The 57,671-nt window shown below is 55.6% G+C and carries 49 protein-coding genes and 1 riboswitch (1 of these 50 running past the window's edge); of the genes, 23 read left to right on the top strand and 26 right to left on the bottom strand.

The features are described from left to right. The 6 genes from LA5095_RS21595 to LA5095_RS21615 form a co-directional block, all read left to right on the top strand. Positions 1-71: the 3' portion of an efflux RND transporter permease subunit gene (locus LA5095_RS21595; protein ID WP_055118658.1), read on the top strand. 3,889 nt of this gene lie to the left of the window's left edge; only the last 71 of its 3,960 coding nucleotides appear in the window; its start codon lies off the left edge, out of view; it ends in the stop codon at positions 69-71. Positions 72-733: 662 nt separating this feature from the next. Continuing rightward, positions 734-880 carry a hypothetical protein gene (locus LA5095_RS33300; RefSeq protein ID WP_199485843.1) on the top strand — a complete coding sequence of 49 codons (147 nt, stop codon included), beginning with the start codon at positions 734-736 and terminating at the stop codon, positions 878-880. 12 nt (positions 881-892) lie between these two features. Beyond that, positions 893-1,519, top strand: a complete 627-nt coding sequence (locus tag LA5095_RS33305; RefSeq protein ID WP_199485844.1) for a hypothetical protein — start codon at positions 893-895, stop codon at positions 1,517-1,519. A gap of 638 nt (positions 1,520-2,157) precedes the next feature. Continuing rightward, a complete protein-coding gene (locus tag LA5095_RS32470) occupies positions 2,158-2,697 on the top strand; it encodes a hypothetical protein (protein WP_144436147.1) in 540 nt (179 codons plus the stop codon). Between the two features lie 1,064 nt (positions 2,698-3,761). After that, a complete protein-coding gene (locus LA5095_RS21610; protein ID WP_055118662.1) occupies positions 3,762-4,670 on the top strand; it encodes a fatty acid desaturase family protein in 909 nt (302 codons plus the stop codon). A gap of 146 nt (positions 4,671-4,816) precedes the next feature. Next, positions 4,817-5,767, top strand: a complete 951-nt coding sequence (locus tag LA5095_RS21615; protein ID WP_055118664.1) for a helix-turn-helix domain-containing GNAT family N-acetyltransferase — start codon at positions 4,817-4,819, stop codon at positions 5,765-5,767. Between the two features lie 134 nt (positions 5,768-5,901). Here LA5095_RS21615 and LA5095_RS21620 read toward each other — a convergent pair whose 3' ends face one another. From LA5095_RS21620 to LA5095_RS21640, 5 genes are all read right to left on the bottom strand, one after another. After that, positions 5,902-6,276, bottom strand: a complete 375-nt coding sequence (locus LA5095_RS21620) for a DUF805 domain-containing protein (RefSeq protein ID WP_055118666.1) — start codon at positions 6,274-6,276, stop codon at positions 5,902-5,904. Between the two features lie 207 nt (positions 6,277-6,483). Then, complete coding sequence (locus LA5095_RS21625) at positions 6,484-7,233, bottom strand: SDR family oxidoreductase (RefSeq protein WP_055118668.1); 750 nt, start codon at positions 7,231-7,233, stop codon at positions 6,484-6,486. An 84-nt stretch (positions 7,234-7,317) separates the two neighbouring features. Continuing rightward, positions 7,318-8,124 (bottom strand): CDP-alcohol phosphatidyltransferase family protein, encoded by an 807-nt coding sequence (locus LA5095_RS21630; protein WP_082442850.1) that lies wholly within the window; start codon positions 8,122-8,124, stop codon positions 7,318-7,320. 74 nt (positions 8,125-8,198) lie between these two features. Further along, positions 8,199-8,903, bottom strand: coding sequence for a phosphatidylserine decarboxylase (locus LA5095_RS21635; protein WP_055118671.1), 705 nt, complete (start codon positions 8,901-8,903; stop codon positions 8,199-8,201). 443 nt (positions 8,904-9,346) lie between these two features. Next, positions 9,347-10,258 carry a LysR family transcriptional regulator gene (locus LA5095_RS21640; RefSeq protein ID WP_055118673.1) on the bottom strand — a complete coding sequence of 304 codons (912 nt, stop codon included), beginning with the start codon at positions 10,256-10,258 and terminating at the stop codon, positions 9,347-9,349. A 96-nt stretch (positions 10,259-10,354) separates the two neighbouring features. Here LA5095_RS21640 and LA5095_RS21645 point away from each other — a divergent pair, with 96 nt between their 5' ends. Both LA5095_RS21645 and LA5095_RS21650 read left to right on the top strand, forming a co-directional pair. After that, positions 10,355-10,546, top strand: a complete 192-nt coding sequence (locus LA5095_RS21645) for a hypothetical protein (RefSeq protein WP_055118675.1) — start codon at positions 10,355-10,357, stop codon at positions 10,544-10,546. A gap of 154 nt (positions 10,547-10,700) precedes the next feature. After that, positions 10,701-10,844, top strand: a riboswitch (FMN riboswitch). Between the two features lie 74 nt (positions 10,845-10,918). Further along, positions 10,919-11,353: a 6,7-dimethyl-8-ribityllumazine synthase gene (locus tag LA5095_RS21650; protein WP_055118677.1), complete on the top strand. Its 435-nt coding sequence runs from the start codon at positions 10,919-10,921 to the stop codon at positions 11,351-11,353. 45 nt (positions 11,354-11,398) lie between these two features. Here LA5095_RS21650 and LA5095_RS21655 read toward each other — a convergent pair whose 3' ends face one another. The 3 genes from LA5095_RS21655 to LA5095_RS21665 all read right to left on the bottom strand — a co-directional run bounded on the left by LA5095_RS21655 (position 11,399) and on the right by LA5095_RS21665 (position 15,735). Beyond that, positions 11,399-13,351, bottom strand: a complete 1,953-nt coding sequence (locus LA5095_RS21655; protein ID WP_055118680.1) for an ABCB family ABC transporter ATP-binding protein/permease — start codon at positions 13,349-13,351, stop codon at positions 11,399-11,401. 37 nt (positions 13,352-13,388) lie between these two features. Further along, positions 13,389-13,772: an ArsR/SmtB family transcription factor gene (locus LA5095_RS21660; RefSeq protein WP_055118682.1), complete on the bottom strand. Its 384-nt coding sequence runs from the start codon at positions 13,770-13,772 to the stop codon at positions 13,389-13,391. A gap of 139 nt (positions 13,773-13,911) precedes the next feature. Next, positions 13,912-15,735, bottom strand: coding sequence for a LysM peptidoglycan-binding domain-containing protein (locus LA5095_RS21665; RefSeq protein ID WP_055119045.1), 1,824 nt, complete (start codon positions 15,733-15,735; stop codon positions 13,912-13,914). Between the two features lie 178 nt (positions 15,736-15,913). Here LA5095_RS21665 and LA5095_RS21670 point away from each other — a divergent pair, with 178 nt between their 5' ends. Both LA5095_RS21670 and LA5095_RS21675 read left to right on the top strand, forming a co-directional pair. Beyond that, a complete protein-coding gene (locus LA5095_RS21670) occupies positions 15,914-16,549 on the top strand; it encodes an LOG family protein (protein WP_235808857.1) in 636 nt (211 codons plus the stop codon). A 159-nt stretch (positions 16,550-16,708) separates the two neighbouring features. Then, entirely contained in the window at positions 16,709-17,962 is a 1,254-nt protein-coding gene (locus LA5095_RS21675) for a GGDEF domain-containing response regulator (RefSeq protein WP_055118686.1), read from the top strand. An 18-nt stretch (positions 17,963-17,980) separates the two neighbouring features. Here the strand turns inward: LA5095_RS21675 and rarD are convergent, their stop codons facing one another. The 4 genes from rarD to cysS are packed head-to-tail and all read right to left on the bottom strand — an operon-like array spanning position 17,981 to position 22,467. Continuing rightward, positions 17,981-18,892: an EamA family transporter RarD gene (gene rarD / locus LA5095_RS21680; RefSeq protein ID WP_055118687.1), complete on the bottom strand. Its 912-nt coding sequence runs from the start codon at positions 18,890-18,892 to the stop codon at positions 17,981-17,983. Between the two features lie 23 nt (positions 18,893-18,915). Next, positions 18,916-20,511 carry a citramalate synthase gene (gene cimA / locus LA5095_RS21685; protein ID WP_055118688.1) on the bottom strand — a complete coding sequence of 532 codons (1,596 nt, stop codon included), beginning with the start codon at positions 20,509-20,511 and terminating at the stop codon, positions 18,916-18,918. 55 nt (positions 20,512-20,566) lie between these two features. Continuing rightward, the gene (locus tag LA5095_RS21690) at positions 20,567-21,055 is read right to left on the bottom strand and encodes a GFA family protein (RefSeq protein ID WP_055118689.1); all 489 of its coding nucleotides are present in this window, start codon (positions 21,053-21,055) and stop codon (positions 20,567-20,569) included. Continuing rightward, the gene (cysS, locus tag LA5095_RS21695; RefSeq protein WP_055118690.1) at positions 21,052-22,467 is read right to left on the bottom strand and encodes a cysteine--tRNA ligase; all 1,416 of its coding nucleotides are present in this window, start codon (positions 22,465-22,467) and stop codon (positions 21,052-21,054) included. Before cysS ends, LA5095_RS21690 begins: the two co-directional genes overlap by 4 nt. 274 nt (positions 22,468-22,741) lie before the next feature. Here cysS and LA5095_RS21700 point away from each other — a divergent pair, with 274 nt between their 5' ends. The 3 genes from LA5095_RS21700 to LA5095_RS21710 all read left to right on the top strand — a co-directional run bounded on the left by LA5095_RS21700 (position 22,742) and on the right by LA5095_RS21710 (position 25,154). Continuing rightward, complete coding sequence (locus tag LA5095_RS21700) at positions 22,742-24,409, top strand: L,D-transpeptidase family protein (RefSeq protein ID WP_208992807.1); 1,668 nt, start codon at positions 22,742-22,744, stop codon at positions 24,407-24,409. 140 nt (positions 24,410-24,549) lie between these two features. Next, the gene (locus tag LA5095_RS21705; RefSeq protein WP_029066496.1) at positions 24,550-24,738 is read left to right on the top strand and encodes a hypothetical protein; all 189 of its coding nucleotides are present in this window, start codon (positions 24,550-24,552) and stop codon (positions 24,736-24,738) included. 74 nt (positions 24,739-24,812) lie between these two features. Then, positions 24,813-25,154 (top strand): ArsR/SmtB family transcription factor, encoded by a 342-nt coding sequence (locus LA5095_RS21710; protein ID WP_051645446.1) that lies wholly within the window; start codon positions 24,813-24,815, stop codon positions 25,152-25,154. A gap of 36 nt (positions 25,155-25,190) precedes the next feature. Here LA5095_RS21710 and LA5095_RS21715 read toward each other — a convergent pair whose 3' ends face one another. Then, positions 25,191-25,706 (bottom strand): CreA family protein, encoded by a 516-nt coding sequence (locus LA5095_RS21715; RefSeq protein WP_055118692.1) that lies wholly within the window; start codon positions 25,704-25,706, stop codon positions 25,191-25,193. Between the two features lie 154 nt (positions 25,707-25,860). After that, positions 25,861-27,087 (bottom strand): MBL fold metallo-hydrolase, encoded by a 1,227-nt coding sequence (locus LA5095_RS21720; protein WP_055119048.1) that lies wholly within the window; start codon positions 27,085-27,087, stop codon positions 25,861-25,863. A 632-nt stretch (positions 27,088-27,719) separates the two neighbouring features. Here LA5095_RS21720 and LA5095_RS21725 point away from each other — a divergent pair. Beyond that, on the top strand, positions 27,720-28,220 hold the full coding sequence (locus LA5095_RS21725) for a MarR family winged helix-turn-helix transcriptional regulator (protein ID WP_055118695.1): 501 nt from the start codon (positions 27,720-27,722) through the stop codon (positions 28,218-28,220). A gap of 426 nt (positions 28,221-28,646) precedes the next feature. Then, positions 28,647-29,699 (top strand): DUF2865 domain-containing protein, encoded by a 1,053-nt coding sequence (locus tag LA5095_RS21730; protein WP_208992809.1) that lies wholly within the window; start codon positions 28,647-28,649, stop codon positions 29,697-29,699. Here the strand turns inward: LA5095_RS21730 and gltX are convergent. The 6 genes from gltX to LA5095_RS21760 form a co-directional block, all read right to left on the bottom strand. Next, positions 29,662-31,023 carry a glutamate--tRNA ligase gene (gene gltX / locus LA5095_RS21735; protein WP_055118698.1) on the bottom strand — a complete coding sequence of 454 codons (1,362 nt, stop codon included), beginning with the start codon at positions 31,021-31,023 and terminating at the stop codon, positions 29,662-29,664. The two genes, LA5095_RS21730 and gltX, sit on opposite strands and share 38 nt — an antisense overlap. Positions 31,024-31,078: 55 nt before the next feature. Next, positions 31,079-32,293 (bottom strand): MFS transporter, encoded by a 1,215-nt coding sequence (locus tag LA5095_RS21740; protein WP_055118700.1) that lies wholly within the window; start codon positions 32,291-32,293, stop codon positions 31,079-31,081. A gap of 60 nt (positions 32,294-32,353) precedes the next feature. After that, positions 32,354-34,021 (bottom strand): NAD+ synthase, encoded by a 1,668-nt coding sequence (locus LA5095_RS21745; protein WP_055119050.1) that lies wholly within the window; start codon positions 34,019-34,021, stop codon positions 32,354-32,356. 261 nt (positions 34,022-34,282) lie between these two features. Next, positions 34,283-35,617 (bottom strand): flavin monoamine oxidase family protein, encoded by a 1,335-nt coding sequence (locus tag LA5095_RS21750; protein ID WP_082442818.1) that lies wholly within the window; start codon positions 35,615-35,617, stop codon positions 34,283-34,285. A gap of 216 nt (positions 35,618-35,833) precedes the next feature. Then, the gene (locus LA5095_RS21755) at positions 35,834-36,367 is read right to left on the bottom strand and encodes a response regulator (RefSeq protein WP_208992810.1); all 534 of its coding nucleotides are present in this window, start codon (positions 36,365-36,367) and stop codon (positions 35,834-35,836) included. Positions 36,368-36,531: 164 nt separating this feature from the next. After that, positions 36,532-37,914, bottom strand: a complete 1,383-nt coding sequence (locus LA5095_RS21760; protein WP_055118702.1) for a class II 3-deoxy-7-phosphoheptulonate synthase — start codon at positions 37,912-37,914, stop codon at positions 36,532-36,534. A 272-nt stretch (positions 37,915-38,186) separates the two neighbouring features. On the opposite strand from LA5095_RS21760, the gene LA5095_RS21765 reads away from it, so the two are divergent. After that, on the top strand, positions 38,187-38,918 hold the full coding sequence (locus tag LA5095_RS21765) for a VIT1/CCC1 transporter family protein (RefSeq protein WP_055118704.1): 732 nt from the start codon (positions 38,187-38,189) through the stop codon (positions 38,916-38,918). A 25-nt stretch (positions 38,919-38,943) separates the two neighbouring features. Here LA5095_RS21765 and LA5095_RS21770 read toward each other — a convergent pair whose 3' ends face one another. Beyond that, positions 38,944-39,537, bottom strand: coding sequence for a gamma-glutamylcyclotransferase family protein (locus LA5095_RS21770; RefSeq protein ID WP_055119056.1), 594 nt, complete (start codon positions 39,535-39,537; stop codon positions 38,944-38,946). A gap of 93 nt (positions 39,538-39,630) precedes the next feature. Between LA5095_RS21770 and LA5095_RS21775 the strand changes: the two genes are divergently transcribed. From LA5095_RS21775 to LA5095_RS21785, 3 genes are all read left to right on the top strand, one after another. Beyond that, a complete protein-coding gene (locus tag LA5095_RS21775; protein WP_055118706.1) occupies positions 39,631-40,824 on the top strand; it encodes an aminotransferase class V-fold PLP-dependent enzyme in 1,194 nt (397 codons plus the stop codon). Positions 40,825-40,909: 85 nt separating this feature from the next. After that, positions 40,910-42,448 carry a diguanylate cyclase domain-containing protein gene (locus LA5095_RS21780; protein ID WP_055118708.1) on the top strand — a complete coding sequence of 513 codons (1,539 nt, stop codon included), beginning with the start codon at positions 40,910-40,912 and terminating at the stop codon, positions 42,446-42,448. 201 nt (positions 42,449-42,649) lie between these two features. Beyond that, positions 42,650-44,194: a diguanylate cyclase domain-containing protein gene (locus LA5095_RS21785; RefSeq protein WP_208992811.1), complete on the top strand. Its 1,545-nt coding sequence runs from the start codon at positions 42,650-42,652 to the stop codon at positions 44,192-44,194. A gap of 57 nt (positions 44,195-44,251) precedes the next feature. Here LA5095_RS21785 and gor read toward each other — a convergent pair whose 3' ends face one another. The 3 genes from gor to rpiA form a co-directional block, all read right to left on the bottom strand. Beyond that, positions 44,252-45,628 (bottom strand): glutathione-disulfide reductase, encoded by a 1,377-nt coding sequence (gor, locus tag LA5095_RS21790; RefSeq protein ID WP_055118711.1) that lies wholly within the window; start codon positions 45,626-45,628, stop codon positions 44,252-44,254. 218 nt (positions 45,629-45,846) lie between these two features. Continuing rightward, the gene (locus tag LA5095_RS21795; protein ID WP_055118713.1) at positions 45,847-46,362 is read right to left on the bottom strand and encodes a DUF2059 domain-containing protein; all 516 of its coding nucleotides are present in this window, start codon (positions 46,360-46,362) and stop codon (positions 45,847-45,849) included. A gap of 56 nt (positions 46,363-46,418) precedes the next feature. Then, positions 46,419-47,111, bottom strand: coding sequence for a ribose-5-phosphate isomerase RpiA (gene rpiA, locus LA5095_RS21800; protein ID WP_055118715.1), 693 nt, complete (start codon positions 47,109-47,111; stop codon positions 46,419-46,421). Positions 47,112-47,333: 222 nt separating this feature from the next. Between rpiA and LA5095_RS21805 the strand changes: the two genes are divergently transcribed. The 4 genes from LA5095_RS21805 to LA5095_RS21820 all read left to right on the top strand — a co-directional run bounded on the left by LA5095_RS21805 (position 47,334) and on the right by LA5095_RS21820 (position 54,119). Continuing rightward, positions 47,334-49,118 (top strand): methyl-accepting chemotaxis protein, encoded by a 1,785-nt coding sequence (locus LA5095_RS21805; RefSeq protein WP_082442816.1) that lies wholly within the window; start codon positions 47,334-47,336, stop codon positions 49,116-49,118. Between the two features lie 94 nt (positions 49,119-49,212). Then, positions 49,213-49,884, top strand: a complete 672-nt coding sequence (gene gph, locus LA5095_RS21810) for a phosphoglycolate phosphatase (protein WP_055118717.1) — start codon at positions 49,213-49,215, stop codon at positions 49,882-49,884. Between the two features lie 543 nt (positions 49,885-50,427). Continuing rightward, a complete protein-coding gene (locus LA5095_RS21815; protein ID WP_055118719.1) occupies positions 50,428-50,907 on the top strand; it encodes a toxin-activating lysine-acyltransferase in 480 nt (159 codons plus the stop codon). A 56-nt stretch (positions 50,908-50,963) separates the two neighbouring features. After that, positions 50,964-54,119, top strand: coding sequence for a calcium-binding protein (locus LA5095_RS21820; RefSeq protein WP_055118721.1), 3,156 nt, complete (start codon positions 50,964-50,966; stop codon positions 54,117-54,119). A gap of 155 nt (positions 54,120-54,274) precedes the next feature. On the opposite strand, the gene LA5095_RS21825 is transcribed toward LA5095_RS21820, so the two are convergent. Both LA5095_RS21825 and LA5095_RS21830 read right to left on the bottom strand, forming a co-directional pair. Beyond that, a complete protein-coding gene (locus LA5095_RS21825) occupies positions 54,275-56,257 on the bottom strand; it encodes a DUF4139 domain-containing protein (protein ID WP_082442815.1) in 1,983 nt (660 codons plus the stop codon). Between the two features lie 286 nt (positions 56,258-56,543). Continuing rightward, positions 56,544-57,434 (bottom strand): hypothetical protein, encoded by an 891-nt coding sequence (locus tag LA5095_RS21830; RefSeq protein ID WP_144436148.1) that lies wholly within the window; start codon positions 57,432-57,434, stop codon positions 56,544-56,546. Between the last annotated feature and the right edge of the window lie 237 nt (positions 57,435-57,671).

The raw sequence follows: 57,671 nt of genomic DNA on the forward strand, positions 1-57,671 counted from the left end.
TGGTGTCGATGCCCAAGCCGGCGCCTCCCAAGGTCCCGCTGCAGGAAGAACCGCCGCTTGCCGCGGAGTAGAATTCCGGCAGACCCAAATGAAAACAAAAAAGGGCCGTGCATCGCACGGCCCCTAACTTAAATGTGGGCGCATAGTAAAAAGTTAACCCGCCCCCCCCTTAGTCCCACGGGACTTTCGGGGTTCGGACATGCTTCAAAAATCTGAAACAAGTAAAAAACTGCGACTTCCCCCGCCCTACGGCGGTGTAAACGTCAATTTCTGCAAAAATCCGTTATGCGTGAATTTCGGCCACCCTGCCGAGATTGAAGATCGACGGGGGAAGCGGCGGGATAATAAAGCTACGGCTTACAGGGTTTCAGGAAGCGACGGCGGGGCATCGCTATTCTGAGATGCCTGCGGTGTCAGTTCCAAGGTCAAAAGCAATCTCGCTTGCTGGGAGGAATTCGAACGGTCTCTCGATTATTTGGCGACACCATCGGGCCACCATTGCCAGAACCACTCTTGCGAAAACTTCTTCGGGCAATTGGATACCCATCCTGACGAATGTTCCCGCCATGGCATGACCTTAAAAGGCGAGCAGCGCCTGAAATGCAAGAGATGCACAAAAACCTTCTCCGTTGGCCGTCCGCACAGACGACAACAGACCTCTCACGAAAACAAAACTGTGTTCCAGATGCTTGTCGGCAAGGTTTGTCTGTCCAAGATCTCGGAGATTACTGGGTTGGCCCCGAAGACGGTCTACGACAAGGTAGACTTCCTCTATGAGCAATGCCGAAAGTTCCTCGCGTCGCGCGAGGGTCGCTTGCCGGAGATGGAGTTCAGAAAACTCCGGATCGCAACGGACATGCAGGACTACATGGTCAATTGACCGAACAAGGCCATGCGAAAGACGATTCAGTTCCGCGCCATTGCCTCTAGCTGCCTGAACAGCGGATATGTTCTCGCTTGCCACCCTCAGATCGACCCGCGTTTCGATACGAATGAAATTCAGGAAGCCATTGTTGAATGTGGAGACCTGGAGCTACGCCCGGCCTTTCGGCGTTATGCGAGGCTTTGGAGCTATGAGGATAATGCCACTTGCCTCCGTCTCGATACGGGCACTTTCCATCCGGTGCGGATTGATCAAGATGGCCCGGAACATATGACGCCCGACCGCCAGCTACCGCGTCAAAGCGCAATGGTGCACATCGACTACCTGATGTTCGGTCATTTCATGTATCTGGAATATCTGGTCGGCCGCGGCTCGAAGCACACGCTGTTTTCCCTCGACGGGGATCCCGGCCTCTCCAACGCCTGTCTGGCCTCTTGGAAGGAGCGGTTCCTTGGTGGAAGGCTGGATGTTGCTGTTCTGACCTGCAACAAGTCTGCGACGATTGACGAGAAAACGCTGCTGTGGCCGAAGCCGCAAAGCTCAAACGGGAGGCTGATTCAGCGTATCCCGATCTGCATCCAGTCGATGCCTGGAAGACGTGGTTTGCTGCCAACAGCGTTTTGTCCGCGAGAATAGGACTGGACCGAGGCGAGTATCTTAGAACGCATGATGTTCCTTACCCCTTCATCAAGAAATCGGAGCCCGGAAAACGGGTCCGGCTACTTACCCATGACGGTACGCGTTCCGCTTTGAAAATCGCCAAAGGGAAAGACGGGATGACACCCGCGGTCAGGATCGGACTGGCAAAGGGACCTGTTCGTTTCGAAGATGTGATTTATTTCGAATGATCAGGTTCAGGCTGGCGACGTTTCGGACTCGATGGGCCGATCGTCGGTTAGTTTGACGAAGCCGTTTCTGTTTTTTGAGCACGTGGTGCTCCACCCTTGCCGACATTCCAACCGCTGTTCGTCGAAGCGTTTACAGGTATTGCAATCAAGGCGCCGAGTTGCGCAACACCGGACCTATTCTGGAGGACTTAAAGAGGCTTGTCTTCGGAAGAAGCTTCCTCCTGTTATACGCGTTAATCTCACTACGCGTGAAGCGTCGACGGGTAGAAAGCGTCAGGAATCGTGACGAACGCGCCGCCATTAACCCGAAACACTGCGATCATGTTCTCGTAGTAGCTGCTCAAACGGATAACATTGGTGACATTGCCAGTGTAAGTTGCTAATACCCATGAAGCGTCAAAACGTAAGTAAGTCGCGTTGGGAGATATGCCTAGCAACACAGTTCTAGTTGTTATTGCCATCGTGATCGGCAGTTTGTTCACGAGCACTGCAAGTTCTTCAGAGCGGGTGGCTCCGCATGACGAAATCCAAGAGTCCATTGTGCATCTGAGACGTGGAGATTGTCCTGCGGCTTGGAAATTACTTTGGCCACTAGCCAAAGCTCAAAATAGGCGAGCTTTCACATTGTTGGCAGAGAGCCTCGTGACATCTGGTATGAACCCACCCGGGTTACCGAAAGATGATCTTGGTTGGAAGCGAACCTATCTGATTTTAGCTCTATACGGATATGATAGAGAAAGCGGTTTGGCGGGTGAAGAACTAATCAACCTGTTGAGATCTTATGTTATTCAGCAACCTGATGGTTCAGAAGTTGCACAATGTCTTGAGAGAAATACTGATCACTCAACCTGTGTAAAATTAGCAGTAACTAGCAAAATTGTTCCAAGCCTATCCGATTTTATTCGAGAAGTAGATCAGGAAAGTGTTCGACCTGATCAGCCGAAATGTCGACCAACAAGATTTTAATGTTCTCAAAAAATGACGCGTAGAAAACTCACTCCTGGCGAAATTCATCTTTCGAGTTCCGTTTATGGATACACGATCAATTACGAAAAAGTCGATATCCATAATCATAGGTATGTAATTAGACAGCCAGCGAGCACTACTTTCGCGCCAAATACGTCAGTTGCACATGAGCAAGGCAGCGATGTGGAAAAAGCGAAGAGAGCGATCAATAACAGTATTAATCAGATATTTTGGTTGATCAAATGAGGTTAAAAATGCAATTTTAGACTGAATATATCGAAGGTTGTAGGCTGGAAATAACTCTTGGATTTTTACCTGATGTTATCTTAAAGTCTATTAAAAATTCACTATCGTTATAAGTACTATTCTTTATTTTTATTTTCATAGTTTTGTTCGTATTTGTTATCAATAGGATTTGATTCAATGGCTGATCTTTTTCGCGGATCGTCTGGTCAAAAGATAGAAACGCCAGATTGAGTGAAGTATCGACAGAATAGCCGGAGTCTACTATGTCGTTAATATTTGAGATCTATCTATCGTTGTTTAGCTTTGATTGTGATCTAGCAGACTGGCGCTTGACATTTTCTGACCTTACACAGAATTCGAACCCAGCGGTAGAAAGAATAGTAAACATTGTTGAAAAAAATCAGAGATTAATGGTGTTGCAAGAATAAGTACATGTGCTTCGCCCGCTGAAAATAGTTTGGGGCCTGCATATATTTATTTGTTGGAAAATGCTGGATCTGAAAAGAAAATAATCTTGGTCCAAAACTCAAATGAGCATGAATTTCGAGTCGATGTTGGAAGTGAATATGGTGAAGATTTTTTTCTATATGCTGCGGACAGCTTCAATTGCGAAGAAAGTGAGTGCATCGTTGCACTTGTTCAAGGCCTGCACGTAGAGTGCATTGTTAACAACTTTGGTCGTTTTGAGTAAGGAGCATGCAAGTGGAAGCTTTTTTCAATTTTCTTGGTATCAGTACATCGGAAAAGTTGCCAGATGCACCGGCCCTAGTCGCAGGAGAAGGTCACCGCACGGTGAAGATGACCGACCAGGGGACCCAATGGATCATCGTGCTTTCATCGCCGGACTGACCGCGTCCCAACGCGCCGGATTGACTGAAAAATCGAATGCAAAAGGGCTGACCGGCCTCGCCCTTCATTTCGGCTTGATTGTCCTGGTTGGCGGTTTGATCGCGGTCGGCGTTCCCGGCTGGCAATTTCTCATGATGGTCCAGGGCATCCTGATCATTTTCCTGTTCACGTTGCTCCATGAAACCATCCACCGGACGGCGTTTCACTCGCCCCTGCTCAACGACCGGGTTGCGAGGCTCTGCGGTTTTTTGATCGTCGTGCCGTCGGACTGGTTCCGTTACTTTCATTTCGCGCACCACCGCCACACACAGGACCCGGATAACGATCCCGAGCTAGCTGGTGGAAAGCCGGATACCGTTTGGGAATACCTTGTTCATGTCAGCGGGTTGCCAACCTGGTGGAGCGCGTGGAAAACCCTTTTTGAGAATGCTTCCGGGCGCTGTGAAACTTCTTTCGTCCCGGTCAACGGCCGGGACAAGGTCTGGCGTGAAGCGGTTGTCTCGCTCCTGCTTTACGGGTTTCTGGCTCTGGTCTCGATCGTAAGCGGGTTGCACCTGCTGCTTTATGTCTGGGTAATACCCTGTCTTCTCGGCCAACCATTCCTGCGACTTTACCTGCTGGCCGAACATGGACGTTGTCCTTTTGTCGCCAACATGTTGGAAAACAGCCGGACGACCTACACGAACGCGCTTGTGCGAAAACTCGCCTGGAACATGCCCTACCATGCCGAGCATCACAGTTATCCAACCGTACCGTTCCACAAGCTGCCTGTTCTTCACAGCCTGATCAAAGAGCATCTTAACTCGACGTCTGACGGATACACCGCGTTTCATGCAGACTACCTGACGAACCTGAGGGATGTTTCGAGCAAGTCGTAGCTCATGTCACGCAGGTTCGCTGGTTGCGGGGTGCCGTCATTGCCCGGTCAAAATCTGTCCCGCCCATTTTTTGAGAACCAGGGCTCTTGCCAGAAATTGATGCCGGCAATATAGTTGTATGATACAACTTTTATCCTAGGTGATCCATGACAGACGCGTCCCCTTCCCTCGTACAGGACATTCGTGCAGCCTCGCGGCAGCTTGTCAGGGAGTTCGGTTTTCTTGACCGAACAATCGCCGGAACAGATCTTTCGGGCTCCGGCGTCCATGCAATTCTGGAAATCGGGCACCATCCAGGCATCACCGCAAAAGATCTCGCGACCAGGCTAAAGCTCGAGAAATCGACAATCAGCCGCTTGCTCAAGTCGCTGGACCTGCGCGGGGAAATCATCCAGACCCGATCGGAAAAGGATGGCCGGGTTTTTGGTCTGAGCCTGACAAACACCGGTTGGGAGACATTTTCCAGGATCGACAGGTTCGGCAACGATCAGGCCGTCGGCGCACTTGGCCGGATCAGAAACGGCTCGGCCCGCTCGATCGCCGATGCCTTGTCATCCTATGCGGACGCGCTGGCCGGATCGGATGCAATTGACGCATCTCAGACACCTGGACACGACATCGTCGAAGGCTACCAGACCGGCATGATCGGTGACATCGCGGCACTGCATGCGCGCACCCACGGCGTCTTCATCGGCATGGGACCAACCTTTGAAAGTGTCGTCTCCCAGGCCATGGCCGAATTCATGCCCCGCATCGAGAACCCGGTGAACAACAGCTGGAGTATCGTTGAGAACGGCGAGATCATCGGGTCGATCAGCATCGATGGCGAGGACCTTGCAGGCAACATTGCGCACCTGCGCTGGTTCATCCTGTCGGAAAAGCTTCGTGGCCTCGGGTTCGGAAAAAAGCTGCTGCTGAAGGCTATTGACCATTGTGATGCTCATGGATTTGAGGAAATCCATCTCTGGACCCTCAAGGGCCTTGATGCTGCAAGAAATCTCTATGAGCGGAACGGGTTTTTTCTTGCCGATGAATATGTCGGCGACCAATGGGGCAAGTCGGTTACAGAGCAAATGTTCATTCGCAAAAGGCGCTGAAAGGTTTGCGGAAAAAATTTGCTTCCACCGGGGCAGTGCTATCGTTTTCTCATTGATAGCGCCGGCATTTCGGACCGCAGTGCCTCGCGTGAAGCCTCAAAGCGGCCGTTCGCCCGAATATTCATGTCTGGAACCTATGAGAATATTTCCGAGTTTACTTTTGGTTTGCCTGGAACGAACAAAAGGACAAAAACAAAAACGAAATTCACGAAAGGCACAAGGCCCACGAGTGCCAAGAATGGTGACCAGCGCAAATCCTGTAGCCGCATGATATGAAAACGCTGGCTGAAATACCCGACCAAGAGACCGCAAATCAAAACTACAAGCGCGCCCAGATCGCTGTTACCTGCCTGACTTGAGGCCAAAAAACTGATGCCGATGCCGAAGACCAGCAAGATCAGCAAGCGAACAAAAAATTCCATCCTGGTCAGGTAGCGGTCGCGTGCTGTCGTGAAATACGCAACAACGAAGAGAATGAGTGCGACGGCGATAAACAGGATCTGCAACATGGATTAATTGTCCTTTCCTCGTCTCAAACAAACAATCGATCACAATGTTGAATTGTCATCACTCTGACGGCAGTCAGAAGCAGCCGAATGGTAGTAACCAAATAGATCTGAAGGGTTGGCTTCCACCGATCGGCTGCACCTGGAGCACAAAGGAGTCGCAGTTTACGGGCAAAGAGTATGCCCCGCAAACGACACACCGGCTCGCCGTTATGCCTTTGTGATTGAATTCCCACCATCGCACAACATTGCAGAACCCGTTACGAACGAACCAGCGTCGGACAGGAGAAACAGGGCTGCCCTTGCAATTTCGTCCGGCTCCGCCATTCGCTTCAAGGCATGCAGTCCTGCGATGTATTCATGAAAGGCCGGATCATCGCCGGCCATCTCGGTTTTGGTTCCGCCGGGCAGCAACGCATTCACCCGAATTTTTTGCGGACCGCACTCCACTGCCAAAACCTGCATCAGACCAATCAATCCGGCCTTCGAAGCAGCATAGGCAGACATGCCCGGAAAGCCGATCGTGTGACCGACAAATGTCGAGGTGAAGACAATCGATCCACCTCCGGTCGTCTTCATGGCCGGGATCTGATGCCTTGCAGCAAGAAAGGCGCTGGTCAGATTGGTTGCAATGACCTGATTCCAGTTTTCAAGGCTCAACTCCGGAAGCGGCCCCATCTCACCCATCATCCCGGCATTGTTGAAGGCCCCGTCGAGCCTGCCGAAGGTCTCAAGCGTTGCATTTACGGAGGCTTCGGCGAAGTCGGGATCGCAAACGTCTCCGGCAAATATGGCGACACGCCCGGACGCGTCAGGCAACGACGCCCTTACCTCCTCCAGACGTTCCCTGCGCCGTGCAGCAAGGACAAGATTGGCACCTTCCTCTGCAAAAATCTTAGCTGCAGCCGCACCGATCCCGCTGCTCGCGCCCGTAATCAAAATGGTTTTTCCGTGTAACATCTCTGCTTCCTCATGATTGTGAGGCCGCCTAAATGAACCAGAAAACTTCTTCGAAAAACCCGATTTGCGAGGACCGCAATCGCCTCAACCGCCATGATCCTTGTCGCGATCGGCAATGTTGTCGAGATCGGTATCACATTCGTCCCCGTCGTCGTCGAGGCTGAGTGTTTCATCAGCCAGGACAAGTTTGCGATGTGCACGCCACGACATGGGGATGGACAGCAGATAGAGAACCGCAGCTCCTGCCAGCATGCGGAACGGATAGCTGACCGTAAGCGCAACGATCAGAACTGCAAGGACAATCAACGGCAAAACGAAATCGCGGCGGACCCTGGTGCCGATTGTCTTTCCCGAATAGGTGGGCAACCTGCTGATGACCAGAAATGCAATCGCAATCGTGTAGGCGGCCACGAAGGCGGTATCTGCAAACCAGTGCGGAAACAGGCCCAGAAAATCGAGATAAAGCGGGAGAAGAACCGTCAAGGCGCCTGCGGGAGCAGGAACTCCGGTGAAGAACCTGGAAGTCCATGCGGGTTTGCCGGGATCTTCCAGTGCAACGTTGAAACGCGCCAAGCGCAACGCCATCGAAATGGCGAAGATCAGCGCTGCAATCCAACCCAGATTGCCCGCATCCTTGAGCAGCCAGAGATAGAGCATCAATGCCGGAACGACACCGAAATTGACAAAGTCGGAAAGGGAGTCCAGCTCTGCACCAAACTTTGACGTCCCCTTCATCATGCGTGCAACACGCCCGTCGAGACCATCCAGGACCGCAGCAACGAGCACCGCACCGACAGCAAATTCCCAGCGATCGTCAAACGCCATTCGGACGGCTGTCAATCCGGAGCAAAGTGCCAGCAATGTCACCATGTTGGGTACGATCAGACGCATCGGAACACGGCGGAACCGCGGCGTTCGGCGCTCTCGATTTTCCCCGTTTTCTGGACTGTCCGACACCGCTGACCTCAGCTCACGCGAGTCAAAGGTTGCGCCGGCGCCTGAGGCTGAGTCAGATCGGCCAGAACAGTTTCACCCGCGATCATGGTCTGACCGATCGACACTTTCGGCTGTGTGTCTGCGGGGAAATAGACATCAAGTCGCGAACCGAAACGGATCAGTCCGAAACGTTCCCCGGCAGAGATTGACTCACCTTCGCGAACAAAACACACAATCCGGCGCGCAACCAGTCCGGCAATCTGCACGACGCCGATACGGGTGTCGCCCATCTCGATTACCAGCCCGTTACGCTCGTTGTCGTCGCTTGCCTTGTCGAGTTCAGCATTCAAAAACTTGCCCGCGCGATAGGCCACGCGCGAGATCGAGCCTCCCACTGGTGCACGGTTCACATGGCAGTTGAATACATTCATGAAGATGGAAACACGCATCAGCGGCTCAGTGCCGAGTTCCAGTTCTGCAGGCGGGAGGGCGTGTCCGAGAAGGCTGACAACCCCGTCTGCAGGAGAAATCACAAGACCTTCACCAACAGGCGTCACCCTTTTGGGATCGCGGAAGAAATAGCAGATCCAACCAGTCAACAGGAGGCCGATCCAGAACAGCGGGTCGATAAACCAGCCAACAACCAGCGTTGCGACGAGCGAAATTGCTATGAAAGGCCAGCCTTCCCGGTGAATCGGGACCATGGCTTTGGTGACGGAATCGACTATCGACATCAAGACTTTCCGAATTCAGAACGGGAACGGCTCATTCCCGGACAATTGCTGCCCGAAGTCGCGACGAGCCGACACGCACCCGTTGCGCTTCCTTGTTCCTCAGCTTCTAGAGACTTTTTCGGTCCCTGAGAACAGTTATTTCCCAAACGCGTGACTTATTCACTCACTCGAACGCTTCCAACATCCTGATGCAATTGGGCTTGACCTACCCGGTGCACGACACAGGCACAAATATCGCAGTCAAGGAAAAGGCAATGTTGCCGGAGGTCCTTGGTCTATTCGCCTATTCGAAACCACAAGCTTCCATGCTCGTTGCGATCGCTCGGAAGGCCTCGTCGACATTGAGGCAACCGGATTCCCTCGGCCGACTGGGCGACAACCGAACAACCGATCGCAAGAACCTTGAGCCTTCGTCTCCTAACCGACTCCCGTTCCAGAGTTCTCTATTTTTCCCGGTATTCAGTTTCCCAATAGGCCGGTCTGCCGTATTTCGAGATCAGAAAATCAACCAGTGCGGTGACTTTCGGTGGAATGAACTTGGCGGGCGGATAGACAGCATAAATGTTGCCGGTGCGGGAAATCGGATAGTTCTCCATCACCGCGACAAGATTACCGTCACGAAGGTCCTCCCAAACATGTGCCAGCGATTTCACGGTCAGGCCAAGCCCGTAGATGGCCGCGTCATAGGCAAAGTCGCCACTATCTCCGGAGATTACCGGATCCTCGAGATGATAACCTATTTCCCCTTCAGGGCCCTCGAAATACCAGACGGGCATCGGGTCAAAGCCAACACAGTCGTGGTTGCGCAGATCGTCCGGTGTCTTCGGCGCTCCCTTTCTCGCTATGTATTCGGGACTGGCACACAGCACTCTCGGGTTTCCACCCAGCTTTCTTGCAATCAGGCTGGAATCCGGCAACGGCGCTCCCCTGATCGCCATATCGTAACCTTCCGCCACCAGGTCCACGATCCGGTCGGTCATGTCGACTTCCAGCCTGAGTTCCGGATAAAGTTGCCTGAATTCAGGAAGATAAGGCAGAATGTGTTTACGGCCGAAGAATACGTTGAGCGACATGCGCAACATTCCGCGGGGCGTATCTTCCGCGGCGTCGATCAGTGCACGGGCGCGATCCATTTCACCCAGTGCGTTGCTGGTATGGCGCAAAAAGACCTGACCGGCCTCTGTCAGTCCCGTGCGCCTGGTTGTGCGGGCAACCAGTTGGGAACCGAGTTCCTTTTCCAGGTTGCTCAGGCGACTGCTGGCAGCTGAGGGAGACAAGCCGAATTCCCGGCCAGCCGCAGACAGGCTGCCGAGTTCAGCCACACGTTTGAAAAATTTCAGATCGTCAAGTCGCATTATTCGAAACTTTCGAAAGATATGTTCCAGATTACCCCAATTCTTCGAAACCTTGCAATATGAGAAAACAGGCTCACGAAACGAAAGGAGCCTGTCATGATGCATACTGGAGACATCTACGAAGAACGTGCCCGGACCGCCCGGCATCGGGAGTTGCGCGCTTTTGCAAGCGCCCTGTCGGGACTTCTCTTTCACGTTATTCCGGGCAGAAAAACCAAAAGAGTTGCCGGGTTCAGTTCCGCGGAACCTGCGAATGACCGGGTCTCGAACCGACGGCATGCCGCCTGATGGGGGCCTGCTCCACCCGGATACCGGATTGCCTGCCCAACCGACTTGTCCAGTCAACCTCACCGGAAGTGACAACACTGGTGCAAATAAACAAAACGTAAGACCATTTTTCTCATTCGGCGCTTGCCTTGAGACCTGCTGCCTGCCAGAAGAGCAGCATTCTCAGGGCGGGGTGGAAGTCCCCACCGGCGGTAAGCAGTGTGCTGCAAGCCCGCGAGCGCCTTCCATTCGGAAGGGTCAAGCAGATCAGGTGAGAATCCTGAGCCGACGGTCAAAGTCCGGATGAAAGAGAAACTGCGCTCAGACGGCATTCGCCGTCCGTGTCGTATGTGATCGCCTTGGGTGACGTGTCGCGAACCAGGGAGATCATCAATGACACACACCCGATATGCCTTCATCAAAGCCGGATGGCACTCCGATATCGTCGACCAGGCGCTCGTCGGCTTCCAGCAGGTCATCCCCGCGGACAGCATCGACGTGTTTGACGTGCCTGGTGCGTTCGAGATGCCGCTTGCCGCGAAAAATCTTGCGCAAACTGGAAAGTACGCAGCTATCACTGCGGCTGCCCTTGTTGTCGACGGCGGCATTTACCGGCATGATTTCGTCGCTCAGGCGGTGGTCAGCGGTTTGATGCAGGCTGGTCTTGAAACAGATGTTCCGGTCCTGTCTGTTTCGCTGACCCCACACCACTTCCAGGAAACGGATCATCACACGAAAATCTACAGGGAACATTTTGTGCTGAAAGGCCGTGAAGCGGCAGAAGCTGCCCTGAAGATCGGTTCGTTCCGTCAGCAGGTCAACGCCTGACTGATCTTCCGGGGGGTGGCCCAGGCCACCCCTTCCCCAACGCCGTTATTTGGCGGGAACATAGTCCGCAGTCTGACCTCTCGTCACGATCCCCAGATCATCGTTTTCGCGAGCGGCCCGTAACCGCTCTTCCGCTTCGTCGGCTTCACGCTGACGCGCCCACATGGATGCGTAGAGACCGTCCTTGTCCAGCAGCTCGGTATGCGTGCCGCGTTCGGCAATCCGGCCGGCCTCCAGAACAATGATCTGATCCGCATTGACAACCGTCGACAGGCGGTGCGCGATAACGAGAGTAGTCCGGTTTCGCGCCACCTGATCCAGTGCGGACTGGATTTCACGCTCCGTGTGCGTGTCGAGCGCAGACGTTGCCTCGTCCAGAATAAGGATCGGCGGCGATTTCAGGATCGTCCGTGCAATCGCGACACGCTGTTTTTCACCACCGGATAGCTTCAACCCGCGTTCACCGACCTCAGACGCATAACCCTGTGGCAGATTTTCGATGAAGTCGTGGATCTGCGCCATTCGGGCAGCTTCACGAACCTCCTCATCAGTGGCTTCCGGCCGTCCGTAGCGGATGTTGTAGGCGATGGTATCGTTGAAGAGCACCGTGTCCTGCGGCACCATTCCAATGGCATCGCGAACGCTCGCCTGCGTGACGTCTCGCACATCCTGGCCGTCGATTTCCACTGCTCCGTCCGTCACGTCGTAGAACCTAAACAGCAACCGGGAAATGGTCGACTTGCCTGCCCCCGACGGGCCGACAATGGCAATCGTCTTTCCGGCCGGCACTTCGAAATTGATGCCCTTCAGGATGTGACGGTCGGCGTCATAGTGAAATTTGACGTCTTTGAAGACAATCTTTCCAGCAACAGCCTTCAGCGGCTCTGCACTCTCCTTGTCCATTATTTCCGCAGGAACCAGCAACAGGTCGAACATGGCTTCTATGTCCGCCAGCCCCTGCCGGATCTCACGATAGAGAAAACCGATGAAATTCAACGGTATGGAGATCTGCATCAAAAGCGCGTTGATCAGGACAAAGTCACCGATATTCTGCTCACCGGTCATCACCGCCTTTGCCGACAGGGCCATACAGGCGGCCATGCCGAAACCGAGTATTACCGTCTGACCCAGGTTGAGCCAGGCAAGTGATGTCCAGGTTTTTGTCGCGGCCGTTTCGTATTTCGCCATCGAGGCGTCGAAGCGCGAAGCTTCCATTTTTTCGTTGCCGAAATACTTGACCGTCTCGAAATTCAGCAGGCTGTCGATTGCCTTGGAATTGGCTTCTGTATCGCTGTCGTTCATCTCCCGGCGAATTTCGATACGCCAGTTCGAACATTTGATGGTGAACCAGACATAGGCAACGATCATCACTGCCACGATCACGACATAGAAGAAACCGAACTGGTACCAGATGACAGCCGCCATGATGGCGAATTCGAATACGGTGGGAACGCCATTCAGGATCGTGAAGCGGACAATCGACTCGATACCCTTGACCCCGCGTTCGATAACCCTGCTGAGACCGCCTGTGCGGCGTGCCAGATGGAATCGCAGGGAAAGCCTGTGCAAGTGCCGGAAAGTCATGATCGCGAGCTGGCGCACGGCATGTTGCCCGACCCGCGCAAAAAGCGCATCGCGCAACTGGTTGAAGGCGACCGCCAGGACACGGGCTGCGTTGTAAGCCAGCACAAGCATGACCGGGGCGACCAGAAAGGAAGGAAGTCCGGCGGTTTCGCCCGTCAATGCGTCGGTTGCCCAGGCAAAGAAATAGGGCGACAGAACCGTAATGAACTTTGCGATGATCAGGGCGAAAACAGCGAGCAGAACACGACGTTTGAGATCCGGACGATCGGAAGGCCAGATATACGGCCAGAGATTGGAAAGTGTCTCAAACGTGCTGCCCTCGTCCGCGCTGACGACCTTTTGAGAATGGGAACTTTGGCTGCCTGCAGCCGCATCGGCAGAGCCTTGCGGTGAGGTGGCTGATTGATCGGTCAAACGTTATCTCCAGGACCGCGAACGGCAGTCCATTTCTTCAGTCTTTTTTGAGTGTCACCGGCACGGCAGCGTCAGAGGGCAACGGTTTCAGAGAATTGAGATCCTGCCAGAATTCCTTCGAGCAATGCTCCGCCCGCTTCAGTTTCTCGCGGTTCAAGAGATAGTGGCAATTTCGGCCCCGGGCATCGCAGATCAACAGTCCGGCATCCTTGAGTACCTGCAGGTGCTGTGAGACGGTCGACTGAGCCAGAGGAAGATGATTTACGATCTCGCCGCAGCAAGCCTCTTCCTGCGTGGCCAGCTGCTTGATGATTGCAATGCGCGCCGGATGGCCGAGCGCACGAAAGATTGCGGCGAGCTCCTCACAATTCGACAGGCACTTCCTGTTGTCGTTTGTCGACGGACATTCCGTCTCGCTCATCGGCCTGCTCCCACGCTCACGCGTTCGTGTCTTATCGTAGATATGCGATGAATGGATAAAAAAACAAGGGGCTAAAGGAGATCGGCAGGAAACCCGTCAGGGCTCCCTGCCATTTCAACTTCATCGCCCAGAGTGCGGCCTAGCCTCTGTTGGCGTTGCCACTGCTCCTGTCCGGCCAGTTCAGATCACCTTCCGGGGTCAGGAACACCTGCCCGGGATAGATCAGGTCGGGATCTCTTATCTGGTCCTGGTTCGCCTGGTAGATCGTCGTATAACGAACACCATCACCATAGAGCCGCCGCGAAATGCGCCACAGGTTGTCGCCCTTGCGGATTATGACGACCGGAAGAGACTTCTGGACGTCCGCGCCCTGGCTCCCCTGCCCGCTGCCCGCACCGGTGGCCACGACCTTGGTCAGAACAATCTGCTTGTCCTGTTCCTTTTCGAAGGTCACGGCTGCCCGCGCATCCACAGTGTTTCCGTCTTTTGCAATCAGGTCGGCCCTGACTTCCACATTCCCTTCGGCAACATTCTTGGTGCCCTCGACCAGCCATTTGCCGCTGGAATTGACCTTTGCCTCTCCCTGAAAGTCTTCGCCAACATAGACACGAACCGAGGACCCCGGCTTTCCGGTTCCCGCGACGTAGACCTTGTCCGGTTCTGATTCGACCGCTTCAACCGTTACATCCGGAGAGGATGCAGGTTGCTGCGATTCGGTGACGGTGTCAGCAGATGCCGTGCTGGACGACGGTTGCTGAACACCGGTCCCGCTCCCTACTCCAGCGGCTGTTTCGGTCCGGGTCTGAGCGCTGCCAGCACTCGCAGTTACCGATGTACCTTCCGATTCCGGCTTTGGTTGCGGGGTGCCGGCAGGATTCGAAGCCTGTGCCCCGCCCTGACCTTCTGCATTTTCCGGTGCTGTTGTCACCGCCTGCCCCGTGCCCGTTGCGGATGCCTGCTCCCGGCCGGGTACATTCTCATCAACCGCCGCGGCCTGGCCTTCGTTCAAGACAGCAACGCCGGTTCCTTCGGCGGTGTCGGAAGAATTCCGAGGCGTCGCAGGTTGCTCTTCGGCTGCCACCTCAACAGATGGTGCCTGTGCGCCTGATCCTGCCTCGACGCTTCCGGCGGTTTGGCCATCGGCACCACCTTCCGATTGAGCAGGCTGCTGCTCGGCAGGCTGCGAAGACCGGGAATCGCCGGTATTGTCCTCCACGGCAGTCTTGGGCAAGGCAGCGATAACGGTATCGTCACCGTCTGCAGTGCGCTTGCTTGTCGTGGCTGTCGCGGACTGGTTTGCAACAGCTTGTGTTTCTGAGGTTGCGTCAGCATCGGCAACCTGTATTTCCGTCTTCGGTTTTTGCAGAATATCAGACGGCCCCTCGGAATCGTTGAGCACGACCAGTGGCTTTTCCTGACCGTCTTCAGGGACAGATACGGCAAGCCGCTGACCTGACTCCTCGATGGCATCGCCTTTTTCATCATGGACTTCCAGCCCGACGTCATAGTCGCCTGGCTTCAACGGTTCCTCAAGAATGATTGTCCACTCACCCGCCTCATTGGCGATACTCTTGCCGACAACCTCGCCATTGGCAGTCAAAGCGACGATGGCACCCGCGTCGGAACGTCCCGCCACGACGGTTTCTCCCGTCGGCTCGACCCCGACAACATCAAAACTTGGGCCTTCAACCGGCGCCTGCTCAGTCGCCTGGGGTGTGTCTGTTTGCGCGGAAGTTTCCTGCTCCTGCTGGCTGTCGCCAGTCTCAACGCCGATCGGTACGGACGTTGTCTGCTTTTCGACCTTGCCGGTCTTGGCTTCTCCCACTGCGGGTGCAGAAGCGGCTTCAACAGCTTCCTGAGCGGGCGGTAGAAGGGATCCGCGGTAAAAATATGCCGCTGCCAGCGCTGCCACGCCTACCGGCACTGCCACGATCAAAGTCCGGAACATTGTCTGCTTGTTCATTTTTTTCCCGTCAGAAGGCTTGCGAGCGACCCGGTCCATTACGCGGTCAGCTGCAGCATCTGCCCCTGTCACATATTCTTAGTCGCCCATCCATAGCCCCCTTTTGAGAGCACGGCAAGAAATCCGGCTTGAATCCCAAGGGACTTAAAACAGAATGCTTGACCTCATGGCAGTCTGAATGCCACATCTTTGCGTCATGAATACGGTTTCTCAAAATCAACTTACAAGCGTTTGTGTTTACTGCGGCTCCAGCTTTGGCTCGGACCCGGCCCACGAAGCGGCGGCCACACGGCTGGGCCAGATCATCGCGGAGGCGGGTCTGCGTCTTGTTTACGGCGGCGGATCGGTCGGCCTGATGGGCACTGTCGCCAACGCCGCGCTGGAGTCGGGCGGCAAGGTTACAGGCATCATTCCCCGCTTCCTGGAAAAACGGGAAGTCATGCTGGATTCTCTTGAAGATCTTGTCATCACGAACGACATGCACGAACGCAAGCATCTGATGTTTGAAAGGGCTGACGCCTTTATCGCGCTTCCCGGAGGAATAGGCACTCTGGAAGAAGCGGTCGAAATGATGACATGGGCCCAGCTGGGTCAGCACAAGAAACCTGTCCTGCTCGCCAATATCAACGGGTTCTGGTCACCTTTGCTGGAATTGCTCGACCACATGCGGGCGCAGGGATACATTCGGCCGGACACCGAAGTCCCCTATCTTGTGGCGAAGAAGATCGAAGATATTCTTCCCATGCTGCAGCAATCGGTTTCCGAAAGGAAAACCGAGCAAGCAGGAAACTTCGCGAAGGTAACGGAACTCTGAGTTTCCAATCGAAGAAAAAGATCATCTACAAGGCACCACCCGGCCGCAGCAAAATTCTGTTTCGAAAAGCAGGTCTTGCAGCAATTGCTGCCTGGCACTCAGAGACCCCGCCACTGGGGTTGCGCGTTCGACCAAAAGCCACCGCCTACGGACCATTCCATGCAAACTACTCTCCTGGTTGAAGATGCATCGTTTTTTGAAAAGGCGATCGTCAAGAAATTGCATGATGTCGGCCGGCACCAGATCATGGTGGCGCGTAGCTACGCCGAGGCGGAAAACTGCCTGAATTTGCCCATTGGTGAACCTGATCTGGCGCTTGTGGACCTGACGCTTCCGGATGCCCCGGACGGTGAAATCGTGGATCTATGTGAAAAGCGAAACATCCCGACGATCGTTTTTACAAGCAGGTTTGACCCGAAGACGCGCAGCAAGATGCTGCAAAAGGGCGTGATCGACTACGTCTTGAAGGATTCTCCAGGCAGCTTGAACTACGTTGCGGACCTGATCCGGCGATTGGCAAAAAACCCGAAAATCGGCATCCTGGTACTGGATGATGCAGGTGTCGAGCGCGAAGCCATTTCGCGGATCGTCATGAAGCATTTGTACAAGGTCTACAAGGCAGCAAGCACCGACGAGGCACTCAAATGCCTGAGTGAAAACAGCGACATCAAGCTGGTGCTTGCCGACTACTTCCTGCCCGGAAAGGATGGCTTTGCCTTTTTGAAAGCCGTCCGCAGATCCCAAAGCGCCGAGCAGGTTGGCATCATCGGCATGTCGGCGGTCACCAACTCGGACAACCGGGTCCGCTTTCTGAAATACGGCGCCGCAGACTTCGTCGACAAACACTGTTCACCCGAAGAGCTGTTGCTCCGGATCTCTCAAAACCTCGACTACATCTACCGCATTGAAGAGCTGAACAACCTTGCAATGCGCGATTCCCTGACAGGGCTCTATAACCGGCGTTACTTGCTGGCAGAGGTTGCGGGCGAAATCAAATCCTGGTCTGGCGCTGATGACGACCGCAACTGGCTTGCACTGTTCGATCTCGATGGCTTCAAGGGTGTAAACGACAATCACGGACATGATTTTGGTGACGCCGTCTTAACGCGTTTTGCAGGAAACCTGACCAGTCTTTCAAAAGAGAACGATATCGTTGCGCGTCTGGGCGGTGACGAATTTTGTGTCGTGCTGCGCGACCAGTCGGAAAGCGAGATGCGAGAACGCTTGTCGGCATTTCTCAATGACGTGGAGACATCGCCCATCGAGCACAGGGGCCTGTCGATCAACATCAGAACGAGTATCGGCGTTGCGCCTCTGCTGGACGGCGATCTCCACGAAGCTCTCAAGGCGGCGGATCTGAGGCTCTACTCGGCAAAACGCACAGGGCCCGGTCAACTGGTGACAACGGGGTGAGCCCGCGCGATTCTTGTCTCACGACGCAACGCGATTGCGATTCCAGCTGTCAAATGTGAAGATCACCAGCGCTCCCCAGATCATCGCAAATGTCAGAAGCCGGGTCGGGTCAAGCGGCTCGTCCCAGATATAGACCGCCATCAGAAAATGCATGGACGGTGCGATATACTGCATGAGCCCCAGCATGAAGAGCGGTAGCCTGCGGGCGGCAGCCGAAAAGCAGACCAGCGGCAGGGCCGTCACGATCCCGGTTCCAACAAGCGCGGCCAGAACGGGAAGATCGTCCAGTACAAGCGCGTCGGCTCCCCAACCGAGACTGAGCACCAGAAAACCTGCCGCAAATGGAAACAGAAGCAGGGTCTCAACGAGCATGCCCGGCGTGGCATTCACCGGTGTAACTTTGCGGACATATCCGTATCCGGCGAATGAAAAGGCAAGGATCAACGAGACCCACGGGACACCTCCCGCCAAAACCGCCTGTACCAGAACGGCCATTGCGGCAATGAAAACTGCTGCTTTCTGGCCGCGGGACAGGCGTTCGTGAAGTACAATCAGTCCGACCAGAATACTCACCAGCGGGTTGATGAAGTAACCAAGCGAAACATCAAGCACCCGCTCCTGCTCAATCGCCCAGACAAACACCAGCCAGTTCACACCAATGAATGCGGCCGAAGTCATCAGTCCCTTGAGAACCTTCGGCTGGCGAAAGGCCTCGACAACTTCTTGCCAGCGGCCACGAAAGTAGAGGAAGAGGCCGACGAACAGCACAGACCACACGATACGGTGCGACACCACGATATCGGCCGGAACGGAATCCGTGAGTTTGTAATACGCCGGAAAGAAACCCCACATGCAGTAGGCGGAAAGGCCATAATACAGCCCCTGGCGCAGTTGTGCGCTGGTTTCGGCTTCCGAAACCGGATGGGACATCTGTTCTGCCTTTCTGGCGCGCCTCAGGCCAAGTCGGCTTTCAGCAGTGCAAATGTGATGGAATCGACCAATGCCTGAAACGAGGCATCGACAATATTCGGAGAAACACCGATCGTGAACCAGCGACGCTGTGTCTTTGTGTCGTGGCTTTCAATCAGCACGCGCGTGACAGCACCTGTACCTCCATTCAGGATTCGAACCTTATAGTCAATCAGTTCCAGACCCTCAATTGCCGTCTGGTACTTTCCGAGATCCTTTCGAAGTGCCATGTCGAGCGCATTCACCGGTCCGTTCCCCTCCGCGACCGACATGCGTGTCTCGCCATCGATATCAACCTTCACAACCGCTTCGGAAACTGTGATGAGATCGCCGATCGCGTTAAAGCGGCGCTCAACCATCACCTTGAAGGAATTGACGTCGAAGTAGCGCGGCACCTCTCCAAGTTCCCGCCGCGCCAGCAATTCAAACGACGCGTCGGCAGCCTCATAAGCATAACCTTCCGCCTCTCTTTCCTTCACGAGTGCCAGCAGGCGGTCGAGATTCGGATCGGACTTGTCGACTTCAATCCCGACCCGGGCAAGTTCGCCCATCAGATTGCTTTTGCCTGCCTGATCGGACACGAGAACCCTGCGCTGGTTACCGACAACCTCCGGTGCAACATGTTCATAGGTCTTGGGATCCTTCAGGATCGCCGAGGCGTGAATTCCTGCCTTGGTCGCAAAAGCCGTTTCTCCGACATAGGGAGCTTGCCGGTCCGGAGAACGGTTCAGGATCTCGTCGAATGCATGCGATATCGACGTGACATCCTTGAGCTGCTCCTCGCTTACGCCGATCTCAAAACGGCTTGAAAAGGCGTTTTTGAGCTTCAATGTCGGAATCAGCGTGATCAGGTTGGCATTGCCGCATCGCTCACCAAGTCCATTGAGCGTTCCCTGGATCTGTCGCACGCCTGCATCCACCGCGGCCAGCGAATTGGCGACCGCATGGCCGGTGTCGTCATGGGTGTGAATGCCAAGATGCGCACCCGGCACGACCTCCTGAACCCTGGTGACGATGTGATAGATCTCATCGGGCAGCGTTCCGCCGTTGGTGTCGCACAGGACCACCCAACGCGCTCCCGCCTGATACGCGGTCCGGGCACAATCCAGGGCGTAATCCGGATTGGCCTTGAAGCCGTCGAAAAAATGTTCGCAGTCGATCAGCGCTTCCTTGCCGGCCGCAATCGTGGCGGACACGGTGTCATGGATCGAATCGAGATTTTCCTCGTTGGTACAGCCCAGTGCAATCTCGACATGATAGTCCCACGCCTTGGCAACAAAACAACAGGCATCGGACCGGCTGGCAAGAACCTGTTGCAGACCAGGGTCATTGGACGCTGACCTTCCCACACGCTTGGTCATGCCGAATGCCGTGAAAAGCGCCTGTTTGGTCCGTTTTTCGCCGAAAAATTCCGTGTCACCCGGATTGGCACCCGGGTATCCGCCTTCGATGTAATCAACGCCCAGCCGTTCCAGCAGTTCCGTAATGACAATCTTCTCGTTTACGGAAAAATCGATGCCGCTTGTCTGTGCACCGTCTCGAAGCGTGGTGTCGAAAAGATAGAGGCGTTCCTTGGTCATTTGGCGTTTCCTACCTGGCAACTGGCCGGGACTTTTGTTCTCATGTTGTGACGCATTACGCAGGTGGCCAATCGTCCGTGTCGTGATCCGGGTGCTGATTGGAAATGATGGATTTCAGAAATACCGCCGCATCGCTGTCTTCTTCTGTGCGCCTTTCCGGTATTTCGGGCATCCGGTCGGCATAGGGCAGTTTCCCCTCGACACCGTACTGGACCACCGGAACGATCTCGTGCGGATGATCGAAGGCACCAATGGCGATGCCGATATCACCCGGAGCCTCATAAGTGAGCGGTGTTCCACACCTGGCACAGAACCCGCGGGCAACGTGGTTCGAGCTCTGAAAACGTGTCGGTTCACCTCTGGTCCAGACGAGCTCTGCACCATCATGAAGACCAACGAGGGGAGCATACAATGACCCAAAGGCCTTCTGACACATCCGGCAATGACAGATCGAGGCGGTTCCCAGTTGCCCATCAACCCGAAACCGCACTGCCCCGCACTGACAGCCGCCGGCATGCCCGCTTGCAGGTTTGCCCACGGTCATCGCTTGAGCTCCCAGGTCGTGAGGCGTTCGCCGGTTTCTGAGTCTTTGGAATCCCTTAGAAGAATTCCTTGAGATGCCAGTTCAGCCCGGATGCTGTCCGCCTCTGTCCAGTCTTTCGTCTTCAATGCTTCGAGACGGCGGGTCACGGCGGCCTCGACTGCGGTCTCGTCGACACCCGACATATCCGCTTCGACCGGCGCAAGCCCCATCAGGTTGGCGGTCGCAGAATAGGTCGCAAGTCCCGACGGGTCCTTGCCGGCTTCAACCGCCAATGCGTGCAATGCCTGAATAACCCCGGCCGTATTCATGTCGTCGGCGAGCATTTTGACAACATCGGCATCCGGGGCCGCGGTCGTCTCGACAAGCTTCGGCCATTTCGACAGAAGGTTCTCTGCTTCTTCCAGTTTGCGCACGGAAAAGTCGATCGGCTCGCGGTAATTTGTCATCAACATTGCCAGACGCAGCACCTCGCCGGGCCACTTCCGACCACCGAAGTTTTCTGTTTCCAGCAGCTCCTGGATGGTGAAGAAATTGCCCTCGGACTTGGACATCTTCTTGCCTTCAACCTGCAGGAAGCCGTTGTGAAGCCAGTAGTTGGCCATGGTCCGTGTACCATGGGCACAGCGTGACTGGGCAATCTCGTTTTCATGATGCGGGAAGATCAGATCGAGCCCGCCGCCGTGAATATCGAAGACCTGTCCGAGGTGATACTCACTCATGACGGAGCACTCGATATGCCAGCCTGGCCGCCCCCTTCCCCAGGGGCTTTCCCAACCCGGTTCCTCGTCCGATGACAATTTCCAGAGCACGAAATCGCCAGGGCTTTTCTTGTGCCTGTCGACAGCAACGCGGGCTCCGGCCTTCTGCTCATCGAGTTTGCGTTTCGACAGTCCCCCGTAATCCGGCATCGACGCGGTATCGAACAGCACTTCGCCGCCCGCCTGGTAGGCGTGCCGTTTTTCAATCAGTTGCCCGATCATCTTGACCATACCGTCAATATGCTGGGTAGCACGTGGTTCGTGATCAGGCTGCAGAACGCCAAGCGCCCTGATATCCTTGTGGAACTGGTCCGCGGTCCTTTGAGTTACCTTTGCGATTGCATCATTCAAGGGTAGGTCAGGATGATCCCGCAACGCCCTCGCGTTGATCTTGTCGTCGACGTCCGTGATGTTGCGCGCATAGGTCACATGGCCTGGGCCGTAAACATGGCGCAGCAACCGATAGAGTACGTCGAAGACGATGACCGGCCGTGCGTTTCCGATATGCGCGAAGTCATAGACCGTCGGTCCGCAGACATAAAGGCGTACGTTCTCATCATCAATGGCCCGGAAGTCTTCCTTTTCCCGGGTCAACGTATTGGTGAACTTCAAGCCCTTGCTCGTGCCGGATCTCAGTGTCTCAGCGGCGCTCATGTCAAACGGTCTCCTGGCCGGCTGACCGGGCGATCCGTCTCAGGGAAAATCATGCCAAGAGGGAACGGCCACAGCCAGCGGTGTCGCTAGCTGCAAATAATGGTGATCGAAATGATGTTCCGTGTGGCCGTCATCATGGCCGCTTTATGGACCGGAACCGCAAACGCGGTCAAGGCTGCATTTGTTCTCCGCTTCCGACAAGGCCACGGTGTGGCGTTGGCGCCTCAGGTCACATCGACTACACTCAATCTGCCGGGAATCAGAGGGGGTTCATATGGTCTTGATGCGTTCCGTTCGTCGTCTTTCTGCCAGGTTCGGATTGGCAGGTGCTTTCGCCTTTTTCGTTTTCACAACGCCTGCAGCGGTTTTGGCTCAAACGGCGGCGAGCCAGACAGACGCGCCACCAGGAGCAGACCTTGCAGCGACAGAGCCGCAAACTCCGATCGCGATCGCCATCCAGAATGCGATGCCGGCTGATCTCCCGACCGGCCTGCAGCAGTATTACGAACATCGTGTCTTTGCACCGGTCTGGTTCGACCAGACAGGTGTCAAAGAGGACGCGCACCTGGCAATTGCCGCAATGGCCGGTGCAAATGAACATGCGCTCAATCCCAATAACTACGGCCCGCTTGAACTGGCCCAGCAGACCGAAACAGCAAAAACGCCCGAGGAATGGGCCCGGTTCGACCTTGAACTTTCGCGTCAGTTCCTGCGCTACGCAACGCATCTGTCGTCAGGGCGTGTGCAGCCGAACAAAATCAACAAGGCCCTGAACCTCTTCCCCGACCGACCGGAGCCGAAATCGTTTTTCGAAAACGCGGAGCAGGCTGTCGATTTCAGCGCGTTCCTCGACAGCCTTCCGCCCCAGTCCGACAACTACGCCAGGCTGAAACGCAGGCTCGCGCAGTACAGGGAAAAGGCGGAGGCTGGCGGTTTCACGTCCGTACCGGACGGCGACGTCCTGAAACCCGGAATGACGGACGCCAGGATCCCGTTCCTGCGCGAGCGACTGATCGAAGAAGATATTCAGATCGCCTCCAACCATTCAGGAGACATCTATGATGGAGACCTGGTTGAGGCGGTAAAGACCTTCCAGGACCACCACGGACTGGCGACCGATGGTGTCATCGGCAAAAACACGCTTGCCCGCCTGAATGTTCCAATTCAGGACAAGCTCATCCAGATGGAACTCAACATGGAACGCCGACGATGGATGCGGGACGATCTCGGTGATTTCTATGTTTTCGTCAATCTTGCCGACCAGAACCTCAAGGTCGTTCGCGACGGCAAGACGGTCCATACAACGCGTGTTGTTGTCGGAAAGCCCTATCATGCAACGCCGGTTTTTTCAGACCAACTGGAATATGTGGAAATCAATCCGTTCTGGAACGTGCCCTATTCAATCGCGACCAAGGAATACCTCCCAAAACTGAAACAGAACCCGTCAGCGCTCAGCAGCAAGAAAATCCGGGTTTTCCAGGACGACAGTGAAATCGCCCCCACACGGGTCGCCTGGAACAGCTATTCGGGAGGTAATTTTCCCTTCCGACTGCGCCAGGACCCGGGTGACGGCAATGCACTCGGCCGGATCAAGTTCATGTTCCCGAACGAATTCAACATCTACATTCACGACACTCCGTCCAAATCGCTGTTCTCACGCGCGGAACGTGCCTATAGCCACGGCTGCATCCGCGCATCGAACCCGTTCGCGCTGGCAGACATTCTTCTGGCTGACAACAATTCAACGGCTGGCCACTGGGAACAGATCCGCGACAGCGGTAAACGCACCGTCATAAAGCCCCGTGTACCGGTCGAAGTTCACCTGACCTATCTGACCGCCTGGATGAACAAGGACGGATCAACGCATTTCCGGAAAGATATCTACGACAGGGACGATGTGCTCCTGAAAGCCCTTCGCAGAGCGATGACAGACAACTTGTAAGAACATAAAGCTTTGTAATTTATAAGCTTTCAGAACCGTTAAGTAATCTGAACGGACGCTGAATACGACACTCAGGATGGGTTCAATCCGGTCCACATACTCTCCGGACAGTCGCTAAAGATTGTCATCAGGAGACACCCATGTTGAACCGCCTTTTTGTCGTCCTTTTTCTAGCCCTTATTCTCGGTGGTCCGTTTGCCGCGATCATTGCGATCACAGACGGTACCAAGGCTTTCGGCAGCGAAATGCAGCAGAAAAGCATGTGTCTCGTGACCGGCACGGGGTGCGGCAATGGAAACATCATTGTCACAGTGGCGGGCCGGTTATAAAAGAACTTGCAAATTTCAAGATGTGACCTGCTCACAATCTTGAAGTTTTCCCCGGTGTTTGGCAGAGTTGGATTATGGACTATAAATCTCTTGAAGATAAAGCAGAATCCGCGGCTGACTTTTTAAAGATGATGGCGTCAGCACCGCGTCTGCTCTTGATGTGCCTTGTCCTGGAAGAAGAACGCTGCGTAAGTGAACTTGCCGAGGTAACCGGCATGCGCATGCCGACCGTTTCTCAGCAGCTTGCCTTGCTGCGCGCCCAGGGGCTCGTGTCGACCCGTCGCGAAGGAACGACCATCTATTATCGTTTGGCCAGCGAGCCCGTAAAAGACGTTATGGCCATGCTTTACAAGCATTTCTGTGCCGATGCGGAGATCCCGGTCGCAAAGCACCTGGAAACGCTCGACGCAGGCTAGTCAACGCACGCCGAGATCTTTTCAAATCAGTTCAGATCAGTCCGTCACGTAGTCACCGCATTTTGGCGGCTCCTTGTCGCCCCAGGGCATGAGCGGAACGGTCGACGTTGAATTCTTCGGGCTGCCCTCAATCAACTTGTCCGAATAAACCAGATAAACCAGCACATTCCGCTTGGCATCACATCCACGCACGATGCGCATTTTCTTGAACACGAGCGAGCGACGCTGGCGGAACATTTCCTCGCCCTGCTCGAACTCTTCCTTGATTGTCACCGGACCGACCTGACGACAGGCCAGAGAAACGTCAGAAACCTCCTCCGCCACACCGAGCCATCCGGAAACACCGCCCTTTTCCGGGACGGTAAAGTGACAGGAAACACCCTCCACAAGCGGATCGTCGATCGCGTAGGTTGCCAGCTTGTGATCGGGCGTGAGAAGTTTCCAAACGGTAGATTTCTTGAAAATCAGGTCGGGCTCGTCAGCCGACAACGCTGTGCCAGCTCCTAGAACGCAAGCGGCCAGCGCAAGTGCTGCGGCATTGAGAAAACGCATCAAAGAACCTCCAAGTGCTGAATTTCCTGACATGTGGGGATCGCGCCCGGTTGATCAAGCAACCTGAGGACTTCTGCACAAACAAAACGCGCGCCGTTCGGCGCGCGCAATTCGCAAAGCTGCTCCCGGACATGATCCGTCGCGGTTGTTCGGGCTACCGGACACCTTCCAGCAGTACTTTAGGCTCTTCAAATTCACCTTGATCTGTCAGCGTGTTCTCGAAATCCTGGTCTTCGTCTGCAGTTTCGACAATATCGTCCGCGGACAAATCGAGGATTTCTTCGTCGCCGGGTTCCTCTGCCCCCGGGCCGTCCAACAATGAGGCCGCAAAATCATTGTCGGAAACGAGTTCGCTCACATCCGTTTCGCTCTCAACGACTTCCTCGACTGGCTGCGGACTGATCTCGGCAACGCTCCGTGATGTCTCGACAAAACCTTCAAGGGCGTCCTGAAGATCGGCGCAGCGTTCGCGTGACCAGATTTGCGGCTGATCGAGGCCCAGGGCTTCGTCATAGGCGCGCGCGACATTGAACGGCAGGGACAATTCAAAATCAGCTCTGGATCCGAATTGCGGTTCCAGCGTGTCCTTGACGGCGGCAAACGTGTCCTTGATGCCCAGGCTTTGCTCAACGCATGCAGATGCCGCGTCCCGCAGTGTTGTTACGAAGTCGCGCGTGTTTTCGATTGCCTGAGCTACAGCCGCCACGTCTTTTGCCGACCGACCGCGACCTGGCATCAGCGACGTTGGCCGGAAGGCCATGATCCTGTCGAGCGCTCTCGGCCAATCGGCAAGATGCGCGTCGCCGCAATATGGTGCAGCGTTGGATTGAACGAGATCGCCTGCATAAAGCACACCTGTTTTCGGTACCCAAACGACAAGATCTCCCATCGTATGGCCACGCCCCAGATGCATCACCCGTACATCGAGCCTTCCGAGATCGATCGACATGGACGACGCGACGGTCATGCTCGGCAGGCTGACTGTCATGCCAGCAGGCAACGTGGAAAACAGGGCGGGTTGCCGATCCAGCGATACCAGGATCTCCTCTGCGCCCCGGGTGTCCATCATGCGCCGGGTCAAGTCGGATGCCACTATTTCGCCGGCTTCAAATGCACTTGCGCCAAGCGTGCTGTCGGCGTGAAAGTGGGTCAGCAAAACCTGTTTTACGGGTTTGTCCGTTATATCTCTGATTTTCTGAAGAACGATTGCAGCAAGGTCGGGTGTCGCCTGGGCATCGACGATCAGGACACCCCGCTCACCGATGATCACACCGGTATTGGAACATCCGTCAGCACTGAAAGCATAACAACCGCGACCAAGTTCCTCGAGCCTTGCATTTGCTCCGGGGACGACCTCGGCGTTGTTGGAATCGCTTGTCATTGCGGCCTCGCTTTCATGCCAGCTATCTGTTTGACTTCCAGGACCATTCGACTTGCCATACACCAACTTCCTGTTGACCTTAGCGTCTCAGTTTCCGTCTCTGATTCGCAATTTTTCACGCACCAAATCCTTGAATATTGCCTCGTTATCAACAGATAGGTCCGCAATTTACATCACTTCACGACTTCAAAGGCTCAAGCTCTCTGTCAAAATTGCTTTCTCTTCCCGCACGTTTGCGAAGTAGCTGTCACTGTCTTTCGCGAACATTTCGAATGGCTATACTTGCCAGAGCTTTTTTTGAGAACACGGATTCACTTGATGAAACCAATTCGGCTGAATTCCGAGGCGCGAAGCGCTTCACGATGCAGGGTACCTGGCAAGCACCACAACGACAGAGAAGGGCTGAATTGTCCCACCGAAGGCACGGTAATCACGCCTGCGGACGTCGTTGTGCCCTGCTTGCGGTCAACTGCATCGCTGCACTCCCCGCACCCAACCGGCAATCCGGAAAACCGGGTCGAGCAGCTCCGTATTCACTAACAAGGCTCTAGTGATACAAAATGGCCGGAAAACGGCATTCGTTGCCGCCAATACGTTTTGGCGGAAGGACGTCCTGAAGGCAGCAAAACCTCATGTCAGAAAACGACACACCAACTACTGTATCGGAATCCAGCGAAACCAAGGACAGGCCAGTCCTGAAGCTGAACTGCTTCCTGCCGTATCAGCTCAGTCATCTCGCAGAGACGGTAAGCCGGTCATTTTCAAAGATCTACGCTGAAAAATATGGCATCGGCATCCCCGAATGGCGAGTGATAGCAACGCTTGGCGAATATGAAGTCGTCACGGCGCGCGATGTCAGCTCCTCGACCTCGATGCACAAGACAAAGGTTAGCCGCGCGGTTGCAGCGCTGGAAAAGCGCGGATTTGTGGCACGGGACAAAAACCCTGACGACATGCGTGAACAAACCCTCAGGCTGACGGAGACGGGTATCGCCGTCTACGAGGATATCATTCCAAAGGCCCTGGCTTATTCGGAAGGGCTGCAAGCTGCTCTTACCCCTGGGCAGCAAGAGTTGCTGAACGAGATTTTCAACCGGCTGCATCAAGCCGCTCGCGAGCGCGATATCGAATAGGCAATTCTCCGCGATGCCCCGGCGCATTAACCGAACGTGAGAGCTTTCGTTGCTATTGTGGGATGCAAGAGGGATACTTGACCGACCGTTGTTGACGGTTCGGCGCGGGGACAGCGTTGCAGGGGATGAGCGATGAGGCTTCGAAAAAAAGCCAAGTCAGTCATATTTTCTCAAGCCTTTTGCTTGGTTGCAGCAATTGTGCTGCCGATTGACGCTGCCTATTCGGCAAGCTGCTCCGCATTGAAATCCGAATTGCGAAAACTGGAATCAGCTTCCGGATCCCAAACGCCGGCAGCTCGAAAGTGGTCCTCCGCCAAAAGGCAACAGCAAAAAGCTATTACGGCTGCAACACGCGATGCGCGGCATTTCGGTTGCTCAAATACAAATTCGGCAAAGTGCAGAGATCTCAACGGCAAGATCAAACGCATGAATTCAAATCTGGCCGCGATCGAACGACAATTGGCGAGATCGGGTGGCACATCCTCAAAGAATACGAGAAAAGTGCGGCAGGTTCGAGCTGCGCTTGAGAAACAAAACTGCAATGCCCCGGCCAGATCACGTCAGGCAAGGGTGGAAAAGCCGGTAAACGGCGAAAAGCAGAAGTCGTTTTTCGCCCGTCTGTTCAATTCCGAGCCCAGGGTCGAAGAGGTGGCAGCCAAGACCGGTGACCGGGAAATCGCGTCCGTCAGATCCACGCGCAACACCGGTGCGAGCCCGTTGCGGCTGCCAGCCGGAGGGGCGTTCCGGACACTTTGCGTGCGCACCTGCGACGGATATTATTTTCCCGTCAGCTTTTCGACCGGGAGAAGCCAGTTCGCAAATGACGAGGCACGCTGTTCGGAAATATGTCCGGCGGCTCCAACCGAACTTTATGTTTATCGCAACCCAGGCGGCGACCAGTCCGAGATGATGTCTCTGGCCGGAGTTCCTTATGCCGATCAACCGTTCGCGTTTCGCTACAAGGCCGAATTCGTCGAAGGCTGCAGCTGCCGCCTCTCAAAGAAATCGAAAAACCGGTCTGCATGGTCTGAAGTAGGCACGTCATCGGAAAACCGGGTCTTCTTTTCCGATATCAGCAGCGGGCTTCCGCAACGCGACCGGCAGCCGGCATCGGGCACCACCTTTGAAGAGGCAACACCGGCTGCCTCACCGCTCTCAAGACTGCCGCTCAACAAGACCCAGTTGCCGCCCTATGAAGACCCCGGCACCCTTTTCAACATTGAAAAAGGGTTCGATGTGACGGCTGTCCTGGCATTGGACCAGAACTCCTCCGGAGCCGTCACCGACAATTCGACGTCGGACAATGTATTGCAGGATGGCTTCCCCCTGCTTTCGCTTCGCACGCAGACGGAAGAGGGATCGGTTGAGACCGTTGCAGCTTCGCCGGTCTTCAAGACTGACGATCCGGGATTCCGGCCGGCTCCGGAACGTTCCTCCCCGGTCAGGGTAGTCGGTCCAGAATATTTCGTCGCCCAATAAGGGGCAGCATCGCCTTCATATCCGGTCCATGATCCATTCCGGTGAGCACCCGCCGGAGCGGCATGAAGAGACCGCGCCCCTTGCGTCCCGTTTCCGATTTCAGTGCCGATGTCCACGCACTCCACGTTTCGGGCGTTATCTCCCCATCCGGAAGGAAATTGCGAGTTTTGGCGACAAATTCACGGTCTTCGTCTTCGATCCGCGAAACGACCGGCCCCGTCACGATCTGCCAGAAATCCGCAGCATCGTTTACCGTTTCGCAGTTACCGCGGACCGTTTCCCAAAAATCCGCGCCTGCTTCGATGCCCAGGTCGGCCAGTCGATCGCTAACAGCTTCATAGGGCAACTCATGAACCAGGCGAGCGTTCAGATTCTTGAGTTCCTCGGGATCAAACTTCGCAGACGATCTCGATATGCTCGCAAGATCGAATTTTCCGATCAGCGCATCCATGTCCTGCACAGGTTCGACGGCCTGACTTGTGCCTGTCAGAACGGCGAGCGAGGCAACGGACATCGGTTCCAGACCTGCTTCGCGAAGCGATCCAATTGACAAGGCGCCCTTGCGTTTGGAGAGCCCTTCACCATCTCGAGTGGTCAGAAGATTGTGGTGACCGAATATCGGGGCAGCAGCGCCCAGCGCTTCGAAGATGGCGATTTGCACGCCGGTGTTTGCCACGTGATCTTCACCACGGATGACATGGGTGATCCCCATGTCGATGTCGTCGACAATCGACGGCAGGGTATACAGATAGGTTCCATCCGCCCGGATCAGGACCGGATCGGACATTGAAGACAGATCAACGGACTGCTCTCCCCGGCAAAGATCGTTCCAGGTGACATCGGTGCGCTTCGTCTCAAACGGATCCGCGTCGTGATTGGGCAGAATGAAGCGCCAGTGCGGCCTACGGCCTTCGGCCTCGAATGCCGCCCTCTCCTCCGCTGTTTGCTTCAAACCCGCCCGGTCATAGACAGGAGGTCTGCCGAGCGAACGCTGTCGCGACCTGCGCCGATCCAGTTCTTCCGGTGTTTCGTAACAGGGATAGAGCAGACCCGCATCTTTCAGTTTTTGAGAGGCCACGTCGTAGCTCGCAACGCGACGGGACTGACGCTCGATAAAATCCGGAATAATGCCGAGCCACCGAAGATCCTTCTCGATCGATTCTGCATATTCCTGCTTCGAGCGCTCCAGATCGGTATCATCGAAACGCAGAACGAAACGCCCGCCTTCTTTCCTGGAAAAGAGCCAGTTGAAGAGTGCAGGACGGCTGTTGCCGATATGAATGTGGCCGGTCGGCGACGGCGCAAAGCGAACAGTTACGGTCATGAGGCTTCAGTTAGCCGCTGGCGGGACGCGCGGCAACCCAAAACTGCCGCCAAATTCAACTATGTTGATCCGACCGGTAGGCGCGCGCGGCCAATGCCAGAACAGCGGCGAAAACGAGACAGTAAATCCCCATTGCCGTCACCTGCGCATCGAACGAGACGCCGATGTCGATCAGCCAGCCGACGAGTCCGGGCCCGGCTGCGGAGGCAAAGACCATGATCGAAAAAGCGACAGCGCGTATCGCTCCCATATGACGCGTGCCATAAACTTCCGGCCAGAAAGCGCCGACAAGTGTGCCATTGAAGCCGTTTCCTATCCCGACCAGTCCCAGAAACACGAATGCGGCAATCTGTGCGTCGACATTTGCCAGAACGAAACAGGCAACGCACAAAGGCATCAGCGTATAGGGAAGCAACTGTCTCGCCGAGAACCTGTCGATCAGTGGTCCGATAATGAGCGATGCAATGACGACGCCGCTTGCCATGAGAAGAAACGCGCTTGCAAAAACTTCCAGAGACCAGCCACGCAGTTCAACGAGATACACCTGGTGGAACAGGACCGCGGTGCCGATAAAGGCAGGCGCATTGACACCGCAGGACACCAGCCAGAAGCGAGGATCCCGGAGCACCTCTGCGCGTGTCCACTGCCGGCCCTCGGCCTTTGCGGCAGCGACCTCTGCCGTCGAGGGTATCCGGTCCTTTGCCAGAAGTACGAAAAGTACGGGCATGGCGACAAGGATCAGCACCAGCGACGAAACGGTCCAGGCGCCGCGCCAGCCGATAGTTCCGCTCAGAATGACGAAGCAGAGCGGAAACAGCGCTTCAGCGGTCGGAAACCCGAGCATTGAAATCGAGACCGCCCTGCCCCGTTGCGCAGAAAACCACCGTCCGGCTGCGGTCACCGAGGTATGTGTCATCATGCCCTGCCCGCACAGACGCAGACCGTAAAAGGCAAACGCAACCATCCAGACTGCAAATGCGTGTGCCAGGGCGAGGCAGAACAATGCAAACCCGGCCATCACTGCCATTGCGATCTTCTGCACCGGATAATGATCAAGGCTCTTTCCGACATATGGCAGGGTTAGCGCACTGCCGAGCGTCGCCACCATGTAAAGCAGACCGAGATCACCGTGGCTCAACCCGAATTCTGCCCGCAGATCCCCGGCCGACAACGAAATGAAAAACGTCTGTCCGAAACCGGAAAACGTCGTCAACAAGTAGCTGGCCGACAGCCAGCGCGCATTGTCGCGCAGGAAAGTAAAGTAGGTCATATGCACGAAGCCGATGGCCCGTAACGGACCTCAAGGGAAGGATGTCGGCTCCGGATTAGTTCAGCTGCGGTCCCGGAACCGATTTGTGATGGGATAGCGGCGATCCTTGCCGAAATTTCGTTCAGTAATCTTGACACCCGGAGGTGCCTGTCGCCGTTTGTATTCGGCAATATAGAGCAAATGCTCGATCCTGTGAATCAAAGCCCTGTCATGACCGCGCTTTTCGATTTCGCTGACGGACATTTCCTCTTCAACGAGACACTCGAGAATATCGTCAAGCACATCATATGGCGGCAGGGAATCCTGATCGGTCTGGTTTTCCCGGAGCTCCGCCGTGGGAACCTTGGTGATGATGTTGGACGGAATTACCTCCCCCCCAGGGCCGAGCATGCCTGCCGGCATGTTTTCGTTGCGCCAGGCGGCAAGGTGATACACCTGTGTTTTGTAAAGATCCTTGATCGGATTGTAACCGCCGTTCATGTCGCCATACAGCGTTGCATAACCGACCGACATCTCCGACTTGTTGCCGGTCGTCATGACCATGTGCCCGAACTTGTTGGAAACGGCCATCAAGATGACGCCCCGGGCACGCGACTGAAGATTTTCTTCCGTCGTGTCCTCGTTCGTCCCTTCGAACAATCCGCTCAACGTCGACCTGAAGCCCTCGACCGGTTCTGATATCGGAACCGTATCGTAACGAATTCCGAGTGCCGCAGCGCACTCGGCTGCGTCCTTGATGCTGTCTTCCGACGTATAGCGGTAGGGCAACATGATCGCGTGCACCTTGTCAGGCCCGAGAGCGTCGACCGCCATGGCCGCACAGATCGCGGAATCGATGCCGCCGGACAGTCCGAGCACCACGCCAGGGAAACCGTTCTTCTTGACATAGTCGCCGAGCCCGAGAACACAGGCGCGCCAGTTGGCTTCATCAAGATCAGGAAGCTTGACGGTCTCCCCCTGCTCGCAGATCCAGGTTTCTCCGTCGCGCTTCCAGTCACTGATGCCGAGAGCGGTCTCGAACTGGGGCATCTGGAAGGCAAGCGCGCGATCTCCCTGGAGGGCGAAGGATCCGCCGTCAAATACGAGTTCGTCCTGCCCGCCGAGCTGGTTGCAGTAAACCAGCGGCAAGCCGGTTTGCACAACGCGCGACACCACCACCTGCAGCCGTTCTTCAGCACGATTTTCCCAGTAGGGAGACCCATTGGGCACCAGCAGCAGCTCTGCTCCGGTTTCCTCGAGGCACTCGCATACCTCGTCGTTCCAGATGTCCTCACAGATCGGCAGACCTATCCGGACACCTCGAAAATCAACGGGCCCTGGAAGCGGTCCTGACTCAAAGACCCGTTTTTCATCAAAGACACTGTAATTCGGGAGATCGTACTTGTATCGAACGGCTCTAACCTCGCCCGCGTCCAGCAGGACGACGGCATTGTAGACCTTCTCGTCACTCCCCCGCCACGGGGTACCGATGACCAGCGCTGGACCGCCATCAGCGGTCTCACGGGCAAGTTCCTCGGCAGCATCCATGCACCGGCGAACGAAAGCGCGCTTCAACACGAGATCTTCCGGCAGATATCCGGCGAGAACCAATTCTGATGAGAGGACCAGATCGGCCCCCTCTTCAGCAGCTTTCCGGCGCGCCTTGCGGACGAGGTCCGCGTTGCCTGCGACGTCGCCGACTGTCGGGTTGAGCTGTGCAACAGCCAGTCTGAAGTGATCGGAAATCATGGAAGCAGCACCAGGAAGAGTCATTGTCCCTGATGTAGCCGCAAGATCAAAAGGTTGCAATCACTCAAATCGTATTGTGCCCGTTTCGGACCGGTCAGGCCCGATCGAATACAAGGCAACAAGCCCGGAAACAAAGCCAGATTGCCCTATCCACCCGAGGGTATTTCTGCCGGACACGGCGTAAAACACGAGAACAACGCTGTTGCGTGTAGCTGTCTCCGTCCCGAACGAGCACCCGTCAGCGAAATGGATGGTCCTGAATCAGGCTTTCAATATGTCGCTTGCGGCCCTGCGACCTGACATCAAGGCTCCGTGCGTCGTGCCGTGATAGTCAAAATTCGTGTGCTCACCCGCCATGAACAATCGACCTGAAATCGGGGCTTCCAACCTTGTGAAGTCTGCAACAGAGCCACCCGTTCGCGGGAAGGAATAGGCGCCGAGAAAATGTGGTTCCTTTGACCAGTGGGTGGTGAGCACCGATTGCGGTGAAGTAACTTCATCGCCCCAAACCGAGCGAAGGACCGCCAGCGCGTCCCTGGTCATGACCTCCTTGCTCATATTGTCGGCAATTGGAGCATACCTGCCGAATGACAAACCAAGCAGGATATTCTCGTCACTGAACGTTCGGTAGTTCAGCCAATAGTTCCAACGTCCCCTGGGCTCTGTCATAACCCCGAAATACTGGGTTTCGGTATCCCAGAACGGCGTTTCAAACTTCAGAGCAATTTTCGTGACACTACCAAAACCGATCCGGTCGATCGACTTCTGAACGTCTTCCGGCAGAGAGGGTTCGAAAACAATGTCGCCTGTTTTCAAAATGCCCAGCGGCACCGCACAAACAACGTAATCTGCCTGCAGCCCGTCAATCTCAACCCCGTTTCTATCGTGGTAAACGCGCGAGACCGGCGTGTTCAGGCGAATATCCAGGTCAGCCGCCAGCGGCGCGAAAACCTGGTCATAACCTTCGGTCAAAATTACATCCGCACCATCAAACGTATCCGATGCAAAGCCGTTTCGCGCAGAAATGTCTTCAATCCCGGCGCCGATATCGAATTCGAAAAACGTCGAAAGGGCCCAAATCCCAAGTGGGTCAGTCAGGATATCAGGTTCGATCTCCCGGAGCAGATCATGGACACTGCGCGTTTCCGAGCGAGCTGGAGAATAAAGCACCGTTTCCAGATGATCGTACATGTCATCGAGGCGAACGTATTCTGCATCGGTCAGCGGTCGTCCAGACAGGTCGAACACCTCGAGGTTGTCGTCGTCCGTTACGAAAGTGCCGACATCAAGGGCATCAGCAAGTTGTTTTACCGGATTATGTTGGCTTGGCCCATGTATCCACCCGGCCCCGAATTCAAATGGAGCGCCCAGGGACATGTCGGTGCGGATGCGGCCGCCCACATAATCGCCGGCCTCCAGCACAATGACTTCGGCACCCCGCTCCTGCAGTTGTTTTGCCGCCGCAAGTCCCGCAAGGCCCGCGCCTATCACGACCACTTTGGTACCGGTCAGTTTACGCGCAGTTGCGTTGCTCGCGAGGCTTGTCAGAAAAGCCGTGATACCCAGTTTAAGTGCGTTGCGACGTGTGATGATCATCTGGGACCCTGAGCGAATATGCTGCAACAGTGCGTTCCGTCCATAGCATGCAACAATTCACGGGTTCAAAGCCTGCCGGTGGTGGGAAATGATTTTCGTCATGCCAGCGGACTTGCTGCCCGCCGCCCAATTTTTTGTTTCCGTTCGTCCCAAACCATCTTCGGGAGGACCGCTTCGGAAACCTCCCGGGCGCACGCGAAGGCGGCCCCTGGCACGTCAGAGCAGTGCGAGCCCCGCTTCGTCGTCGGGTTGGGATTCCGGGGCCAAATTCGATATGTCTGTTATGTTGAGCTTGCGCGCCGGCTTCTGGAAGCCTGGCCCCATGATGCCTTTCGAGCGCCCATGCATTTCCTGGCGTTCCAGGATCTCACCAATATGCCGGTAAAGAATTGCGGGCGCGATCGGTTTGGCAATGAAACCATGGATACCAATTCCGATCGCCTCCAGGATTGTTGCGCGCTTGGCATGAGCCGTGATGACCAGAACAGGCATCGTCGAAATCACGAGATCCCGGTCGCCTCGCAGGATTCTCAGGAATTCGCTTCCACCAAACGGATTCATCACCCAGTCGAGCAGAACGACATCAGGCTTCCTGTCGACAACAAGTTCGAGTGCTTCGGCGCCATCGCTTGCCTCAAAAACCGATCGGATACCGAATCCGGTCAATACCGAGCGCAAAATGGTGCGCATATGAGGATTGTCTTCCGCAATCAGGCAGGAAGCCCTGGACAGATCCCACTTCTCACGCAATGTCCCATCTCCTCCAAGCGAGCCTTTCTTGTTCACAGGTATGGGGAGCGAGCGTTAAACGAGACTTACCGTCCCGCTGCAATTTTCGTAAAAATTGTCAAAAATACCAAAAAGGGCGGTTCAAGCCGCCCTTTAGGTTAACGTTAAGTAAGCAACGCCGGTCGTTACGCGCTGGCAGCCATTGGCTCTGCCTTCCGGCCATCGCGCTCCTTCTTGAGATTTTCCGCGATGAGAAACGCAAGTTCAAGGGCCTGATCGGCATTCAGGCGCGGATCGCAATACGTATGGTAGCGGTCGCCAAGCTGCTCGGCAGTCAACGCACGGGCGCCTCCGGTACACTCCGTCACGTTGCGACCTGTCATCTCCACATGCACGCCGCCTGCATGGGTTCCCTCGGCGCGGTGCACGGCAAAAAACGCTTCGACTTCCTTCAGGATGCGATCGAACGGACGCGTCTTGTAGCCCCCGGCAGTGATTGTGTTGCCGTGCATCGGATCACAGGACCAGATAACGGACTTGCCTTCACGCTCAACCGCCCGCACGAGTTGCGGCAAGTGATCGAACACCTTGTCGGCACCAAAGCGCGCGATCAGGGTCAGGCGACCCGGTTCGTTGTCCGGATTAAGGATGTCGACCAGTTCAAGCAGTCCGTCAGGTGTCAGGGATGGTCCGCACTTCAAGCCGATCGGGTTCTTGACACCGCGGAAGAATTCCACGTGAGCATGGTCCGGCTGGCGTGTCCGGTCACCGATCCAGATCATGTGTCCCGAAGTCGCGTACCAGTCGCCGGAAGTGGAATCAACGCGTGTCAGCGCTTCTTCATACCCCAGAAGCAATGCTTCATGGCTGGTGAAGAAATCCGTTCCGCGCATCTGCGGCACGTTATCGGACTTGATGCCACAGGCGCGCATGAATGCAAGCGACTCGGTAATCCTGTCCGCGAGTTCCTTGTAACGATGCCCCTGCGGGCTGTCGGTAATGAAGCCCAGCATCCACTGGTGTACCTGATCAAGGTTCGCGAAACCGCCCTGCGCGAACGCACGCAGAAGGTTCAGCGTTGCCGCAGACTGGCGATAGGCCATAGCCATGCGGCTCGGATCTGGTATCCGGCTGCCGGAATTGAAATCGATGTCGTTGATGATGTCGCCACGGTAACTCGGCAGCTCGACATCGTCTTTCTTTTCGATGTTCGAGGACCGCGGTTTTGCAAATTGACCCGCAATACGCCCGACTTTCACCACCGGCTGGCTCGCTGCATAGGTCAACACGACGGCCATTTGCAGGAAGACGCGGAAAAAGTCCCTGATGTGATCCGGATGATGTTCGGCGAAGCTCTCGGCGCAATCGCCTCCCTGCAGAAGGAAACCGTTGCCCGCGGCGACGTCGGCCAACTGTTGTTTCAGCGCACGCGCCTCACCTGCAAAAACCAGAGGCGGATAAGTCGACAGGCGCTGTTCAACACTCGCCAAAGCCTCTTGATCCGGGTATTCCGGAACCTGCAAGATCGGTTTAGATCTCCAAGAATCCGGGCTCCACTTGTCCGCCATTTATTCTACTCCTACTGGACTCGCGACATCATTCAAACCTGAATGCGCAGTCCGCGACATTTTCATTCGTTTCCATTTGCCGGGTTAAAGCAAACGTGCGGCGTTATACACGCGGTTGGTCCGTTATGCCACAGGGGATTCTGCCAAAATTGCGGTGAACCGTAGAAGACCGATTCCTGACCGCTTGTCGCGGAAACCCTGCCTTGACACGGATCATGGCACGGCCGGGCCTTACTGATCACCCTAACGTAGCACAAGAATAGGACAGACCCATGCCAACTCCTAGACTGGAGCACAGCCACAGGCCTGACGACATCGCTTCAAGACTCGCTGTCAAGCCGACCGCGAGTTATCTGCGGGACTGGATATACGGTGGTATCGATGGCGCGGTCACGACCTTTGCGATCGTCGCGGGTGCTGTGGGCGCTGCGCTTTCACCGAAAATCATCCTGATACTGGGTGTTGCAAACCTTCTTGCAGACGGGTTTTCCATGGCGGCTGCAAATTACAGCGGCTCAAAGTCCGAAACGGAGGATTACGCCCGGCTGATGGCCATTGAAGAAAAACACATTGCCGTCGCGCCGGAAGGTGAAAAGGAAGAAATCAGGCAGATATTCAGGTCCAAAGGCTATCAGGGCAGCGACCTTGATGATCTCGTGCGTCTCGTGACATCCAACAGGACCACCTGGATCGAAACGATGATGCAATCCGAATACGGACTGTCGGCAGCGACCAGATCTCCTTTCAAAGCGGCTCTGGCAACCTTTGCCGCGTTTGTCGTTTGCGGCAGCCTGCCTCTTTTGCCCTTCCTGATGGGCCTTGGGGCCTCTGAAATCTACACGACCGCACTTACGGCACTTACATTCTTCCTGATCGGTTCGATCAAGTCGCACTGGTCTACCAAAAACTGGGTCTGGTCAGGAATGGAAACGACCGGCATCGGCCTTTCGGCGGCGGCAATTGCCTATTTTGTCGGTTACCTGCTGCAGGGCTTGATTGCCTGACAAGATCCGGTCCCCTGTTCAGGTCTCACGGCATATCCAGAAATGTGAGGCCGTGCCTTGCGGTCGCCTCGTCAAGGACACTCAGAACCTGCTCGGGCAAGGCAACTGCTCTCGGATAGGCGGGATTTCGCCGGTCCTTGAGCACTGGTACATGCCAGCCTTCAGTCGTGTCCAGAAAGTGCGCAACACCCTCTTCTCCCCAAAACCGGTAGAACCCGGCCAGAACACAATCAAGATAACTTTGCAGGATCGGGTGTGTTTCCGTTCCCCACCGGTAGTGATCCGGCGCTGCGACAAAAACAAACAAGTCTTCCGGGCCGTTCTTCTTTTCAGCATCGCAGCGAAAAGATCCGCCGACCTCTTCCACCTTGCGGTATCGTTTCTCGCGTTTCTCAAGTTCCTTCAGACCTGACCGGGGCTCGCGTACCATCACGCCCCTGATCTCGTTTCCCGGATCTTCCCGAACACTGAGTGCACAGCGGCCCTGACCGTCCGGCCCCATGCCACAGACCCGCCATTCCCTGACCCACCCTTTCAGCGTTCCAGGGGTCGCCACAGCGTCAGCCGGAATGGTGTCAAGATTGACGAGCGAGCCGTATCCAAAATATGTGATCGTCATCGCGTACAGGTCTTTTTTCCTTGGGGAGCCGTCTCGATATCTTTCGTGAGCCTGCATCCCATAACCAAACAAAATTCACATCCGAGGTTTGTCATGATCGTCCCATCCCTTTCCCAACAGGATATTGCGGTTCTGAGGGAAGACACCCCCGGTGTAAGTCAGCTGATCCACTTTAACAACGCCGGAACAGGACTGGCACTCAAGCCGGTTCTCGATGCCGTGAAGCAGCATCTTGACCTGGAAGCACAACTGGGGGGCTATGAGGCAGCGGCTGCAAGCAAGCCACGTATGGACACTTTTTATACGAGCCTGGCAGCACTCATCGGCTGCAAGCCGCATTCGATCGCCTACATAGAAAACGCGACGCGTGCCTGGAACATGGCCTTTTACGGAATCGATTTTCGACAGGGTGACCGGATCGTCACCGGCAGATCCGAATATGTCTCGAACTACCTTGCTTTTCTTCAAATGAAGCAGCGCAAAGGCATAGAGATCGATATCGTGGAAGATGATGCCAGCGGACAAATCGATCTTCCGGCCCTGAAAGCTGCTGTCGGCAAGAAGACACGCCTGATTGCCCTGACGCATATTCCGACATTTTCGGGTCTGATCAATCCGGCAGAAGACGTCGGAGACATCGCACAGGCCGCCGGTGTTCTTTATCTGCTGGATGCGTGCCAGTCGGCCGGTCAAATTCCCCTGAACGTCCACGAGATAGGCTGTCACATGTTGTCCGGCACCGGACGGAAATATCTGCGCGGCCCCAGGGGGACCGGGTTCTTGTATGTCAGTGACAATGTGCTCGATCAGCTCGATCCACCTTTCATCGACCTGCAATCCGCGAACTGGACTGCCGACAACACCTATGACCTGGTTCCGCATGCCCGGCGATTTGAGACCTGGGAGCGATACGTGGCAGGCCAGATCGGGCTCGGCGTCGCGACGACCTATGCAATCGGGTTCGGAATGGAGCGGATCGGAAACCGGATTTGCGCGCTCGCAGCTCAATTGAGATCAGAACTGTCCGGACAGACCGGCGTCACGCTGCACGACAAGGGAGCGCGCAAAGGTGGAATAGTCACCTTCGCTCTGGCGGGCGAAACTCCATTGCAAACAAAAGCACGGCTTGGCGGGTCCAGGATCAACTTGTCCGTGAGTTCGGCATCGTCGGCCCGGATCGACCTGCCACACAGAGAACTAGATGCCGTGGTCCGGGCATCGGTGCACGCGTTCAACACGGAAAGTGAGATAGAACGTTTCGTTAAGGCTCTCGCCAGTTTGAGTTGACATCTCGCACCACACCCGCGCTCGACCACCCGGCGTTAAGCTTCCTTTGCTATTTAAGGGACCGGATTACATCGGGGCGGTTATTTTGTTCTGGAACAGGAAAAGCGGCGACATTGCGGGTACCACGGACGGGAGCCGGGCGGCGACGGGGAGACAGATAAAGATCTGGATCTATGGGCTCGCGGCAATGCTGATCGTGCTCTCCACCGCCTCCCTGACCTTCATCGCGCATCTTGCCTGGTCCGAGGCGGACAGGCGTTCACTCGAAGGCGACAAACTCCGTTTCACAACGGCTTTGAAGCAGTATCAGAAACTCATTGCGCTCGACCAGATCGGACTGGCACAGTGGGACGAGACCTTTACGGCGCTGCAACACCCGCTGAACCGGGATTTCATCGAAGATCTCCTGGTTACAGATTTGTGGGAGCAGTTCGATCTCGAGCGAACATTTATTGTCAACGCAGATGGCAGCCTGATCGCACAGGCCATCGAAGACAACACCCTCTTTCCCACCGAGACAACTGCGGCCGATCCAATTATCAAGCATCTGGCCGACCGGACTCGCGAGAGCTTTGACGCGCGCACGCGCCAGGCAAGCACGGGACTTGCCGATTGGTATTTACCGCAATCCGTCCTGCTCGATGTGTCAAATTCGGCATACGCGATCATTGACGGGCAGCCTGCTCTTCTTGTCGCGGTTCCTGTCCTGCCGGACGAAGGTCGCGTCAACTGGACTGAGAACAATCCTGCAGTCCTGATCAATGCAGTCTATTTCGACAATGAATTTCTCGCCGAACTGAACGAAGCCTTGAACTATCGTGATTTTCAGTTCTTTGCCGGGGAACCGGCGAGCAGACATCCGACAAATCATCTGGTCTGGGCTGCTGACGGTTCGGTGCTCGGATACTTCCGGTGGGATCATGAAAAACCCGGCCTGCACATCTGGTTCATGGCGTTGCCGCTCATTGTTCTGATCACGGCCATAATTGCAGTTGTCGCCTTTGCCATTGCCGCGAAAATCAGCCGTCTCTCGACATCACTTGAAGAAAGCGAGCGGAAAAACCACCACTTCGCCAATCACGATGCGCTCACCGGCCTGCCGAACAGGCATCACTTTTCCGACCGCCTCGCATTTTCGATAGACAATCTCCCCGACAAGGGGTTCGCCCTGTTCGCATGCGACCTGGACCGGTTCAAGCCTATCAACGACACCTTCGGGCACGAAGTGGGAGACAAGGTCCTTTGCCGGGTTGCCGAACGATTTCAGAGCCATTTCGGCAATGACGATGTTGTGTGCCGGATCGGCGGGGACGAATTCATTGTCCTCATGACGAAATATTCAAATCTCGACGAACTGGAAGACCGGGCAAACAAGCTCAGAACCGAGATGTCCGCGCCAATCGAAATCGGCAACGGCGAGACGGTCCAGATCGGCGTGAGCGTCGGCATTGCAACGGCACCGGAATGCGGCACGAACGACAAGGACCTGATCCGGACGGCAGACATGGCTCTCTACCGAGCAAAAGAAAACGGACGAAATGTGGTTGAATTTGCCGTTCCCAGGTATTTGAAAAAGACAGACGGCGACAATCTTGCGGGTTTTCGCGTGCAATCGGGCAAGTAGAAGTTCTTTCGCCCCGATTCGATTCACTGCTATTTTTCACAATGAATAAATCGCTCACTTTTAAGTTATATCGTTAGTAACTACTAATATTTTGTCGAATTAATTACTATCAGAACTCCCTGTTAAGGCTTCACATCTAAAATTCCCGGAGATAAAAGCAAGAAACACATAACCAACCGTAGTATCTAAAGAGACTGCAACTTGAGCGAATTCCGGCGTAGGCATAGCGATCAAGCTCCAAAACTTGCCAGACAGCATATTTCGCGTCTCGCGTTCATGCTTGCCGGTCTTCTGATCGCCGTTACGTCGATTTCCCTGATGTTTGTCGGTTTCATCGCCACGCGGGCATCAACGCAACAGACGATCGCCAACGAAGAGCGACTGTTTCAAAGTGTCGTCTCGGATCGACTGCGCGCGATCGTGCGGGAGCAAATCAGGATCACGTCATCCGACACATCGGTCGAAAACCTGGTGCGTGGCTTCAATCCTGCCTTTGCGCGGCAAAGCTTCGATACGCTCTGGACCGACTACAGGCACGACAAGATCATGTTGATCTCCGGAGACAAAAAGGTCCTCGCGGAGTCCTTCGAAGACTATACGCACATCATCAAGCGGCCCCTGGACGAGACCCCCGAACTCGAGATCATTGTTCAAAAACTGACCGCGAAATACCTGCGCAACCGGGTCCGTGTTCCAGGCGGCTTCGGGTATCGTTCGCTCCTTGATATTGATCCGAAGGACTATGCGTTGATGGGATATGTCCGCATCGATGGCAAGCCCGCCATATTCGGCGCAATGCCGGTCATTCCGGACAAGTTTCACACAACGCTTCCAGACGGACCTCCGACGATACTGCTATCCGCGCTCTACATCGACGAAACGCTACAAAAGCAGTTGAACGCTCAACTCGACTTCACTTCCTTTGCATTCATCGACACTGTTTCCGCTGACTATGATGGGCCCATCCATCCCGTCTCGGACCAGACCGACATCCCGCTGGGTGCGTTTCGCTGGGAAAGCGAATCTGCCAGCACATCGATCTGGCCAACGATCATCCCGGTCATTGCCATCTTGAGTGTTGCGCTCGGCGCACTTGCGTTCGGGATTGCCTGGCGCATAGGCCTGCTGACGACCTCTCTTCAGGTGAGTGAGCAACAAAACAGATATCTCGCCCTCCACGACACGCTTTCAGGCCTCGGAAACAGACTGCTGTTCAATCGGGTTCTGGATACGTCGGTAAAGGAACTTCCCGAAAAGCACTTTGCCGTTCTTCATTGTGACCTCGATAAATTCAAGTCCGTGAACGACACCTTCGGGCATGCAGCGGGAGATGAAGTCATAAGGGTGGTGGCGCACCGGATGCAGGAAACAGTGGGCAGACAGGGCCTCGTCTGCCGGATCGGTGGTGACGAGTTCATGGTGATCTACCGCAAGGAAACGGCAAAAACGCAGTTGCAGACGCTATGCCGTACGCTCGTTGCTTCCGCCCAGGAGCCCATTTCATGTGGCGACGGCACCACGGTAAGCGTCGGCCTCAGCATCGGGATCGCCTGCGCTCCCGAGGATGGTTCCGAAGGGGAGCAGCTTGTCAGCCGATCAGACGCCGCTCTCTACCGGTCCAAAGCCATGGGCCGCAGCCAGTTCACGTTTTTCTCCGACATTCCGACACGGGACGCAGACGAATGCAAATCCTCTGCCCCCGATAAAGCCGGACACGTGGAAACCTACAGCAAGGCGGCAGGCTAAGCCTGCATCCCATCCGCAGAGATTTGCCGGCAATGGCCGCATTTGCACGGACCGGTTTCAGCCACGCAGCTGTTCTGTCGGCTCACGCATCGTCACAAGTTCTTCGGCCGCTGTCGGGTGAACGGCAATGGTGCGGTCGAAATCCGCCTTGGTCGCACCCATCTGGAGCGTAACACCCAGAATCTGGGCAAGTTCGCCCGCATCAGGACCAACAACGTGCACGCCGAGCACTTTTTGCGTATCGGCATCGACGATCATTTTCATGAGCATCTTCTCGTCACGTCCGGACAAGGTGTGTTTCATCGGCCTGAAGCTGGATTTGTAGATGTCAAGGTTTGGTGTGCGTTCCAGCGCCTGTTCCTGGGTCAGTCCCACTGTTCCCATCTCGGGTTGGGAAAAGACTGCCGTGGCGATCAGGCTGTGGTCGACCGTCCAGGGATTGTTGCCAAATACCGTGTCGGCGAATGCGTGCCCCTCACGGATTGCAACCGGGGTCAGGTTTGCACGGTTTGTGACATCACCAACCGCATAGATCGACTCAATGTTCGTTCTAGAATCGGCACTCACCTTGATAGCTCCGATTCGATCAATCTCGACACCGGCCTTTTCCAATCCCAGATCGCTGGTATGGGGATTCCGGCCGATGGCAAACATGATCTGGTCGGCGGCAAGGCTTTTGCCACCCTTGGTATTGCCGGTCAGCGACCCATCGCTTTCCTTCTCAATGGCGGAGAACGCATCACCCAAAATGACCTTGATGCCCTTTTTCTCCATTTCCTGGCGAATTGTGGTTCTCAGATCCATATCGAAGCCGCGCAGGATTTCCTCACCGCGATAAATCAGCGTCGTATCCGCCCCGAGACCGTTGAAAATACCGGCGAACTCAACGGCAATGTAACCGCCACCGGCAACAATGACCTTGCGCGGAAACTCCGTCATGTGAAAGGCCTCGTTGGAGGTGATCACGTGTTGCATGCCCGGTACGCTGTTGTCGACATTGGGCGACGCACCAACTGCGATCAGAATGTACCTTGCGGTCAATGTCTGGCCGGTCGACAGCAGGCGGACGGTATGTGGATCCTCGAGCACGGCCCGGCTATCGTGGACCTCCACGTTCGTCCGCTCCAGGTTACGGCGGTAGATGCCTTCAAGACGCGTAATTTCCTGATCCTTGGCCGCGACCAGTTTGTCCCAGGAAAAACCACGTTCCCCGACGGACCAGCCGAAACCTTCCGCATCTTCAAATTCTTCGGAAAATTTTGACGCGTAGACAAACAGTTTCTTGGGAACGCAACCCCGGATGACACACGTTCCGCCATACCGGTATTCTTCGGCAATCCCGACACGAGCGCCATGTGTTGCTGCAATGCGTGCGGCCCTAACGCCACCCGATCCGCCGCCAATAACAAAAAGGTCGTAGTCGTAGTCGGTCATTTGTGCCTCTTTTGAAATCACCCGTCATACACCCGGCGGGTTCCCAGCCTGCCCGCACATAAGCGATGTAATTCGCCGTGCAAGCCGTCATCTGAGCTAGCGTTGGCGTTCCATGCCAGGAAAACCAGATATTGGAACGGTTTGGGCCGCTTCCGCGGCCCAAACGCCGGTCAGAATACCAGCTTCAATTCTCTGTGTGGTCCCCGTTATCGGAACGTTTATTCAACCTTGTTTCTCTTTTGCAGTTCCTGCTGGACCATCGTCACCATGTCAGTGGAAAGCTTGTCCTGCCATTCCCGGGCAGCACCCACGGAAAGCTGTGTCACGGCCGGCAGTGCGCTGGTGAGCTTTTGTCCAAGATCAGTGGTGTAGAATTCAGCCAACTGGTTCAGCTCTTCTTCGGTAAAATTGGTTGCCCAGGCCTGATAAACCAGTTTGTTCAGATCAGACCGGGTCGGCGCGAGCTGCAGCGCCACGTCCTGCGTGATTTCGATGATTTCCTCGGCACGTGTCGGTTCCGCCTGAATGAATGCGGTCCGTGTCTGTTCGGCAAGTATCGGCAGGATTTCGTCGAAAGGCTCCAGAACCTTTGTGACTTCGGCCACGTTCTTGGCCGCTGCCATATGGCTTTCGGAAATTGCGTCCTGTGCAATCGCCGCCGATGTAAAAATTCCAACGGCCGACATTACCGCACCCAATACGGCCGACCGCGGAAGTGCTTTCATAAGTGTCATTTTTCTACTCCTACGCGGCACTCCGGAAATTTCTGCGGAGGCCAAATCCAAAACAGTCAGACAGGCAAGACGGTCTTTACCCCATCCGAGCCCGCCACGTAAGCTTTTGTTGCAAGCCCGATGAACAGACCATGTTCAACAACGCCCGGTATCGCCACGAGCCGGTTAGCCAGAAATTGCGCCTGAGGTATGGCCTCAAGATGCGCATCCAGGATGTAATGGCCACCGTCAGTGACAAAGGGCTGCCCACTGCCCCCTCTCAATTCCAGTTTCTGCGGCAGGCCAAGGTCGTCGAATACGCTCAAGACAGCGTTGCTTGTGGCCTGCAGACCGAACGGGACGACCTCAATGGGCAAGGGAAACTGTCCAAGAATTGCCACTTCCTTGCTGCTGTCCGCGATCACGGTCATCTGTCCTGATGCAGCCGCAACGATCTTTTCACGCAACAGCGCGCCACCACCGCCCTTGATCAGAGCGAGTCCGGCATCAAATTCATCCGCTCCGTCGATCGTCAGGTCAAGTTCCGGAAGATTTTCCAGCGTCGTCAGGCGGATACCAAGTCCGGAGGCCAGCTCCCGCGTTCTTTCCGACGTCGGCACACCGATGACGTCCAGTCCCTCTCCCACACGCTTCGCCAGTGCGTGCACGAAGAATTCCGCCGTCGACCCGGTTCCGATGCCAAGCCGCATTCCCGAGGTCACATCATCCGCTGCACGCTCAGCTGCCTGCTGTTTAAAATGATCGCTCATCCACTATTCCTTCAGCCACCACCCCAGCGGATGGGCCGCGGCCGGTTACATATTCCTGATCGCCGGGTGCTTAACATGGCCAGCCTCCGCCGGTCCAGTGGCATTCCCGACTTCCGTGAGGAAACAGCTGGAGAACCGGAATAATGAATTTGTTAACCATGATTTTAGAATGAACTGCGATCTTGAACGCAATTTCCCGAGATTTGAAAAGCATGGTCTCAAATGAATCTGTTTCGGCGCAAGAAATCCACGCTTGACGAACTGACCGACGCCAGCACCAACCCTGGGGAAGAAACCGGGGCTCAAGCCCCGGCGGACGATGCATGCCAAGCCCTGGACCAGAACAAGTCAGATCAGCTTGAGTTCGTGCTTGATAGTCTGGAAGACGATCTCCAGGTCGCAGCCAGGACAATCAATATTGCCGCGGACAAGGTTCAGGACCGGCTGGTCGGTCAAATGGATACGCTTGAGGCAATCCGAAGCGATACTCAATTGCTTTCAGACCAATCGGCCGTTGCAGATGAAAACGCCTCCAACCTGGCGACATCCATCCGGGAACTGTCAGCCTCCAGCGGCGAGATCGGATCACAGGTCGGAGTTTCCAACCAACTCGCTGATGAAGCGCGTGAAATCGCAGATCAGGCCAATGAAGGCGTACTTGAACTCAAGGGCGCTATTGATGACATTGCAAATGTTGTCAGCCTTATCTCGGACATCGCAAAACAAACAAACCTGCTGGCCTTGAATGCAACCATCGAAGCTGCCCGTGCGGGAGAGGCAGGCAGAGGTTTTTCCGTGGTCGCAAGCGAGGTCAAGGCCCTGTCTGTCGAGACACAATCGGCAACGGAGCAGATCGTCTCCAATATTGAAAAGCTGAACCTGTCCGCGGAACACAGCCTGGGTTCGGTCAACAGGATCATCGACATAATCGGAAAAATCCGGCCGAGTTTTGCCACCGTCGAAGACGCGGTGCGCTCCCAGGTAAACACGACCAATCTGATCGGTGAACAAGCAAACAAGACCGCTGACTTTGCGCAGGAGGTGGTTCGCAAGGCACAGATAATCACCGAAAGCGCGGTCTCGGCAGAAGAAGGGGGCACACTGGCCCGCGAATCCGGTGCGCAGATGAGTGCCGCCAGCCGATCGCTTCAGAACCGGTTCACAATGATGATCCGGCAGACGGGACTCGGAAACAGGCGGCAGCACGATCGTCTGCCGGTCAAGATCTCCGGGTCGGTCGCAAACGGCTCCGTGACAGGCCAGATCGAAACTCTGGACATTTCAGAGGGCGGCCTTCTCTTCAAGGCAAACAGTGACCTTGCCCTGAAGCAAAACGACACTGTTCAACTCGAGCTCAATGGACTTGGCAACGTCACCGCGAGACTGGTCGCCGTATCGGACAACGGATTTCACAGCTGTTTCCAGGATCCCGAACCGGCCTTCGAGCAAGCCCTGCGTCGCAAGCTCGCCTCCATTCACGAGAGCCACGCCCGCGAAGTGGACTGGGCACAATCCGGCGCTTCAAGAATAGAAAACGCCATGCATGATCTTGTCTCGCGAAATGTGCTGACCCTGGACGACCTGTTCGACACGGACTATCAACCGATTGAAGGAACGAATCCGCAGCAGGTCTCAACGCGGGCATTGCAGCATCTGGAAAACGTGCTTCCGGAAATCCAGGAAGACATTCTCGACAGTGGCACGGAACACGGCATGGCATTTTGTGCCTCTGTCGACCGAAACGGATACCTGCCGGTTCACAATCTGGTCTTTTCCAATCCGCAGCGTCTCGACGATCCTGCCTGGAATACCGCCAATTGCAGGAACAAACGGATATTCGACGATCGTGCCGGTCTCAGTGCGGCACGCAACACGCGGCCCTTCCTTATCCAGTCGTATGCACGGGACATGGGAGGTGGCAATATCGTCTGGATGAAGGAAATCGACGCACCGATCCTCGTCCAGGGCAGGCATTGGGGCGGCTTCCGCACGGCCTATAAACTTTAGGCGTCGTTTGAAGCGCCATCACGTCAGCGCACACTTGCAGTCCCCCTCCATTTCCGGGTACGCAGGAAGTTCATCTCACCGGTTCGAGGGTTTCATGTCAGTTCTTGTATTCGATCTGGATGGCACGCTGGTGTCGTCGATGGAAGATCTTGTCGTCACACTCAATATCGTCCTGACGGCAAACGGCCACCGTGAAGTCCCCCAGGAAAAGGTCGTCCACATGGTTGGCATGGGCGCCAGGATCCTGTTGCAGCGCGGGCTCGAATTCAACAAAATCGAGTGGACGGACGAGATGGTCGACCCGCTGTTCCGTCACTTTCTGGACCACTACGCCGCCAATATTGCCGTGCATACCAGACCGTTCGAAGGTGTCGAGGCCTCACTGGAAACGTTCAGAAAGCAAGGCTGGAAACTCGCGGTCTGCACCAACAAGGCCGAGCGACTGACCCTTCCGCTCCTGGATGCACTTGATCTTGCGAAATATTTTGATGCTGTCGTTGGCGGTGACACTTATGAACGGTCCAAACCCCATGCGGATCCGGTCCATGGGGCGATAGAGCGCGCGGGTGGTACAGTCGAGGGGTCGATCATGATCGGCGACAGTGGCACAGATATCAACGCAGCCCGCAATGCCGGCATTCCAGTCATCGCAGTCGATTTCGGTTACACGCCTGTCCCCGTTTCCGAACTCGGACCGGACAAGGTGATTTCGCATTTCGACGAACTCGGTGCCGCTATTGATACGCTTCCAGGCCTCAAGCGCTAGAACAAACTGCATTACTCTTGCCACTATTGGGTACTCTCATCTTTATTACATAGAAATCTCGTAAAATATTAACTCGTGATAGAAATCACAATACACTTTGGCACAAAAGGATTCATTTGTGCTTTAAGTCACAAATATTCGAATTATCACTACTTTCCACACTCATATTCTGTCGATATTCATTTTTACCAAACCTTTAGTGACGCCCGTCACTACTCGTTAACTAAAACTGCCCCAAGGTCATCTTGTCGCAAGGGAATGCCAACCGGCTGACCTTAAAAGCGACGGGGGCTTTGATTAGCAGTACCGAACATATTCGTCCGGATACTTCCCCAATTTTCAATACCTGGTGGGTCGCCACGGTGATCACATGAATATCAAGGCGATGTTTTCGCCTGAACTGCTTTTGCAAGACGCTAATACTTTGTCAGGTCGACCAACCTGGCTCTGAAAACCACAACCGATAGATCGGAAAGATCCATCGGAAAGGCGCCGCTCGGCCTGTTTCAGCCAATGCCGGAGCGTCAGATAGTGAGCTAACGGATGCATGACAACACGAATACCAATCTGGAGCCTGGTCTCGATTTCACCGTCCTGGGAGAGAGTCTTGCGCTCATGGCCCAGTGCGATCTTTACAGGTCACGCAGTATCGACCAATTCGGCGCATTGGTTCTTCCACCCATGAAACTGGGACAGTTCCGGATCTGGCGCCGCAAGGGTCTGGCGGTGGCGCTGGCAACCTGGGCCTATCTCGACACGGATACGGAAAAGGCGGTTCTGGAGGACGACACTCCCCTGTCTCCGGACGAATGGTCTTGCGGAACCAATCCGGTTGTCATGGATCTCGTTGCGCCTTTCGGTGACGGCTTTGCCGCTTCAAGAGATCTGGTGCGTACGGTTTTTCCAGGCCTTGCCTTCAAGGCCGTGCGGCGTGCGGCGGACGGCCGTCCGCGCCGCGTCGTCCAATTCGCCGGTTTGAATGCCGACGGACAAAAAGTCAGCCGCTCATCCCGAATCTGCTGACTGTTTTTCAAAAAACTTAAATTTAAACAATAGCTTGGACAAAAGGAATTTGACTCATGGGAAGTTCTACAAAATCGATTCATCAGACATACAAACTTTGGGGTATCAGCGTTTACAAGAATGCCGGCAGCGGCAATGACAAACTTTATGGTCACGCTGCAAAGAACCACCTTCTCGGCGGCTCGGGCAATGATACGGTTTACGGATACGGTGGCTGGAACAAGCTTGACGGCGGCAGCGGCAACGACCTCGTCAAGGGGTACGGCGGGTCCAACTATCTTTACGGCGGATCCGGACACGACCGCGTCTACGGATACGGTGCCTACAACTCCATGTCAGGCGGTTCGGGCAACGATTCCATGTACGGTTATGGCGCAAAGAACAAGATGTGGGGTGGTTCCGGCCACGACTACATGAAGGGAACCGGCGCATATAACTACATGAGCGGCGGCGATCACAATGACCGCATTTACGGCCATGGCGCCCGCAACGAAATGTATGGCGGCAATCACAATGACAAGCTCTATGGGTATGGCGCCTCCAACAAGATGGACGGCGGCGCCCACAACGACTCGCTTTATGGCTACGGTGCCCACAACGACATGCAGGGTGGCAGCGGCAACGACTTCCTGGAAGGCTGGGGAGCAGTCAACATCATGCGGGGCGGCAGCGGTAACGACGTTATCAAAGGGCGCGGCGCACTCAACACCATCTATGGCGACAGCGGCAACGACACGATCGAAGCCATTGGCGGCGTCAACAACGTGCATGGCGGCACCGGCGACGACAACATCAAGGGGATCGGCGGAACCAATGTTTTGCGCGGGAATGACGGCAACGACACGATAACGGCCGTTGGCGGCGTCAACACCGTTTTCGGCGATGCAGGCGATGACACGATGATCAGTGCCGGTGGCGTCAATGTCATGTTCGGTGGAACCGGCAACGACAAGATGATTGCCAGCGCCCTTCTGGCGACCAGCCAGAGCGGCGAAGCGGGTGACGACACGATGGTCGCTGTCAGCAACGCCAACCTTCAATGGGGTGGCGACGGCAACGACACCATGGTCGGCATCGGCAACCTCAACATCCAGTCGGGCGGAAATGGCGACGATCTCCTTCTGGCGGCCGGTCAGACCAATGTCCAGCTCGGCCAGGACGGCAAGGACAAGATGTTCGCCGTTGGCAGCCTGAATGTGCAGGTCGGCGGTGACGGTGAGGATCTGGCCGTCGCTGTCGGCAGCACCAATATCCAGTATGGCGGCAACGATGCCGATATCCTGGTCGCCGGTGGTGGCGCCAACATTCAGATCGGCGGCACCGGAAATGACTGGCTGATCGGCGCTGGCAGAGGCAACGTCCAGTTCGGTGCGGAGCTCTGGTCAACGATCCCCGATGGCGTCAGTCTTGCCGGGTTCGATCTCGACGCGGCGAAGGACAAGCTAGCCGATTACGCCAATTCAACCGGCTCCGACGGCACCAACGTCATGCTGGCTGGTGGTGAACTCAACATCCAGCTCGGCGGCGCAGAAACGGACATTGCCATCGGTGCCGGCAAAGGCAACATCCAGGCAGGCGGCGGTGGCAGCGACGTCCTTCTCGGTGGCGGCAAGGGTAACCTGCAGTCCGGTGGCGACGGCACGGACCTGATGATCGGTCTCGGCCGGGTCAACGTCCAGGAAGGCGGCGGTGACACCGATGTCATGATCGCGGTGGAACGCGGCAAGGATGCCGGTGTCCAGCTGCAGTTCGGCGGCGATGCGACCGACTTCATGATCACCCGCGGCGGTGACGGCGAAGCCGACCCGTTCAAGGCCTTCATAGATCACTTTAAGGAAAAGGCTGCCGAAAAGGCGGACGAAAACAAGGACGAGCAAAGCAACGACACGGAAGCGACCTCGACGACGACCGAAAACTCCGGTTCCGATGACACCAAAAAGCAGAGCCTCACGGAGAAAATGAAGGAAAACGCCCCTTCGCTGAACCTGCAGTTCGGCGGTGACGGCGGCGACCTCTTCAACACCGGTGGCGATCTGGGCTTCCAGATGGGCGAGGAAGGCAACGATATTTTCCTTGGCGGCGGATCGTTCAACTTCTCCTTCGGTGGCAACGGCGACGACCTGATGATGATGACGGGTGAAAAGACGAACTTCGTCTTCGGTCAGGACGGCGGCGACTGGCTGATCGACACAGGGGCATTCTCGGACTTGTTCTGGTCGGCGGTCTTTCCGCAGCTGCCGGATTTCGGCACGGGCGACAGCTCCGATGCATCTTCCCTGCTGCCCTTCGATCTGGCGTTCGGCGAAACACTGTCAGGCATCAACGACAAGGTGGACAGCGTCAAGGCGTTCCTGGATGAGATGAACCCGCTTGACGACATTGTCGATGCGGTCGGTGACGTCGTCGACGATGCCAAGGAAGCTGTCGAAGACATTCACGACACGATTACCTCCATCTTTGACTATTCCAGCACTCAATATTTTGGCGGCAGTGGCAACGACTTCCTGACCGGAGGCAAGGCCGGTGGCGATGCGATAGGCGGCCAGGGCGACGACACTTACCTCTTCACCTTCGGCTCGACCGGTGAGATGGATGTCGACGAGGCTGGCCTCGACGCAGCGCGTGAACTCGGTGACTTTGTTGGATTGGCCAGCGACAAGCTGGACGCCATCTCCGGTGGCGGTGGCGGCTCCGATGTTCTGGAACTTCGAAACGCCGGCGAAATGGATGCCAGCGATCTACGGTTCTTTGTTGAAGGCGGCAAAGACCTGGTGATCGAGGGCGATGGCGGCAGCGTCCGGATCAAGAACATGCACGAGGAAGCGACCAAGGTGGAAACCCTTCGTATCGTCGGTGAAAACGGGACGCAGGACATAGATATCGGGTCAGCCTTTGATGACGGACTTTTCGTCTTTACCTGGTCGGATCGTTCGGGAGCAACCGGGATCGAGGCACTCGATGATTTTGAAGAAACCTTCGACGACCCAACAGCCGGCATGATCGATTTCGACGGTTACTTCGGGGCACATAGTGCCGAAAGTTCAACCGAACTCGCCTTCGCGAACGCGTTTGACGGGTGGATGGACACGATTGTCGATGCAGGTTCCAGCTTGCCTATCGTTGGCGGCACGATCGGCGCGGCAGGTGAGCTCGCCGAAAGTGTCTTCGCCTTCCAGACCCCCGAAGTGCCGGACGAGTTCAGCTTCCTCTGATCAGGGAATTCTCCAAACATCCTTCGCCGGGGAGTTATGTTGCGCGCGCAACTCAACTCCCCGGCGCATGTGTTTCGGCTTCACTCGATCGCATGAGCCGGGATGAGTTACGTCTTTCTGGATCGCGACCAACCCGCCGGGCAGGCCTAAGCCCTTCAGAAGTTGTTGATTGCCGTCCCCAATTGCTTGCGCAGTTCGGCAAGGCGTGCTTCGAGCCGCAGAGTTTCCTTGTCGAGCTCCTCGATCCTGGTTTCGGAGTTATCCAGTTTTTGAAGCGAGCGCTTGTAAAGGTCCGACCCCGGAGACAGCGCCGAAAGATTGGCACGGTGGCGCTGCTGATTGTTGATCTCCTCAGACTTTCCTTTGCGTGAATATTGTATTTGAGACTGTACCTGCGTCCTTTCTGCCTGCATGTCAGCGAGGGCCCTCAGCTTGTCGGCACTCTCCGTGTCAGGAACCCGTCGCACGAGGTTCAACAGGCCGATTTGGTCCGTGTTGAAAAGGGCATGCCTTTCTTCCAGCGTCCGCTCCGCTTCCACGGTTGCGGCAACCGTCTCGCCCATTGGTACAGTGAGTTTCAAGCGGCGGTGCGTTTTAGTGGAATCCAGGTACTCGGGCGATGAAAAGCGCCAGCCTTCCCGGCGGGGATGCTCAATGATAACCTGGCGGTCACCGTCGGGAGCGCCCCTGACGGTGTAGACCGTCTTCGATCTTTCCTTGACGGTTGCTGTCAGTATGCCACCGCTGACCTTGACCGACGTGATCTCCTGTGTCGGTTCGGTTTCCGTTGCCACCCTCACCTTGCGATCGGTCGCGAAACTCGCCATGCGAAGTTCACCAGCCGGCATCCCGTTGATCTGCGCATCGCCGACGTAACCTTCCTTTCTGTCGTAGACGGTCAGGATGCCCTTCGGCAGGCTGGAGTCTGTTTCATTCTTGATCAGGATCGCTGCGATTGGGTGGTCAAGGCCACTCTCGGGCTGGAAGACCGACACGCTCTCGGCCGAAACAACCGCATCGACAATCGGCGCCGAAAGCGTTTCGCCGCTTTCCAGGTCAATCGCGTCAGGAAGCGCAAAAAACGCCGTTACTGCGCCTTCTTCCGCTTGTCCGACCTGAGCCTGCGCCATCGCCTCCTCCATTGGCGGGGCCGCTGCAGGCGCGGCGAAAGCGAATGTCTGTCTCGCTTCAGCACCATCGATCCTGCGTCTTATTCCACTGCCCCCATCGAGCGCGCCCGCACCCAGTTTCATCATTGCGCCGCTGTCTGCCCTGGGCACATAGCCGCCGGCAACATCGACCGGCACTTCCGGTCTTTGCCGCCAGTAAAGATCATGCAAGCGCTGTTTCAAGGTGACCGGCGCTCCGGACGACAATTTCACCCGCACATCGTCCCAGTCTTCGCCACTTGCATTTTCAAGCACTGCCCAGGCCTGAAGCCGGGCCTTGTCCTCCGGCAGCATGACAACCCGGTAGGCCGTCTTCCAGATCGGCGTCGGCACGACATAAGAGACGGAGACTTCGCGAGCCCCCTCACCGGCAACCTTGATCGAGACGGTTCTTGCGCCATCCGACTTGCCGCTTCCGACGGCAGACAAGGCTCTTGAGACTTTCTGCTGGATATCATCGTCGAGAAACCGGATGACCGTGTCCGGTTCCAGATCGACGCCGAGAATGCTGCCATCGCTCAAGATAGACGCCACGCTGACCTGTCCGTCATTGCCCTTGTTCTGCACCGACACGCCCATCACCAGGCCCTCGACCAGGGTGCCCTGCTTTTCCAACTGGACACGTGTTCCCTGCAGTTTTGACAGCAGCCTCGCGGGCGATTGAAGATCTTCGGCGGCAAAGGGCAGGTTCTTGAACGTTTCGGCAAGCGGATTGGGACCCGGCAGAGAAAGGCCTTCGACAACACCCGTTGCATCGTAAACCACGATGCTTTTCAGAATATCGTTCACCTGTTCCAGCGGAACGGTCATCAATATCTCGCCGGTACTGTCGATTTCCGCCTTGCGGACGATCTCGGCCAGACCGCCGGACGACAATGTAATGCTCGTGATCGGACCGTTTTCTTCCGCTTCGGCAAGGGCGGAAAAGGTGACGCAGAGAAAGGCAATTGCAGGCAAACGCATAATCATCAAAACACTCCAACGCAGCTATTGGTGGCAGAGCGTCCTTGATAATTGCGGCCATAGTGGGAATGGCCAACAAATGCTGGTCATCGTAACGGTGCCTATGGCTATAACCATTTGGAGCGGCATATCCGAGTACCCCGCAGCCTGGATTCAAGGGCGATCAGCCCAATGGTGGCAATGCCCCGGTCGCGCAGACGCCCGATGCCTCGTCTCCCGTTGCGCGAACCACCAGGTCGACCGGGGCGTTTCTTTTTGCGAGATCGACAGGTCCCGTCTTCTCGAGCCACGACTAGTAGCTTCGATGAAGTCGCATGCGATCCCATTTGTAGTAGATGCCAATTTCGGTTCCACCCGAAACTCCCGGAATGTCGACCGCAGTCAGGTTTTTCTCCGAATAGTCGATCAGAGCTTCGCCATACAGCGTCTTGGCAAGACCCGGCAGTTCGGTCCGCAGGGCCTCAAAGGCCGGGTCACCGCCCTTCGCCCAATCCGCAAGCTTGTCCATCCTCTGCACAACTCTAGAGTTCGTGGCCATGCCTTCTGCCACTTTCTTGATGATGTTCGGAAGGTTGCTTGATGCGATCTTTGCCGCCTTTGGATCAAGGAACGTTTTCCACTTTCCCCCGACACTCAAGGCCCAATCTGTCCCGGTGGACACATGGCCATCAAAGCTGGCCGCTGTCGGAAATCCCGTCGCCAGGACGATCGCCGCGCCGCCAGACACACCCGCAATTGCACCCAGACGTCCCGAAGAAGTTGATATCACCGCTACCGCCGGGTTTTCGTCACCCACCTTGCACAATATGCCGATAGCAGCCTCGCCCGACACTCCGGCACCAACGCTTGCCTTGAAAAGAAGTCCACCCCAAGCGTGCGCTCTTCCTTTGGCCAGTTGAGGTTTCCAGGAGCTGAAATTACCGTAGACCGTGCCGCCAAAGAAACTCTGGCCGTCTCCCCAACGTGCCTCGAATGCTCCATCCCTGTCCCAGTTTCGGGACAAGCCACAGATCCTCTTTCCCGACCCTGATTCTTTCAGGTTGAATTTCCAACCGTTTACGTCCCCGGTCCAGGCGCCCATACCGGCGCTCGTGAAACGTCGAAACCCCGCCGGAATAGGCCGCACAATTCGCCAGGTTCCGCTGTAGTTGGTGTCCTTGTCTATCTGAAGAACAACCTTCATCTTCGGATTCTGTTTTGATGCCGGGATAATAATATCTATCAGGAACGACATGATTCAGCCTCTACAATGACTACAAAAAATATCTACAACGGTGACAAGGATTTCTTTTTGCTAACTCGTGAAGCAAATACAGTTTCCCGAAACCAGTTTTACCATCACCACCAGACTGTCTCCGAGCGCATTAGAGTCATACTCACAATGAGACTGCGGCTTGCGTTCCGACCAGTTCGCGGTTCC

Source organism: Roseibium album (assembly GCF_001404515.1).
Classification (GTDB): Bacteria; Pseudomonadota; Alphaproteobacteria; order Rhizobiales; family Stappiaceae; genus Roseibium; species Roseibium album.

What these genes read in the sequence shown, in the direction of transcription:
- LA5095_RS33305 (WP_199485844.1), top strand. Translation starts at nt 893, where the DNA reads ATGCGAAAGACGATTCAGTTCCGCGCCATTGCCTCTAGCTGCCTGAAC.
- LA5095_RS32470 (WP_144436147.1), top strand. Translation starts at nt 2,158, where the DNA reads ATGCCTAGCAACACAGTTCTAGTTGTTATTGCCATCGTGATCGGCAGT.
- LA5095_RS21610 (WP_055118662.1), top strand. Translation starts at nt 3,762, where the DNA reads ATGGATCATCGTGCTTTCATCGCCGGACTGACCGCGTCCCAACGCGCC.
- LA5095_RS21615 (WP_055118664.1), top strand. Translation starts at nt 4,817, where the DNA reads ATGACAGACGCGTCCCCTTCCCTCGTACAGGACATTCGTGCAGCCTCG.
- LA5095_RS21620 (WP_055118666.1), bottom strand. Translation starts at nt 6,276, where the DNA reads ATGTTGCAGATCCTGTTTATCGCCGTCGCACTCATTCTCTTCGTTGTT.
- LA5095_RS21625 (WP_055118668.1), bottom strand. Translation starts at nt 7,233, where the DNA reads ATGTTACACGGAAAAACCATTTTGATTACGGGCGCGAGCAGCGGGATC.
- LA5095_RS21630 (WP_082442850.1), bottom strand. Translation starts at nt 8,124, where the DNA reads ATGCGTCTGATCGTACCCAACATGGTGACATTGCTGGCACTTTGCTCC.
- LA5095_RS21635 (WP_055118671.1), bottom strand. Translation starts at nt 8,903, where the DNA reads ATGTCGATAGTCGATTCCGTCACCAAAGCCATGGTCCCGATTCACCGG.
- LA5095_RS21640 (WP_055118673.1), bottom strand. Translation starts at nt 10,258, where the DNA reads ATGCGACTTGACGATCTGAAATTTTTCAAACGTGTGGCTGAACTCGGC.
- LA5095_RS21645 (WP_055118675.1), top strand. Translation starts at nt 10,355, where the DNA reads ATGATGCATACTGGAGACATCTACGAAGAACGTGCCCGGACCGCCCGG.
- LA5095_RS21650 (WP_055118677.1), top strand. Translation starts at nt 10,919, where the DNA reads ATGACACACACCCGATATGCCTTCATCAAAGCCGGATGGCACTCCGAT.
- LA5095_RS21660 (WP_055118682.1), bottom strand. Translation starts at nt 13,772, where the DNA reads ATGAGCGAGACGGAATGTCCGTCGACAAACGACAACAGGAAGTGCCTG.
- LA5095_RS21665 (WP_055119045.1), bottom strand. Translation starts at nt 15,735, where the DNA reads ATGAACAAGCAGACAATGTTCCGGACTTTGATCGTGGCAGTGCCGGTA.
- LA5095_RS21670 (WP_235808857.1), top strand. Translation starts at nt 15,914, where the DNA reads ATGCCACATCTTTGCGTCATGAATACGGTTTCTCAAAATCAACTTACA.
- LA5095_RS21675 (WP_055118686.1), top strand. Translation starts at nt 16,709, where the DNA reads ATGCAAACTACTCTCCTGGTTGAAGATGCATCGTTTTTTGAAAAGGCG.
- rarD (WP_055118687.1), bottom strand. Translation starts at nt 18,892, where the DNA reads ATGTCCCATCCGGTTTCGGAAGCCGAAACCAGCGCACAACTGCGCCAG.
- cimA (WP_055118688.1), bottom strand. Translation starts at nt 20,511, where the DNA reads ATGACCAAGGAACGCCTCTATCTTTTCGACACCACGCTTCGAGACGGT.
- LA5095_RS21690 (WP_055118689.1), bottom strand. Translation starts at nt 21,055, where the DNA reads ATGACCGTGGGCAAACCTGCAAGCGGGCATGCCGGCGGCTGTCAGTGC.
- cysS (WP_055118690.1), bottom strand. Translation starts at nt 22,467, where the DNA reads ATGAGCGCCGCTGAGACACTGAGATCCGGCACGAGCAAGGGCTTGAAG.
- LA5095_RS21700 (WP_208992807.1), top strand. Translation starts at nt 22,742, where the DNA reads ATGGTCTTGATGCGTTCCGTTCGTCGTCTTTCTGCCAGGTTCGGATTG.
- LA5095_RS21705 (WP_029066496.1), top strand. Translation starts at nt 24,550, where the DNA reads ATGTTGAACCGCCTTTTTGTCGTCCTTTTTCTAGCCCTTATTCTCGGT.
- LA5095_RS21710 (WP_051645446.1), top strand. Translation starts at nt 24,813, where the DNA reads ATGGACTATAAATCTCTTGAAGATAAAGCAGAATCCGCGGCTGACTTT.
- LA5095_RS21715 (WP_055118692.1), bottom strand. Translation starts at nt 25,706, where the DNA reads ATGCGTTTTCTCAATGCCGCAGCACTTGCGCTGGCCGCTTGCGTTCTA.
- LA5095_RS21720 (WP_055119048.1), bottom strand. Translation starts at nt 27,087, where the DNA reads ATGACAAGCGATTCCAACAACGCCGAGGTCGTCCCCGGAGCAAATGCA.
- LA5095_RS21725 (WP_055118695.1), top strand. Translation starts at nt 27,720, where the DNA reads ATGTCAGAAAACGACACACCAACTACTGTATCGGAATCCAGCGAAACC.
- LA5095_RS21730 (WP_208992809.1), top strand. Translation starts at nt 28,647, where the DNA reads ATGAATTCAAATCTGGCCGCGATCGAACGACAATTGGCGAGATCGGGT.
- gltX (WP_055118698.1), bottom strand. Translation starts at nt 31,023, where the DNA reads ATGACCGTAACTGTTCGCTTTGCGCCGTCGCCGACCGGCCACATTCAT.
- LA5095_RS21740 (WP_055118700.1), bottom strand. Translation starts at nt 32,293, where the DNA reads ATGACCTACTTTACTTTCCTGCGCGACAATGCGCGCTGGCTGTCGGCC.
- LA5095_RS21745 (WP_055119050.1), bottom strand. Translation starts at nt 34,021, where the DNA reads ATGATTTCCGATCACTTCAGACTGGCTGTTGCACAGCTCAACCCGACA.
- LA5095_RS21750 (WP_082442818.1), bottom strand. Translation starts at nt 35,617, where the DNA reads ATGATCATCACACGTCGCAACGCACTTAAACTGGGTATCACGGCTTTT.
- LA5095_RS21760 (WP_055118702.1), bottom strand. Translation starts at nt 37,914, where the DNA reads ATGGCGGACAAGTGGAGCCCGGATTCTTGGAGATCTAAACCGATCTTG.
- LA5095_RS21765 (WP_055118704.1), top strand. Translation starts at nt 38,187, where the DNA reads ATGCCAACTCCTAGACTGGAGCACAGCCACAGGCCTGACGACATCGCT.
- LA5095_RS21770 (WP_055119056.1), bottom strand. Translation starts at nt 39,537, where the DNA reads ATGACGATCACATATTTTGGATACGGCTCGCTCGTCAATCTTGACACC.
- LA5095_RS21775 (WP_055118706.1), top strand. Translation starts at nt 39,631, where the DNA reads ATGATCGTCCCATCCCTTTCCCAACAGGATATTGCGGTTCTGAGGGAA.
- gor (WP_055118711.1), bottom strand. Translation starts at nt 45,628, where the DNA reads ATGACCGACTACGACTACGACCTTTTTGTTATTGGCGGCGGATCGGGT.
- LA5095_RS21795 (WP_055118713.1), bottom strand. Translation starts at nt 46,362, where the DNA reads ATGACACTTATGAAAGCACTTCCGCGGTCGGCCGTATTGGGTGCGGTA.
- rpiA (WP_055118715.1), bottom strand. Translation starts at nt 47,111, where the DNA reads ATGAGCGATCATTTTAAACAGCAGGCAGCTGAGCGTGCAGCGGATGAT.
- LA5095_RS21805 (WP_082442816.1), top strand. Translation starts at nt 47,334, where the DNA reads ATGAATCTGTTTCGGCGCAAGAAATCCACGCTTGACGAACTGACCGAC.
- gph (WP_055118717.1), top strand. Translation starts at nt 49,213, where the DNA reads ATGTCAGTTCTTGTATTCGATCTGGATGGCACGCTGGTGTCGTCGATG.
- LA5095_RS21815 (WP_055118719.1), top strand. Translation starts at nt 50,428, where the DNA reads ATGCATGACAACACGAATACCAATCTGGAGCCTGGTCTCGATTTCACC.
- LA5095_RS21820 (WP_055118721.1), top strand. Translation starts at nt 50,964, where the DNA reads ATGGGAAGTTCTACAAAATCGATTCATCAGACATACAAACTTTGGGGT.
- LA5095_RS21825 (WP_082442815.1), bottom strand. Translation starts at nt 56,257, where the DNA reads ATGATTATGCGTTTGCCTGCAATTGCCTTTCTCTGCGTCACCTTTTCC.
- LA5095_RS21830 (WP_144436148.1), bottom strand. Translation starts at nt 57,434, where the DNA reads ATGAAGGTTGTTCTTCAGATAGACAAGGACACCAACTACAGCGGAACC.